Origin of the sequence: Serratia sp. OLAL2, assembly GCF_002752475.1 — a bacterium.
Taxonomy (GTDB): domain Bacteria; phylum Pseudomonadota; class Gammaproteobacteria; order Enterobacterales; family Enterobacteriaceae; genus Serratia; species Serratia bockelmannii.
Window position 1 is genome coordinate 794,237 of the sequence record NZ_MSTL01000018.1, and the last position, 40,800, is coordinate 835,036.

The window sequence follows — 40,800 nt, forward strand, 5'->3', positions numbered from 1 at the left end:
GGCGCCTACACCGCCGAAAAAGCCGAAGCGTTAATCGAAAAAGGCTTCATCGACGCGGTGGCCTTCGGCCGCAGCTATATCGCCAACCCGGATCTGGTCGAGCGTTTCCGTCAGCACGCCCCGCTGAACGAACCTAAGCCAGAAACCTTCTACGGCGGCGGTGCCGAAGGCTATACCGACTATCCGTTTCTGGCGAAGTAACCCGTCCTGACCCCAACGGCCACGCAATCGCATGGCCGTTTTTTATGCGCCGCGCGCAAAAAGGCCCGCACAAGGCGGGCCGGGGTTCCCTGGTGTTGTTTATGCTGCAGTTCAATTTCTACACGGTTATGTGGGGAATTGATAATTGATTGTGCAGATCAATTACTTCGTATCGATCGGTACGCTCGATCAATATTTAAACACCACCGCTCCAAACCCGACAGGTGACATTGTCACTCATTCGTCACATTGAATTCCCTTGTAGGACAAGGCTATACTCGCTTGTGCTTCAATCCACCCGCCGTCTGCCACGGCACAGTCAATTCAGAGGAATTATGCGCTTACTCCATACCATGATCCGCGTCGGTGACCTGCAACGTGCCATCGACTTTTACACCAAGGTATTAGGCATGCGTCTGCTGCGCACCAGCGAAAACCCGGAGTACAAATACTCCCTGGCTTTCGTCGGCTATACGGAAGAGAGCGAAGGCGCGGTTATCGAACTGACCTATAACTGGGGCACCGACAGCTACGACATGGGCACCGCCTTCGGCCACCTGGCATTGGGCGTAGACGACGTTGCCGCCACCTGCGACAGCATCCGTCGCGCAGGCGGCAAGGTCACCCGCGAAGCCGGCCCGGTGAAAGGCGGCACCACGGTGATCGCCTTCGTCGAAGATCCGGACGGCTACAAAATTGAGCTGATCGAAAACAAACACGCCGGTCAGGGCCTCGGCCATTAAGCCCCCCCTTCAGGGCGCGCTGGCGCCCTGCTGATTCTCCGCGCGATAGCGCCTGCAACCGGGCGCAAAATTTGCCATAATGCGCGCTGCATTCGATGAAGATAAGAAACTGATGGCCGAAAAAAGTGATCTTAACGCCCTGAGTGGTCGTTTTCGTGGGTTTTATCCCGTAGTAATAGATGTTGAAACCGCCGGCTTCAACGCCAATACCGATGCGTTGCTGGAGATCGCCGCCGTGACGCTGAAAATGGATGAAGATGGCTGGCTGCAGCAGGACGAGACTCTGCACTTCCACGTGGAGCCTTTCGAGGGCGCCAACCTGCAGCCGGAAGCGCTGGCGTTTAACGGCATCGATCCGCACAACCCGTTGCGCGGCGCGGTCAGCGAATACGACGCGCTGCACGCCATTTTCAAAGCGGTGCGCAAAGGGCTCAAGGAGCGCGGGTGCAACCGGGCCATTATCGTGGCGCACAACGCCAACTTCGATCACAGCTTCCTGATGGCCGCGGCCGAACGTGCCGGCCTGAAGCGCAATCCGTTCCATCCGTTCGCCACCTTCGACACCGCTGCGCTGAGCGGCCTGGTGCTGGGCCAAACGGTGTTGGCGAAAGCCTGCATCGCCGCCGGTATGCCGTTCGACAGCAGCCAGGCGCACTCTGCGCTGTACGACACCGAGCAAACCGCCCTGCTGTTTTGCGAGCTGGTTAACCGCTGGAAACGTCTCGGCGGCTGGCCGCTGCCCGCCGGCGATCTCGCCGAATAAGCCCAACAAAAAAGGCGGCCCAGTTTGCACTGGCGCCGCCCGTTACGCGATAACCACAAGCCTGTCGATTAAGACTGCTGGTCTTCCTGCGCTTTATACTTTTCTGCCGTTTCTTTGATCAGCTGCTGCAGTTCGCCGCGCTGATACATTTCGATGATGATATCGCAACCGCCGACCAGCTCACCGTCTACCCACAGCTGCGGGAACGTCGGCCAGTTGGCGTATTTTGGCAATTCGGCGCGGATGTCCGGGTTTTGCAGAATATCCACGTAGGCGAAACGCTCGCCGCAGGCGGACAGCGCTTGCACTGCCTGCGCGGAGAAGCCACAGCTCGGCAGCTTTGGCGAACCTTTCATGTACAGCAGAATCGGGTTTTCAGCGATCTGGTGCTGAATTTTTTCAAGTGTCGTCGTCATTTATTGCTTCCTCAAGCCACATTTCATGGCTACAACATGCATCACGCGGGCTATTGTAGCGGCTGGAACAGTCGCAAGAAAACGCCATCTTTTGCAAGGATATTCGCCCGCCGCCGATCGCGTTTCACCGGCCACGTCATTCCGGTCAAAACATACGTTGAGAATAACATTTTTAATCCGACCATTTCACTAATATATTGCGCCGCGATGACGGCGCGACTTAATTATATCCGCCACCGCCGACTGGCGCTTTTTTATACACCAACAGGCTGATTTTGAAACAAAAAAAATGTCATTAACGTTTTCTCACAATATGGATTATTATTTATGAGTTCTTCGCTGTTTTATATGGCGAAATTCGGGAATACTGTAACTCTTTCGATATCCGCTTCGGGGCCAAGGTTGGTGACGTCGACATGCGTTTAATTCTTACGCTCTTTGCGCTGCTGTTTACGCAGCTCTTCTTCAATTTGGCGCACGCTGCGCCACAGGCGCGTGTTGCCGCCGAGCAGCGTAAAAGCCATGCTAATGAAGCGCGGCCCGATGACCGCAGAAAAAAGAAAGCGGACAAAGCCGCTAAAAAAGCCAAAGTGACGGCCCCCGCGAAAAAAACCAAGACCGCCAAGGCGAAAAGCGAGAAAAGCGCGAAAAAGATCGCCAGCGCCAAACCCAAGGCCAAAGCGCAGAAAACTGCCAAGATTAAAGTCACCCCGCCGAAGAAGGGCTATAAAAAAGGCTATGGTCGCCACCGCGAAGCCGGTATGGCCACCGCTAAACTGGTGCGTGACGAGAAGCCGTTAAAACTTAGCCCGGCGCACAAAAAACGCTACCAACACGCCAAGCAGACCGCGATGGCCAAGCTGATGGATCAGATGGGCAAGCCTTATCGCTGGGGCGGCAGTTCGCCGCGCACCGGCTTCGACTGCAGCGGCCTTATCTATTACGCCTATAAAGACGTGGTGAAAATCAAAATGCCGCGCACCGCCAACGAGATGTATCACCTGCGCGACGCGGCGCCGATCAAGAAAAGCGAACTGGAAAGCGGCGATCTGGTGTTCTTCCGCATCAACAACCGCGGCGTGGCGGACCATGTTGGCGTCTACCTCGGCAACGGCAAATTCATCCAGTCACCGCGCACCGGTGAAGAGATCCGCATCAGCCAGCTCGACAACGACTATTGGCAGAACCACTACATCGGCGCACGCCGCGTAGTAACGCCGAAAACTATCCGTTAATTCCCTGCTCTGTGCGGTTGCGGCCCCGGTCGCAACCGCCTGCTCAAGCTATCGCCCATCGCACCTCCCCACGCGCATTTCTCGCTTTTCTTCCTGTTTTTTATGATGAAAATTGTTAAGATTGAATGACCACAATAAAAAACGGCCCATATAACTCTCGCCCGGCGAGAGGCGAATGGCGCTGTAAAGGAGGAAGCAATGTCGTTTGAATTACCTGCATTACCGTATGAGAAAAACGCGCTCGAGCCGCACATCTCCGCCGAGACCCTGGAATACCACTACGGCAAGCACCACAACACCTACGTGGTTAACCTGAACAACCTGGTGAAAGGCAGCGAGTTCGAGGGCAAATCGCTCGAAGAGATCATCAAGACCTCTAACGGCGGCGTCTTCAACAACGCCGCGCAGGTGTGGAACCACACCTTCTACTGGCACTGCCTGTCACCACAGGGCGGCGGTGAACCGCAGGGCGAACTGGCGGCAGCGATCGTCAAATCCTTCGGCTCTTTCGCTGCGTTCAAAGAGCAGTTCACCGATGCCGCAGTGAAAAACTTCGGTGCCGGCTGGACCTGGCTGGTGAAAAAACCGGACGGCGCGCTGGCGATCGTCAACACCTCCAACGCGGCCACCCCGCTGACCGGTGAAGACAAACCGCTGCTGACCGTTGACGTGTGGGAACATGCGTATTACATCGATTACCGCAATGCGCGTCCAAAATACCTGGAAAACTTCTGGGCGTTGGTCAACTGGACCTTCGCAGCGGAAAACCTGGCGTAAGCGCAGGTTCTGAGGTGATGAGGCGCAGCCTGGCTGCGCCTTTTTTATAACCGGGGGTAAATCAGTTCAACGCGGCAACGAAGCTGAAAGCGATAATGACCGCCAGCGCGCAGACGGTAGTGAACAGCGACATCTTCAATTCGGTATCCATGACAACTCCTTTAAAATGGGCTTTCCTAAGGATAAAAGGCGCACAATTAGTACGTCAAATCATTTTCCCACAGTTCGCCGATAAAATCTTGTTATCATTTCCCGGTTTATAATCTCGATTACCTCTTCCACTTTTGTTCAATATGCGACAAAATTCGCAGTTCACAACTGCGTACCGGCATTCATGCCCCTCCTGATTAAGCGCTGAAGACTTCAACACACTAAAAACTCAGTTTTCGCTTCTCTGGAGAAGGATCTACGTAGGCAAACGATTAACATCACACTTACATGCTGTAAACATGTGAGTTCAGGAGTCATTCCTTACATGGCAACGATTAAAGATGTGGCCAAACGCGCGGGCGTTTCCACCACCACCGTTTCGCACGTCATCAATAAGACTCGTTTCGTCGCCGAAGAGACCAAAGCGGCCGTGTGGGCCGCCATTAAAGAGCTGCACTACTCGCCGAGCGCCGTGGCGCGCAGCCTGAAAGTCAATCACACCAAGTCGATCGGCCTGCTGGCCACCTCGAGCGAAGCCCCCTACTTTGCCGAAGTGATCGAGGCGGTGGAAAACAGCTGCTACAGCAAAGGCTACACCCTGATCCTGTGCAACTCGCACAATAATCTCGACAAGCAGCGCGCCTACCTGGCGATGCTGGCGCAAAAGCGCGTCGACGGCCTGCTGGTCATGTGCTCCGAGTATCCGGATCAGCTGCTGGGCATGCTGGAAGACTACCGTAACATCCCGATGGTGGTGATGGACTGGGGCGCCGCGCGCGGAGATTTCACCGACACCATCATCGATAACGCGTTCGAAGGCGGCTATCTGGCCGGCCGTTACCTGATCGAGCGCGGCCACCGCGATATCGGCGCCATTCCCGGCCAACTGTCACGCAACACCGGCGGTGGCCGTCACCAGGGCTTTATGAAGGCGCTGCAGGAAGCGAATATCGACATTCGCGAAGAGTGGATCGTCCAGGGTGACTTCGAGCCGGAGTCCGGCTATAAGGCGATGCACCAAATCCTGTCGCAAAAACAGCGGCCGACCGCGGTATTCTGCGGCGGCGATATCATGGCGATGGGGGCCATCTGCGCCGCCGACGAGCTGGGCCTGCGCGTGCCGCAGGATATTTCCGTGATCGGCTACGACAATGTGCGCAACGCCCGCTACTTCACCCCGGCGCTGACCACCATTCACCAGCCGAAAGAGCGCCTGGGCGAAATGGCCTTCACCATGCTGCTAGATCGCATCATCAGCAAGCGCGAAGAGTCGCAGGTGATCGAAGTGCATCCGAAGCTGATCGAACGCCGCTCGGTCGCCGACGGCCCGTTCATCGACTACCGCCGCTAATCCCCCGCGCCGGAAGCCTGCGCAGCTTCCGGCTCCACCTCACTCAGCCACTCCTGATTCAACGTCTCTCCATCACCCAGATACGCCAGCAGCCAGCTCATCGCCGGTGACGGTTTATCCTGCTGCCAGGTCAGGCAGCACGGGCTGGCGGGAAACGGCTGCTGCAGCTGCAACGCCTTCAACTCACCGCGCTGCACCCGCGGCAGCGCCAGATGCGCCGGCATCATACCGACGCACAGCCCGGCGCACAGACAGTCGAACGCCGAGGTCCAGTCCGGCACCACCAGCCGCCGCTGGTTATCCAGCGTCCAAGTGACACGCTTGGGCAGATTGCGCGAAGTGTCCTCCAGACAAAGCGCAGGGTACGGCCTAAGCCGATCGTCATTCAACGCCCCTGCCAATTGCGCCAGCGGGTGCTGCGGGCTGACCACGCACAGCCAGTTCATATCCCCCATGTCGCGAAAGGCGAAGCCGCCGCCGACCGGCACCGCGCGGGTGGCGCCAATCGCCATATCCGCCCTGCCGTCCACCAACGCATCCCACACGCCGTTAAACACCTCGGGTTGCAACATCAGTTCAACGTCGGGGAAATGGCGGTAGAAATCCAGCACCAGTTGGCGGCTGCGCTGCGGTTTGACGATGATGTCCACGGCGATATTCAGCTGACCGCGCCACCCGTTAGCCACCTGCTGACAATGGCGGCGTGTGTCGAGCATTTTTTTGATAACAGCTCGCGCATCCTTGATAAATAACGCGCCGGCCGGCGTCAGCTCCACATCACGGTGACGCCGCTCAAACAGCGGCACCGCCAGCCATTGTTCCAACTGCCGCACGGTGTAGCTCACCGCCGACGGCACCCGGTGCAGCTCCTGCGCCGCCGCGCTGAAACTGCCGGTGCGCGCCACCGCGTCAACCACTTCAAGAGAATATTCAGACCACATCGCTTTGCCTTCAATTTTTTTAACAGCACTTTGCAAATATTACCGTTTCACAAGCAGAGATCCAGCCGGATACACTGGCCGGCGCTAAAAACCTGCGACACTAAAATATTAACGAGAAATACCATGCGAAACTCCTTTGGTTTTATGTTCTATCTCGCCGGCCTGAGCATGCTGGGTTATCTGGCGACCGATATGTACCTGCCCGCCTTTGGCGCCATGCGGGAGGAACTGCAAATTTCCGCCGGCGCGGTCAGCGCCAGCCTGAGCATATTTCTGGCCGGCTTCGCCTTCGCGCAGCTGCTGTGGGGGCCGCTCTCCGACCGGCTGGGCCGCAAACCGGTATTATTGATTGGCCTGACGCTGTTCGCGTTCGGCTGCCTGGGCATGCTGTGGGTGGAAAATGCCGTGCAGCTCTGGATACTGCGCTTTATTCAGGCCGTCGGCGTCTGTTCCGCCGCCGCCATCTGGCAAGCGCTGGTGGTCGACCGCTATCGCGAAGGCCAGGCCAATCGCGTATTCGCCACCATCATGCCGCTGGTCGCGCTGTCGCCAGCGCTGGCGCCGCTGCTTGGCGCCTGGCTGCTTAACCACGCCAGCTGGCGTGCGATCTTCGCCGTGTTGCTGGCCATCACCGCCCTGCTGCTGCTGCCGACGTTGCTGCTCAAAGATCGCGCCAAAACTCAACCCTCTGCCGATGCGCCAAAAAGCAGCGTCAGTTTTTGGCAATTATTGAAATCCCCGGTGTTCAGCGGCAACGTCGCCATGTACGCCGCCTGCTCGGCCGGCTTCTTTGCCTGGTTGACCGGCTCGCCGTTCATCCTTGGTGATATGGGCTATGGCCCGAGCGACATTGGTCTGAGCTATGTGCCGCAGACGCTGGCTTTCCTGCTGGGGGGCTATGGCTGCCGCGCCGCGCTCAAACGCATCAATGGCAAAACCCTACTACCGTGGCTGCTGGTAGCTTATGGTGTCAGCATGGTGGCGCTGTATCTGGTGGCGACCGTAACCACTCCGACGCTCACCACGCTGCTGATCCCGTTCTGCGTGATGGCGCTGGTCAACGGCGCGGGCTACCCGATCATGGTGGCGAATGCGCTGATGCCGTTCCCGGAAAGCAGCGGCAAAGCCGCCGCGCTGCAAAATACGCTGCAGTTGGGGCTGTGTTTTGTGGCGAGCATGATGGTGTCGGCGTTTATTGCCCAGCCGCTGCTGGCGACGGTGACGGTGATGGTGTCTACGGTGATCCTCGCCGCGCTGGGCTATTTCCTCCAGCGGGGAAAAGCGGGCGATGCGCAGCAAAAGGCGCAGCGGAAACATGCTAACTCAGCGTCATAATTGCCAAGCTTAATAATCACTTAAAGAATATGCGCGCCGAGTGCGATTTACAGTTGAGTCAACGCCTCGGCACGCCTATACTCAAAAACAACTTTATAAAGTAACACCTTATAATCTCTATATCTCAATTAGCTCTTGTGTACGCGTCTTGCGTCACACTCTTTTTTAAAGAGGCGTTTATCCTGCGCCATTTGCGTCGGGTCGTTTCTTTAAATTTCCTCTGTTCATAGTCGGATATCAGACGCCGCGGGCTTATTTCCCGTCGGTATACGTATGCACCCGCAGAAATTGTCTAAGCTGTTTCCTAACGGGTCATCAGTCAGAAGAAGGTGATGGAGAAGCTATGAGTTCATCGTGTATAGAAGATCTGAGCATCCAGGATAACCAGTGGTATCGCATCGCGCACGAAATGCTCGGTCTGGCCGGTATCGAAATCAATGGATCGCGCCCTTTCGATATTCAGGTTAAAAATCCCGAATTCTTTAAACGCGTTTTGCAACAAGGGTCACTGGGCCTCGGCGAAAGTTATATGGACGGTTGGTGGGAGTGCGAACGGCTGGATATATTCTTCCAGCGCGTGGTCAGCGCCGGGCTGGAGAAGAAACTTCCCCACCACCTGAAAGATACCCTGCGGATCGCCGCCGCGCGCCTGACCAACCTGCAATCGAAAAAGCGCGCCTGGATCGTCGGCAAAGAACATTACGATCTTGGCAACGATCTGTTTACCCTGATGCTCGATCCTTACATGCAGTATTCCTGCGGCTACTGGAAAGACGCCACCACGCTGGAGGAAGCGCAGGAAGCGAAGCTGCGGATGATCTGCGAAAAACTGCAGCTGCAGCCAGGCATGCGCTTACTGGACATCGGCTGCGGCTGGGGCGGCCTCTCTGCCTATGCGGCGAAGCATTACGGCGTGTCGGTGGTCGGCGTGACCATTTCCGCCGAACAACAGAAGCTGGCCCAGGCTCGCTGCGCCGGGCTGGATGTGCAGATCCTGCTGCAGGATTATCGCGATCTTCATCAGCAGTTTGATCGCATTGTCTCGGTCGGCATGTTCGAGCACGTCGGGCCGAAAAACTACCGCACCTATTTCAATGTGGTAGAACGCAATTTAGCGCCGCACGGCCTGTTCCTGCTGCACACCATCGGTTCCAACAAAACCGACATGAACGTCGATCCGTGGATCAACAAATATATCTTCCCGAACGGCTGCCTGCCTTCAGTGAGCCATATCGCCGAAGCCAGCGAAGGCCATTTCGTGATGGAAGACTGGCACAACATCGGCGCCGACTACGATCGCACGCTGATGGCCTGGTTCGAGCGCTTCAAACAGGCGTGGCCGCAGCTTGCCCCGCGCTACTCCGAACGCTTCGAGCGGATGTTCAGCTATTACCTGAACGCCTGCGCCGGCGCGTTCCGGGCGCGCGATCTGCAACTGTGGCAGGTGGTATTCAGCCCGAAAGGCGTTGAAGGCGGCATCCGCGTCGCCCGCTAAGCCACTTGCCCGACAAAAAAGGCCCCGGTAGTCACATCGCCGGGGCCTTTTTTGCTCGTTCGAAGCGTACGGCTTAGCCGCAGTAAACGCGGATGATTTTATCGTCGCTGTCGCCAAGGAAGTTCAGGCGGCGCAGGTTGAAATCCATGGTGACGGCAGAGTTGTACGGAATGGCTCGCACCTTGGCGTCGATCCGTACGCCTTCCAGCGAGGTCATCGGTTTGCCGACGAAGTTTTGATACTGTGATGCGCCACAGGTATCGTCCGCATCGGCCATTTGCGCGCCCGCGCCCTGCTCAGGCGAACTGCTGCAGGCGCTCAGCGCCAGCAACGCGGTTAACAACAACGTTTTCCCATAAAACTTCACGCGTTTCTCCTCTCTGCTTATGATTCGATTCCGGCGGCAACGCCCGAATCGCTGTCAGTCTTTGTGCGCCGGCGCCGGCGCCACCGCCGCCGCCAGCGTCGCTTCCCGGTTGGCCAGCACGCGCTCGACGGTGTCCACCACCGCCTGCGTTTGCGGATCGATCTCGATGTTCACCTTGTCGCCGAGGCGTTTTTTACCCAGCGTGGTGCGATCCAGCGTTTCCGGGATCAGGTGCACGCAGAAACGGTTATTCACCACTTCGCCGATGGTCAGGCTAATGCCGTCGATGCCGATGAAACCTTTGTGCAGCACATATTTCATCAATTCCGCATCCGGCATGCGCAGCCATACCTGGCGGTTATTTTCCGAGGTATAAATCTTGGCCACCTCCGCCGTGCAGATAATATGGCCGGACATCAAATGGCCGCCAATTTCATCATTGAACTTCGCCGCGCGCTCGATATTGACGATGTCGCCCAGCGCCAGATCGCCGAGGTTGGTCAGGCGCAACGTTTCTTTGATCAAATCGAAGCTGACGCGGTTGCCTTCCACCGCGGTGACGGTCAGGCAGCAGCCGTTATGGGCCACCGACGCGCCCAGCTCCAGCCCCGGCAGCAGCTCGGTAGGCATTTCGATCACGTGGGTGCGGAAATTGGGTTTCTCATCAATGGCGACCAGCGGCGCGGTGCCTTGTACGATACCGGTGAACATATGTGCCTCTTCTTGCTAAATAGGTTAAAACGCTACCGGCAGTTTGCCCCAGTTGGCGCTGAAAACCAAATCCGCGACGGTAAAAAAGGAATGGCTGCGCATTTAATAACTATTTATCTGCGGCGTTTGCTTAACGACGCCGAGCAGGTACAATCTTTTTGACAAAATTCCGCTATTTTAATTGTTGTCCTCTCGCGGCAGCCCTCCCTCCCACATATATAAATAGAAAAGGTGTATGCGTGCAGAAGTACTTAATTGAAGCGCGTAGTTTATTGGCTCTCGCTATCCCGGTCATTATCGCGCAAATATCGCAAACCGCTATGGGCGTGGTGGATACCATCATGGCCGGCGCTTACAGCGCCACCGACATGGCGGCGGTGGCGGTCGGCACCTCAATCTGGCTGCCGGCCATCCTGTTCGGCCACGGTCTGCTGCTGGCGTTGACCCCGGTTATCGCTCAGCTCAACGGTGCCGGCCGGCGCGATCGTATCGGCCATCAGGTGCGCCAGGGTTTTTGGCTGGCCTCCGGCGTCTCCGTACTGCTGATCGTCGTGCTGTATAACTGCAAGTTCGTCATCGACATGATGCACAACATCGATCCGCAGCTGGCGGATAAAGCCGTCGGCTACCTGCACGCCATCATGTGGGGGGCGCCGGGCTACCTGTTCTTCCAGGTGATGCGCAACCAGTGCGAGGGGTTGTCTAAAACCAAGCCCGGCATGGTGATCGGCTTCCTCGGCCTGCTGGTGAATATCCCGATCAACTACATCTTCATCTACGGCAAGTTCGGCATGCCGGAACTCGGCGGCGTCGGCTGCGGCGTCGCCACCGGCAGCGTCTACTGGATCATGTTCCTGATGATGCGCTGGTACGTGAAGCGCGCGCCGTCGCAGCGCGACATCAAACGCCAGGCCGGCGATCTCGGCGGCCCGGACTGGGCAGCGCTGAAGCGCCTGATCGGCATCGGCATGCCGGTGGCGCTGGCGCTGTTCTTCGAAGTCACGCTGTTCGCCGTGGTGGCGTTGCTGGTTTCGCCGCTCGGGATCGTCGCGGTCGCCGGCCACCAGATCGCGCTTAACTTCAGCGCGCTGATGTTCGTGCTGCCGCTGTCGCTGGGCGTCGGCGCCACCATCCGCGTCGGTTATCGTCTGGGGGAAGGCTCGGTCGAAGGCGCGCGCGTCGCCGCCTATTCCGCCATCGGCGTCGGCATCACCATGGCCGTCTGCACCGCGCTGTTTACCGCCACCTTGCGCGAACCGATCGCCCTGCTGTACAACGACAGCCCGGCGGTGGTGGCTATGGCCTCGCAGCTGATGCTGTTGGCGGCGCTGTACCAAATTTCGGACTCGATCCAGGTGATCGGCAGCGGCGTGCTACGTGGTTATAAAGACACCCGAGCGATCTTCTTCATCACCTTTATCGCTTATTGGGTATTGGGCCTGCCGAGCGGCTATCTGCTGGCGTTAACCGACGTGGTGGTGCCGGCAATGGGGCCAAGCGGCTTCTGGATCGGCTTTATCATTGGCCTGACCTTCGCCGCCATCATGATGGCGCTGCGTATGCGCTGGCTGCAGAAACAGCCGACCGCCGTCATCCTGCAGCGATCCACGCGCTGAATTCGCTCCCGGCCGGTTTCATCCCCGGCCGGGCTGCGGTTTGCGGAAAAAAACGCCGGACTGCGCACAACCTCAGCAATCGCGTGAAATACCGAATAAAATTGCGCTTTTCCCCTTGCCAGCGCGCAGGTAGCTCGTTAATATTCGTCCCCGCTGTCAGCCATGACAGACAGGAAAAGATGCGTCCGTAGCTCAGTTGGTTAGAGCACCACCTTGACATGGTGGGGGTCGGTGGTTCGAGTCCACTCGGACGCACCAAATTCCAGAAGCAGTACAGTGCGTCCGTAGCTCAGTTGGTTAGAGCACCACCTTGACATGGTGGGGGTCGGTGGTTCGAGTCCACTCGGACGCACCAAATTCCAGAAGCAGTGCAGTGCGTCCGTAGCTCAGTTGGTTAGAGCACCACCTTGACATGGTGGGGGTCGGTGGTTCGAGTCCACTCGGACGCACCATATTGCTGATTTATCTCTCCCCCTATCGCGTTATACTTCCCGTTGTTTCGTCTCTGCTCGACCGCTCGATTTCTCATGTCGATTGCGCCGAACTACCGCCATCCACCATCAGGAACGCCACATGACCACCTTCACCGCCAAAACCGCCTTTTTACCGCTCGACAATGGCCTTGCCCGCCGTGAAGGGGTGATGAGCGACGGTTCGCCGGCGGCGGAAGTGCGTTTCGAGGCCGGCGCCTTTGGCCAACTGCAAAAGCCCCCGCATGCGCTGCAAACCCGGGTGATATCGGGTGAATTCGAGTTCACCCTCGGCGGCGATACGCGGACAGTACGGGCCGGCGAGAGCCTAATCCTGCCGGCCAACGTCGCCAGCGGCTGCTTCTGCCTGAGCGCCGGCGTGCTGCTGGAAATCCCGCAAACGCGCTAAGCCGTATTTACAGCAAGGTTATTTGCGCAACAAGCTGTACGCAACGCGTTGCATTTGCGCCACATTTGCCCCCGTTTTGACATATCCGCCACACCGCTGCGGTTTTTTATTTTGTTTCCCGCCGCTTAGCCTTTATAATGCGCAACGTCTATCAGTTGAATGGTTTCAGCCCTTGATCTGCGAAAACGCAATAACAACACGATTTCATCTCACCCCGTTGCGCAGCATCTCCGCGCCCCCGCGCGGGCTGAATTTTTCCGCCCCACTTCAACTGTCGTCACCTATCCTTAACTATGTTTTTCACCACCAGGCACGGCTCAAATTCCCTATCGGCGTAAATAGCGCCGGTCAAATTCGTTTTTTTATCCATCACAACTTGTAGAAAACTCCGCCATGAAAAAGACCAAAATTGTTTGTACCATCGGTCCAAAAACCGAATCGGAAGAAATGCTGACCAACCTGCTCAATGCGGGCATGAACGTGATGCGTCTCAACTTCTCTCACGGCGACTATGAAGAGCACGGCAACCGCATCAAGAACATGCGCGCCGTGATGGCGAAAACCGGTATCAACGCCGGCATCCTGCTGGATACCAAAGGCCCGGAAATTCGCACCATGAAATTGGAAGGCGGTAAAGACGCCTCGCTGGTCGCCGGCCAAACCTTCACCTTCACCACAGACCAGAGTGTGATCGGCAACAGCGATCGCGTAGCGGTCACCTACGCCGGCTTCGCCGCCGACCTGAAGATCGGTAACACCGTGCTGGTTGACGACGGCCTGATCGGCATGGAAGTCACCAACGTGACCGAGAACGAAGTCGTTTGTAAGGTGCTGAACAACGGCGATCTGGGCGAGAACAAAGGCGTCAACCTGCCGGGCGTGTCCATCCAGCTGCCTGCGCTGGCCGAAAAAGACAAACGCGACCTGATCTTCGGCTGCGAGCAAGGCGTCGACTTCGTGGCGGCGTCCTTCATCCGTAAACGTTCCGACGTGCTGGAGATCCGCGAGCACCTGAAAGCGCACGGCGGCGAGCAGATCCAGATCATCTCCAAGATCGAGAACCAGGAAGGCCTGAACAACTTCGACGAAATCCTCGAAGCGTCCGACGGCATCATGGTTGCCCGCGGCGATCTGGGCGTGGAGATCCCGGTCGAAGAAGTGATCTTCGCCCAGAAGATGATGATCGAAAAATGCAACCGTGCGCGTAAAGTGGTGATCACCGCCACCCAGATGCTCGATTCCATGATCAAAAACCCGCGCCCTACCCGTGCGGAAGCCGGCGACGTTGCCAACGCCATCCTGGACGGTACCGATGCTGTCATGCTGTCCGGCGAGAGCGCCAAGGGCAAATATCCGCTGGAAGCGGTCAACATCATGGCGACCATCTGCGAGCGCACCGATCGCGTGATGCCAAGCCGCATCGACTCCCTGAACGATCGCCGCAAGCTGCGCATCACCGAAGCGGTGTGCCGTGGCGCGGTTGAAACCGCCGAGAAACTGGACGCGCCGCTGATCGTCGTCGCCACCAGCGGCGGCAAGTCAGCGAAATCCGTGCGTAAATACTTCCCGAACGCGGTGATCCTGGCGCTGACCACCAATGAGACTACCGCGCATCAGCTGGTGCTGAGCAAAGGCGTCATCCCGCAGATGGTCAAGGAAATCGCTTCTACCGACGACTTCTACCGCATCGGTAAAGAAGCCGCGCTGGCCAGCGGCCTGGCGCAAAAAGGCGACGTCGTGGTGATGGTTTCCGGCGCGCTGGTGCCGAGCGGCACCACCAACACTGCCTCGGTACACGTGCTGTAATATAAAACGTGACATAATTGCCTTGATCAAAACGCCGCTTTGCGGCGTTTTTTTTATCAGCAGTAACCTATTTTTCTCAAAACGCAACCGCGGACCGCTCATTATTTAGCTAATAAAGAATCGGAGTAGTCCCATGGAAGCCGGCTGTTTTCCCTCGTTTTTTTAACTAATTTGTAAAACCAGATGCAAGTTTGAGCGAACGATCAAAATAAAGCACCTCAACACTAAAAAATTATTCTCTTTCGAAAAAAGTTTGTGTAATACTTGTAACGCTACATGGAGATTAACTCAATCTAGAGGGTGTTATAATGAATCGTACTAAACTGGTACTGGGCGCGGTAATCCTGGGTTCCACTCTGCTGGCTGGCTGCTCTAGCAACGCTAAAATCGATCAACTGTCTTCTGACGTTCAGACTCTGAACGCTAAAGTTGATCAGCTGAGCAACGACGTGAACGCAATGCGTTCTGACGTTCAAGCTGCTAAAGACGACGCAGCACGCGCTAACCAGCGTCTGGACAACCAAGCTCACGCTTACAAAAAGTAAGATAGCTTTGGTTATTGAAAACGGCGCACATTGTGCGCCGTTTTTTTTCGCCTGTATCCTGGACTGATTTTTCCTGCATAGCGGGCAAAAAAAGAGGTTCAGCACGCTGAACCCCTCTTCGACCGCTCAATCTTGCAAACTTAGTTCACCGAACTGATTGGCGCTGCCTTGAATGGGCTCTTATTCGCCGCAGGCGCCGCTGCAGGCGTTAAACTCACCTCAGACGGACTCTCCCCTACGTTGACCAGCACCGGCATGCCAGAACGGCGTACAACCGCGCTATCGAACACGGCGCGATCGGTCTGACCATCCGCAGCAAAGGCTTTCTCCGCTTTAGACAACGCGATCGGCATGGTCTGCGGATCGTCGCTTTCTACCCGCGACAGCGGCTGGTGCACTTCCACATAGCGTTTGCCGTCCGGCTCAACCGAAATCTTCACCGGATCGTTGATCACCTGCACCCGTGTACCACGCGGCACCTGATTGAACAGCGCTTCGATGTCCGTCGGACGCAGGCGAATGCAGCCGGAGCTGATACGCATGCCGATACCGAAGTTGGCGTTGGTGCCGTGGATCAGGTATTCACCGCGCCCCATCGCCAGACGCAGGGCGAACAGCCCCATCGGGTTCTCAGGCCCGGCCGGCACCACTGCAGGCAGCGTCACGCCCTGGGACTGATAGCGCTTGCGGATGTTGGCGGTGGGCGTCCAGGTCGGGTTAGGGATCTTCTGGCTGATGGAGGTCACTTCCAGCGGCGTGTGCATCCCGGTCTGGCCGATGCCGATCGGATAGACGATCACTTTGTTCTCGCCTTTCGGGTAGTAGTAAAGACGCAGCTCGGCCAGATTGACGATAATCCCTTCACGCTTAGTGTCAGGCAGCAGCATTTGGGTCGGAATGGTCAGCACCGTGCCTGGCTTGGGCAGGAACGGATCGGTGCCAGGGTTGGCTTCCAGCATGCCCAGCAGGCCAATCTTGTAGTCGGCGGCGATCGCCTCCAGCGGACGGCCGTCGTTTGGCACGGTATAAGTGGTGTTTTCACCGATCAGACGGCTGTCTGGCGGCGGCAGCGGGTACTCGGTCGCACTGGCGGCCTGCGTGCCGGCCAGTACGGTGGCGAAGACCATGCCCATTAAACTCAACGCACGTTTCATTATCATCCCTATATTTTTTATGACGGTTCGCCCCCAAGGCTAACGAGCGCCCGACGGTGGGTAAATCAGACAATACCTGATTAATACTAGCAACGCTGGCATCAAAGGCAATAAGTTCTCTAAAAATCAACACGTTATAACGTAATCGCCGTCGTTGATTGTCAACGAAACGTCAATAGGTAAGCTGCTGAAATATCACTGAATTGGGGGATGGTTCCTGGGGAAAACAACGGATTGTAAAGACTCATTGACAAAGCGAATATATCAATGAGCCTTGAGGAGAAAGGCGTTAAGGATCAGGCCAGCTGCGCCGCTTTACTGCGAATGGCACGGATCATCGCCTCCAGCCCCTGCGAGCGTGAAGGCGTCAGATGTTGGCTGAGCGCCAGTTCGCCGAAAAACGGCCGCACATCGAGATCGACGATCTGTTGTGGCGTTAATTGACGATAAAGAATAAACACCACCGCCAGCAGCCCTTTGACGATCGCCGCATCGCTGTCGCCGTGAAACTCGACCTGCCCCTGCTCATCGAGACGCATCACGATCCACACCTGGCTCTGACAGCCGGAAATCAGGTTGCCGGCCTGCCGCTCGGCCTCGTCCAGCGGCGGCAACTTGGCGCCAAGTTCAATCACGTACAGGTATTTCTCCTCCCAGTTCAGACAGCGGGAGAAATTACGCACCAATTTATCTTTGTCCGGCAAATTCGCCATGGGGATCCTTTTGTACCGCCGGGGACGCGCCCCGGCCTAACCTAATAGCTGATGAATGCGTTGCAGCCCGGCCACCAGCCGGTCCACCTCTTCGCGGGTATTATATAACGCCAGCGAAGCGCGGCACATGCTCGGCACCTGATAAAACGCCATCAGTGGCATGGCGCAGTGATGGCCGGTGCGAATGGCGATGCCATACTGATCGAGGAAGCTGCCGACGTCATAGGCGTGGTGTTCTCCCAAATTAAAGGCGATCACCCCGGCCCGATGTGCCGGACCATAGATTTTCAGCGTCGGCACCTGCTTGAGCGCCTCGAGCGCGTAGTGCATCAGCGACTGTTCATAATCGTGGATCGCATTCAGACCCAGGGCTTCGACGTAATCGAACGCCGCCCCCAGCCCCATGATGCCGGCGGTGTTCGGCGAACCCGCCTCGAAGCGCCACGGCGGATCGGCGAAGGTGGTGCCCGCCGTCAGGCTGACCTGGCGGATCATCGAGCCGCCCCCTTCCCACGGTGGCATCTGCTGCAGCAGCGCCTGGCGGCCATACAGCATGCCGATACCGGAAGGGCCGTACAGCTTGTGGCCGGAAAACACGTAAAAATCGCAGTCTAGCGCCTGGACATCGACGCGCTGGTGCATCACCGCCTGCGCGCCGTCCACCAGCACCGTCAGATCCGGCGCCAGGGCTCTGGCACCGGCGATGATGTCGCGCACCGGGTTGACGGTGCCCAGCACATTGGAGACCTCGGTCAGCGCCAGCAGTTTGCAGGACGCGTCGACCAGCTCCGGCAACCGCGCCAGATCCAGCGTGCCGTCGGGCTGCAGCGGCCAAACCCGCAGCTGCAACCCACGCTCCTGCGCCAGCATCTGCCAGGGCACGATGTTGGCGTGGTGTTCCATCTCGGTGATGAGAATCGCATCGCCCGGCTGCAGCAGGTGGCGGCCAAAGCTGTTGGCCACCAGGTTGATGCCTTCGGTGGTGCCCTTGACGAACACCATCTCTTCCGCCGAGGCGGCGTTGATAAAGCGCGCCGCCTGTTCCCGCACCGCTTCCATCTGCTGAGTCGCCTCGGCGCTCAAGGTGTGAATGCCGCGATGCACCGCGGCATAGCCGTGGCGATAGAAATCCAGCTCGCGGTCGATCACCACCTGCGGTTTCTGCGCGCTGGCGGCGCTGTCGAGATAGGCCAGCGGTTGGCCGTTCACCTCACGCGCCAGCAGCGGGAAATCGCCGCGCACGCGTTCAATCGGATAACTCATGCAGCCTCCCCCGGCAGGCGCTGGGCGATGCGTGCCAGCACCCGCTCCCGGATGATGTCGTTGGCGATGCCTTCGGTCAGCTCGGCGGCGAAGGCGAAGATGATCATCTGCTGTGCCGCGTGCTTGTCGATACCGCGCGACTGCAGATAGAACAGCTGCTCTTCATCGATGCGCCCTACGGTGGCGCCGTGGCTGCACTTGACGTCATCGGCGTAGATCTCCAGCTGCGGCTTAGTGTCCACTTCCGCCACCTTACCCAACAGCAGGTTATGGTTGGTCATCTGGCCGTCGGTTTTAATCGCGTGCTTGGCCACTTTGATCATGCCGTTGAACACCGCCTTGCCGCGATCGCTGACCACGGTTTTATGCAGCTGGCGGCTTTCGCAATAGCCCTTGTTGTGCTCCAGATAGGTACGGGTATCGCAGATCTCTTTGCCCACCGGCAGCACCAGGCTGTTGATCACCAGGTTCGCGCCTTCGCCGTTCAGCTGCGCGCTGGTGTTATGCCGCGTCAAGCCGGCGCCCAGCAGGAAGCTGTCGCTTTTCACCCGCGCGTCGCGGCCAATGACCAAATCGTTATGGGCAAAGTGGTAGCTTGGCTGGCTCTCAAACGCCAGCTTGCAGTGCAACAGTCCGGCGTTGTCCGCCACGTTGGCGGTCAGGCGTGCACCGGTGAAGTGCGCGGCCTCGCCCAGGCTGACGTAGTGTTCGATCACTTCCGCCTCGGCCCCGCGCCCAATCTCCAGATGATGGCGGTGATGCACGGTGTTCACTTCCCCGCTGGCGCCGCGTCCGCTGCTGATATGCAGCAGGTACAGCGGACGAGCCGGGGCCTTGTCGGCCGGCAGGCGAATCAGGCTGGTTTCCTGCGCCAGGCTTTCGGTCAGGTGCAGGAAAATTTCCGGTTGGATCGCCTCCGGCAGCGCCTGTGGCGTGCCGTAGGCGGTCAACTCGAACTGGTAGTCGCCCAGATCGTCATCGCTCAGCGCGGCGCTGTAGCGGCCGTCGATAAACACCAGCCGGCAGGCATCGATGCCGAGCGCCAGCGCCTCGAGCTGCTCTGCGCTCACCAATGCGGGCTGCGGCTCGAGGAACTGCTGCTCCAGCAGGCTCTCCAGCGGCGTGTATTTCCAGTTTTCATGCTTGCGCGTCGGCCAGCCGAGGCGCAGCGCCTGCTGCCAGTGCGCCAGCGCATGCGGCGAACGCTCGCCGCCGCGGCCTTCGAACAGGCGATACAGCTGCTGCAGCGCGTTTGAATTACTGTTGGTCGGTAAGCCAGCCATAGCCCTGCTCCTCCAACTGTTTTACCAGCGAGAAATCGCCGGATTTGACGATGCGCCCCTGCGACAGCACGTGTACGTAATCCGGTTGGATGTAGTCCAGAATGCGCTGGTAGTGGGTGACGATGATAAAGGCGCGCTTGCCGTCCCGCAGCGAGTTGACGCCGTTGGCGACGATCTTGAGCGCATCGATGTCCAGACCGGAGTCGGTTTCATCGAGAATGCACAGATCCGGCTCCAGCGCCGCCATCTGCAGAATGTCGTTGCGCTTTTTCTCGCCGCCTGAGAAACCGACGTTGACCGAACGGGTCAGCAGGTCGGCCGGCATGTCCAGCAGCGCGATTTTCTCTTCGATGAAATCGGCGAAGTCAAAGCGATCCAGCGGCTCCTGCTCGCGGTATTTGCGCACCGCGTTGACCGAGGTCTGCAGGAAGAAGTGGTTGCTGACGCCGGGGATCTCCACCGGGTACTGGAAGGCCAGAAACACGCCCTCGCCGGCGCGGTCTTCCGGATCAAGCTCCAGCAGATCCTTGCCCTTGAAGGTGACTTCCCCTTCGGTCACTTCGTACTCTTCACGCCCGGCCAGCGTGGCGGACAGCGTGCTCTTGCCCGAGCCGTTCGGCCCCATGATGGCATGCACTTCGCCCGGTTTGATCTCCAGATCCAATCCCTTGAGGATCTCGTTGCCTTCCACGCTGACTTTCAAATTCTTGATGCTTAACATGCTGTGTCCTCAGATAGCGCCGACGGCGCTAAAAATGCGGCGATTAACCCACGCTGTGTTCCAGGCTGATGGCCAGAAGTTTCTGCGCCTCGACGGCGAACTCCAGCGGCAGCTCGGAGAAAACGTCCTTGCAGAAACCGTTGACGATCATCGAAATGGCGTCATCCTCGCTGATGCCGCGCTGCAGGCAGTAGAACAGCTGGTCGTCGCCGATCTTCGAGGTGGTGGCTTCGTGCTCCAGCTGAGCGCTGTTGTTGCGCGCTTCAACGTAAGGGAACGTGTGGGCACCGCTGTCCGGCCCGATCAGCATCGAGTCGCACTGGGTAAAGTTACGGGCGTTTTCCGCCCCCGGCAGGATTTTCACCAGGCCGCGATAGGTGTTCTCGCTGTGGCCGGCGGAGATGCCTTTGGCGATGATGGTCGACTTGGTGTTTTTGCCGATGTGGATCATCTTGGTGCCGGTGTCCGCCTGCTGATGGCCGCTGGTCAGCGCCACCGAGAAGAATTCGCCGATCGAGTTGTCGCCCTGCAGGATCACGCTCGGGTATTTCCAGGTGATGGCCGAGCCGGTTTCCGACTGGGTCCAGGACATTTTCGAGCCGGCGCCTTCGCACAGCGCGCGCTTGGTGACGAAGTTGAGGATACCGCCCTTGCTCTCACCGCCGGAGAACCAGTTCTGCACCGTCGAGTATTTCACTTCGGCGTCTTTATGCAGGATCACTTCCACCACCGCCGCGTGCAGCTGATAGCTGTCGCGCACCGGGGCAGAACAGCCTTCGATATAGCTGACATAGCTGCCTTCGTCGGCGATCAGGATGGTGCGCTCGAACTGGCCGGTTTTGGCGGCGTTGATACGGAAATAGGTCGACAGCTCCATCGGGCAGCGCACGCCTTTCGGCACATAGACGAAGGTGCCGTCAGAGGCCACCGCGGCGTTCAGCGCAGCGAAGAAGTTATCGTTGGACGGCACTACGCGCCCCAGGTACTGACGCACCAGATCCGGGTATTCCTGAATCGCTTCGCCGAACGAGCAGAAGATCACCCCGCTCTCCGCCAGTTTTTCACGGTAAGTGGTAGCGACCGATACTGAGTCGAAGATGGCGTCCACCGCCACTTCGCTGCCCTCGCGCACCGGCACGCCGAGCTGATTGAACGCCAGCTCCACTTCGCTGGTCAGGTAATCTTTTTCCGTCGCCGCGCCCGGTTGCTGCTCGGCGCCGGGTTGCGAACCGCAGGCGTCGTCGCAGCTGCCGCAGGACGGCGCCGAATAGTAACTGTAGTCCTGGTAGTTAAGGCGTTCGTAATTGGCCTTCAGCCAGTGCGGCTCTTCCATCTGCAGCCAGGCGCGGTAGGCCTCGAGGCGGAATTCCAGCATCCACTCGGGTTCGTTGCGCTTGGCCGAGATGGCGCGAACCACCTCTTCGTTGATGCCTTTGGCCAACTCATCGGTTGCCAGCTGGGTGAAGAAACCTTCTTTGTAGCGACCTTCGCTGACCCAAGCCTGCACTTCATTAGGCATTTCTACATTGCTTCGTGTCATGTTGATTGCATCGCTCAAACGCCAAAGCTCTCGCCGCACCCGCAGGCATGCTGAGCTTTAGGGTTGTTGAATTTGAATATCTGATTCAGCCCTTCGCGGACGTAATCTACCGTGGTGCCATCGATGAACGGCATGGCCTTCAGCGGCACATAGAGTTTGGCACCGTCGCGCTCAAACAGCAGATCGTCATCGGCGGGTTCGCGGGTCAGATCCAGCACATAGGCAAAGCCGGCGCAGCCGGATTGTTTCACCCCTAGCTGCAGCCCTTTCACCTGCGGATCCTGCTGCATCAGTTTCGTTATTTGTCGTACGGCGCTGTCGCTGAGCGAAATGCCTTGCCAGACATTTTCATCCAGAGAAAAGGTGCCGACATTTTCCGTTTGCATAGGGTCTACCTCACACTCGTGTTTGGCCACAGCCAATCTGGGTTGCTTATATGTTAGTGATAACGATTATCACTTCAACCGTTTGTTTTGCGGGGGTATCCACCGCGAGCGCGGTTTTTCGCTGCGGCGTGCGGCAAGCCAGCGGGACATTCGTGGTGGCTTGCGGCATCTGGCGGCAAGGTGTGCATGCTATCCCTATGAATTTGTTCTTTATCCTGCATCACCGTACCGCACTCCCCGGTGGCCCGTCAGCGTTACAGTGCCGCGGTACACTGCCGATCTAAACATTCATAGAAAATACCTATTTCTGCATTCTGTCTGTCGTAAATGTGCGTTTATCGGCATTTCGTGGCGCGGCACCAGCGCGCGCCCCTCAGGTTAAAGTTTAGTCGCTCAGGATTAAATTGGGTCGTCGGCGGCCTTTTACACCCCCACGATGAAAAAACGCCGCGCCGGGGATTGATCGGCAACGCGGCAATTTATATGATAATGATTATCATTCAATTTGGATTTGAGCGCGAAGCCAATGACTCTTTCGATCAACGCATGGTTGCTGGGCAAGATTGATGACTACAAATTCAGCGTGCGCGACGCCACGGTGGACTTTTATATGGCCGAAGCGGCGCTGCGGCGGCCGGAATGCAATATCGATCATCTGAAGCGGTACAACAACGTCAGCCTCACCATGGCCAATCTGTGCCTGGAGAACGGCGACGATGACAGCTACCTGCACGCGCTCAGCAAGCTGCACAACCGGCTGATCGTCGAGATCAACAATCCGCAGCGCTGCCAGCTGTTTCGGGTGCAAAGCTACCACTTCGCCCGCCACACGCTGACGCTGATCTGCCAAAAGTATGCGATGGAAGGCACCTGGGAGAAGGCGAACGCGTTTCAGAAGGACTTCGTTAAACGCGTGCCGTTTCAGCTGTAAAGCGAAAGGCTCCGCAGGCCGGCAGCCTGCGGAAACCGGCGAGAATCAGTCGATGACCGCCGTGGTCAGACGCGAGGTGCAGCACAGCCGATCGCGCGCGTCGAAGATCTCGATTTGCCACACCTGATGGCGACGGCCGACGTGCAGTGCGCGACATACCCCGCGCACCTGGCCATCGAACACCGCGCGCAGGTGGTTGGCGTTGATCTCCAGCCCCACCACTTTCTGCTCGCCCTCACTGCACAGGTAACCGGCCATCGATCCCATCGATTCCGCCAGCACCACCGACGCCCCGCCGTGCAACAGCCCGAACGGCTGGCGGGTACGGCCATCGACCGGCATGGTGGCCTCGAGGAAATCCTTGCCCAATTGGGTAAACTCGATGCCCACATGGCTGACCATGCAGCCGTCGCCGGCGCGGTTCAGCTGCTCCAGCGATGTTTCACGTTTCCACAATTTCACTCAATCATCTCCAGAAGTGCCTGTAATGGGTGGCGCACGCCATTGCCCTCGATGCGTTTCACCTGACTGCGGCAGGAATAACCGGTCGCCAGGCAGCGCTGCCGCGGCAAACGCTGTAGCGTCGGGTGCCATGATAGCTCATAAATGCCGAGCGAGTTTTGCAGGTTCTTGGCTTCATGGCCGTAAGTCCCCGCCATGCCGCAGCAGCCGACGCTGACGTTCTCCAGTTTGGCGCCGAAGCGGGCGAAGATCGCCGCCCACTGTTGGCCGCTGGCCGGCAGCGCGGTGGTTTCGGTGCAGTGACCGAACAGATACCAGGGTTCGCCGGTCGCCGGCTGTTCGGCGCGATCCGCGATCCGCTGTTGCAACCATTCATGCACCAGCTGCACCTGGAAATCGCCGCGCTCGGCGCCGAGGATCTCACGGTATTCGTCGCGGTAGCACAGCACCAGCGCCGGATCGACGCCCACCAGCGGCATGCCGAGCTGCGCCATGCGGTTGAGAAAATCGGCGGTTTTGCGCGCGGTGCGGGCAAACCGCGTCAGGAAACCTTTCACATGCTGCGCCTTGCCGTTCGGCGAGAACGGCAGCAGCACCGGTTTATAACCGAGCTTCTCCACCAGCCGGACAAAGTCCGCCACCACTTTGGCGTCGTAATAACTGGTGAACGGATCCTGGACGATCAGCACGTGTTCTGCGCGCTGCTCGGCGCTCAGCCCTTCCAGCTGCTCCAGCGTCAGCGTGGTCGCACGGTGGCCGGACAGCTGTTGACGCAGCGTCGGGCTGGACAACAGCGGCAGATCGACCATGCCGACGGCGTTGCGGCTCATCTCCCGCAGCCACGGCTGGCGGAAGAAGAAGTTGAACACCTTCGGCGCGCGGGCCATCAATGGGGTATAGCTCTCTACGCCGGCGACCATGTAGTCGCTCACCGGGCGCAGGTAGCGGGTATGGTAAAGCTGCAGGAAGCGCGAACGGAACCCCGGCACGTCAATTTTGATCGGGCACTGGGTGGAACAGGCCTTGCAGGCCAGACAGCCGGACATCGCCTCTTTCACTTCGTGCGAAAAGTCGTACTCACCCTTACCGGCATGCCAGCTGTTGCGGGTCTTTTCGATCAGGCCACGCAAGCTGAGGCGCTGCTGCGGCAGCTGTTTCTCCAGCGCCAACGGATCGACGCCCTGCTCGGCCAACAGACGCAGCCACTCGCGCACCAGCGTCGCCCGCCCTTTCGGCGAATGGATGCGGTTGCCGCTGATCTTCATCGACGGGCACATCGGGCTGCGCACGTCGAAGTTGAAGCACAGACCGTTGCCGTTACACTCCAGCGCGCCGCGGAACGAGGTGCGCACCTCGACCGGGATCTGACGATCGAAGGTGCCGCGTTTGACCGCGTCTACCTCCATCATCGGTGCATCTACCGCCAGTGGCGAACAGATCTTGCCCGGGTTCAAACGGTTATCCGGATCAAACGCCGCCTTGATGCGGCGTAGCTCTTCATACAGCGTTTCCCCGAAGAACTCAGGGCTGTACTCGGCACGGAAGCCCTTGCCGTGCTCCCCCCACAACAGACCGCCGTATTTGGCGGTCAGCGCCACCACCCGATCGGAGATCTGCTTCATCAGCACTTCCTGCTGCGGGTCGCACATGTCGAGCGCCGGGCGCACGTGCAACACCCCGGCGTCGACGTGGCCGAACATGCCGTAGCTCAGGTGGTGGTCGTCAAGCAGTTGACGGAATTCGACGATATAGTCCGCCAGGTGTTGCGGCGGCACACAGGTATCCTCGGCAAACGGAATCGGCTTGGCGCGCCCCTTGGCGTTGCCCAGCAGCCCGACCGCCTTCTTGCGCATGTTGTAAATGCGCTCGATGCCAGCCAGATCGCCGCAGATCTGGTACCCGATCACGCCGCCCTGCCGCTGCGCGATCAGTTCATCCAGCCGTTGGCACAGAGCCTCCATCTGGCCGTCGATCAGCGCCCGATCGTCGCCGGCGAACTCGACGATGTTCAGCCCGAGCATTTCTTTATCCGGCACGTCGGCGATCAGTTCGTTCACCGAGTGCCAAACAATGTCTTCACGCGCCAGATTCAGCACCTTGGAATCGATGGTTTCCACCGACAGCGCCTTGGCCTCGACCATAAAGGGCGCATTGCGCAGCGCCGAGTCGAAGGAGTCGTACTTCACGTTGACCAGGCGGCGCACTTTCGGCAGCGGCGTGATATCCAGCCGCGCCTCGGTGATAAACGCCAGCGTGCCTTCGGCGCCGGTCAGGATGCGCGTCAGATCGAAGGTTTGCAGATCGTCGCTCAGCACGTGGCGCAGATCGTAACCGGTGAGGAAGCGGTTGAGCTTGGGGAATTTCTCGAGGATCAGTGCGCGCTGCTCACAGCAGCGATTGAGCACCGTGCGGTAAATACGCCCTTCCGCTGTCTCTTCCAGAGCAATCGTTTCCGCCAGCGCCGTCGGCATGGCGCGGGTATCGATCATCTCGCCGCCCAGCAGCACCGCCCGCAGGCCCAACACGTGATCGGAGGTTTTGCCGTATACCAGCGAACCTTGGCCGGAGGCGTCGGTGTTGATCATGCCGCCCAGCGTGGCGCGGTTGCTGGTGGACAGTTCCGGCGAGAAGAAGTAGCCGAACGGCCGCAGGTATTGATTCAGCTGATCCTTGATCACGCCGGCTTCGACTTTCACCCAGCCTTGTTCGACGTTGATCTCCAGAATGCGGTTCATATGGCGCGACATATCGACCACGATGCCGGTATTGAGCGACTGGCCGTTGGTGCCAGTGCCGCCGCCGCGCGGGCTGAAGGTCAGCGTATTGAATCGCTCTTCCCCGGCCAGACGCGCAATCAGCGCCACGTCAGCGGTGGAACGGGGGAACACCACCGCATCGGGCAACAGCTGATAGATACTGTTGTCGGTGGCCATCGTCAGGCGGTCGGCGTAGCTGGTGGCGGTATCGCCGTTGAATCCGTTTTGCTTCAGTGCTTCCAAAAAGTCGAGCACCCGTTGAACGAGGCCGGGCGCCTGAGAAATCTGTGGGATCATTCGCTTTTTTGACCCTGTCCGTCTATTTTTTATGCGCTGATGTACGCTGAATCGGGCCTTTAATTCAGACCCACCCTATTTTTTAGTGACACTAAAAACTAACATACTCGTTTAGTGAAGGCATTCACATTATTACCGCCCTGCGAGCGCCGCCACAGGCGGCCGCCCGGCGGCGATAAACCGACCGACAGGCACCCCGATTCGCCGGTGCCAGGGATTTAATTGACCAGGATGAGAAGCCACTGATGCCACTCCCGCAATCGCGTTACGACTTACCGCGAATTATTTTCGGCGTGCTGTTTATCGCCATCATGATCGTTGCCTGTTTTTGGGTGATCCAACCGTTTATTCTCGGCTTCGCCTGGGCGGGCATGGTGGTGATCGCCACCTGGCCGTTGCTGCTCAAACTGCAAAAGCTGCTGTGGGGCCGTCGCTCGCTGGCGGTGTTGGTCATGACCCTGCTGCTGATCCTGCTGTTCATTCTGCCGATTTCCCTGCTGATCAGCAGCGTGGTGGATAACAGCGCGCCGCTCATCGCCTGGGCCAGTTCACCCGGCAAGCTGCACATTCCCGATCTAGCCTGGCTGCAGTCCGTGCCGATGATCGGCGACAGGCTCTATACCAGCTACCACACATTGGTTAACGCCGGCGGCGCTGCGCTGCTGGCGAAGGTTCAGCCGTACTTCGGTCAAACCGCCACCTGGTTCGTGGCGCAGGCGGCGCATATCGGCCGTCTGCTGCTGCACTGCGCGCTGATGCTGCTGTTCAGCGCCTTGTTGTATGCGCGCGGCGAGCAGGTGGCGCTGGGTATCCGTCACTTTGCGGTACGCCTCGGTTCCAAACGCGGCGATGCGGCGGTGCTACTGGGCGGCCAGGCGATCCGCGCCGTCGCGCTGGGCGTGGTGGTGACGGCGTTGGTGCAGTCGGTGCTGGGCGGCATCGGTCTGGCGGTGAGCGGCATACCAGCCGCCACCCTGCTGACGATGCTGATCTTTATCTGCTGCGTGGCACAATTGGGGCCGCTGTTGGTGCTGGTGCCGGCCATCATCTGGCTGTACTGGCACGGCGACACCACCTGGGGCACCGTACTGCTGGTCTGGAGCTGCGTGGTAGCGACGCTGGATAACGTGCTGCGCCCGGTGCTGATCCGCATGGGCGCCGACCTGCCGCTGCTGCTGATCCTGTCCGGCGTTATCGGCGGTTTGCTGGCCTTCGGTATGATTGGCCTGTTCATCGGCCCGGTGGTATTGGCGGTATCTTATCGCCTGCTGACCGCCTGGATGGATGAAGCGCCAGAGCCGACCACCGCGCCGGAGCAAGTCATCGAAGATCTGGAAAAACGCTAATCCCCCCCTTCCGCCCGCATCGTCGGGCGGAACATTTCACTCAGGTCATTATTCCTACCTCATTCGAGTAATATCTCCGCCAAATATAATGCCGCCCTATATTGATTACGGTACAGCGAATGAAAGGTGCAATGTAAATCCCTGTTTGTTGCAAGCGGCAAAAAGAGATAACTCCCACAAATAAAATGTGATGGCGCTATCGATTAGGATGATTCTTAATGACTAGTCGCGTTCAAAAATCTAGTATTATGGCCATCTATTGCTTCAAATCACTGATTTTAAAGCAACCTTTCTGAACAATGTAATGCCATACATGTGAATTGCTGTGTGTAGTCTTTGCCCATCTCCTACGGTGGGCTTTTTTTTATTCTTTTTTCGTCGAATTGATTATTTTACGCGCCGTTATTTACATTCGGAAATAAAAAGGCCGCAGCGTTAACTGCGGCCCGGCGTTAATGCCTCAGCGAGGCCGAGACATTATTTCTTTTTCGACAAATTGATCCAGGTCTGCACCACGGTGTCTGGATTGAGCGACAGGCTGTCGATGCCCTGCTCCATCAGCCACTCGGCGAAGTCTTCATGGTCAGACGGGCCCTGGCCGCAGATGCCGACGTATTTGCCGTGGCGTTTGGCCGCCTGAATCGCCATCGACAGCAGCGCTTTCACCGCCTCGTTGCGCTCGTCGAACAGCTCCGACACCACGCCGGAGTCACGATCCAGCCCCAGCGCCAGCTGGGTCATGTCGTTGGAACCGATAGAGAAGCCGTCGAAGTGCTCGAGGAACTGATCCGCCAACAGCGCATTGGACGGGATCTCGCACATCATGATCACTTTCAGCCCGTTTTCACCGCGCTTCAGCCCCTGACGCGCCAGCTCCGCCACCACCGCTTCCGCCTGGGCCACGGTGCGCACGAACGGCACCATGATTTCGACGTTGGTCAGCCCCATTTCGTTACGCACGCGTTTCACCGCCTCGCACTCCAGCGCGAAGCAATCGCGGAAGCTATCGGCCACGTAACGGCCGGCGCCGCGGAAGCCCAGCATCGGGTTCTCTTCGTGTGGTTCATACTTATCGCCGCCCACCAGGTTGGCGTACTCGTTGGATTTGAAGTCGGACAGGCGCACGATCACACGCTTCGGCCAGAAGGCGGCACCCAGCGTCGCGATCCCTTCTGTCAGGCGGCCAACGTAGAACTCGACCGGGTGGTCGTAACCCTGCATTAACGCGCGAATTTCGTTTTGCAGCGCCGGCGTCTGCTTATCGAACTCCAGCAGCGCGCGCGGGTGCACACCGATCATGCGGTTGATGATAAATTCCAGCCGCGCCAGGCCCACGCCTTCATTTGGCAAACGCGCAAAGTCGAAAGCGCGATCCGGGTTGCCGACGTTCATCATGATCTTCAGCGGCAGATCCGGCAGCTCGGTCACTTCGGAGCTCTGCACGCTGAAATCCAGCATGTCGCTGTAAACGAAGCCGGTGTCGCCTTCCGCACAGGAAACGGTGACTTTCTGGCCGTCTTTCAGCACATCGGTGGCGTGGCCGCAGCCCACCACCGCCGGGATGCCCAACTCACGGGCGATGATCGCCGCGTGACAGGTGCGCCCGCCGCGGTTGGTGACGATCGCGGCGGCCTTCTTCATGATCGGCTCCCAGTCCGGGTCGGTCATGTCGGTCACCAGCACGTCGCCCGGCAGGATGCGATCCATTTCGCTGATGTCGTTGATCACTTTCACCGGACCGGCGCCGATGCGATGACCGATGGCGCGGCCTTCCACCAGCACCGGGCTAGTGCCATTCAGCTGGTAGCGTTCCATGGTTTGTTCGTTGGAGCGAACGGTTTCCGGACGCGCCTGCACGATCAGCAGCTTGCCGGTATGGCCGTCTTTCGCCCATTCGATATCCATCGGGCGGCCGTAATGTTTTTCGATCAGGATCGCCTGCTGCGCCAGCGCCTGCACTTCGTCATCCGTCAACGAGAAACGGCTGCGCTGCGCTTCAGGCACGTCTTCGATGCGCACCTGCTTGCCGTGATCCTGCGACGGTGCGTACACCATGCGGATCTTTTTCGAGCCCAGGTTGCGGCGCACGATCGCCGGCTTGCCTTTTTGCAGCGTCGGTTTGTGCACGTAGAACTCATCCGGGTTCACCGCGCCCTGCACCACCATTTCACCCAGACCGAAGGCGGAGGTGATGAACACCACCTGATCAAAGCCGGACTCGGTATCGATGGTGAACATCACGCCCGAGGAGGCCAGATCCGAGCGCACCATGCGCTGTACGCCCGCCGACAGCGCCACGCCGCGGTGGTCATAGCCCTGGTGCACGCGATAAGAGATAGCGCGGTCGTTGAACAGCGAGGCGAACACGTGCTTGATCGCCACCATTACGGCGTCGATGCCCTGCACGTTGAGGAAGGTTTCCTGCTGGCCGGCGAAGGACGCGTCCGGCATGTCTTCCGCCGTGGCGGAGGAGCGCACCGCAAAGGAAGCTTCCGGTTCGCCGTCGGCGAGCTGTTGGTAAGCCTGATGAATTTCACGCTCGAACTCGGCGTGGAACGGCGTGTCGATCACCCATTGGCGGATCTGGGCGCCGGCCTTGGCCAGTTGGGCAACGTCGTCAACGTCGGTCTGATCCAGTAGCTGATAGATGCGCTGGTTAACACCGCTTTGTTCGAGGAAATCGTTAAACGCCTGTGCGGTGGTGGCAAAACCGTTCGGCACGGCCACGCCCAAATCGGAAAGATTGGTGATCATTTCACCGAGGGAGGCGTTTTTGCCGCCGACACGGTCAACGTCGTGCATGCCAAGCTGGTTGTACCAAAGCACATTACGCAAGTCTGGGCCATTGTTGGACATCGAGACAATCCTTATTGCTATCAGTAGGGTAAAGACGGATTTAATTCGCTTGCTTTACGGCGCCGCTAACACGGAGCCGAATCAGACTAGCACACTGATCTGAGGAAAATGGAAAGGTGAATCGATCAACCCACTGAAGAAAGTGGTTTTTAAGAGAATGTCCTAACCGGCTGATTTGGCAGGGAACCGTTCCCAATCGCACGAAAAGCTTAGTTCTCAACAAATTACGTTCTTTTTAAACTTCTGTTTTAATGACCGCGCAAACGCTACCGTTTTTGGTGAAAATAACGGCAAATTTACGTTTCGGGTCGAAAAACCTCGTTGCGCCACAATTTTTACCGCCGGCAAAACGCGCTTTTCTTCACGCGCCGGCGCAAAGCGCTTTACCGTCCCGCCGTCACAATTTTTTCCCTCCCCCCTTTACCGACGGATCGTCCGCGGCCCATGATATTGACAGTGATGACAGCAGGAACACCGTTTTCAGGTAAGGAGCCTCGGGTGGAAAGAAGCGTTTTTTATATTTCGGATGGTACGGCGATCACCGCCGAAGTGTTGGGGCACGCGGTGCTGTCGCAGTTTCCGGTCACGGCGACCACCTTTACCCTGCCGTTCGTCGAAACCGAGGCGCGCGCGCGCGCAGTTCGCCAGCAAATCGATGATATTTATAATCAAACCGGCGTGCGGCCACTGGTGTTTTACTCCATCATCTCGCCGGAAGTGCGCGATGTGATCGTGCAGAGCCAGGGCTTCTGCCAGGATATCGTGCAGGCGCTGGTCGGCCCGCTGCAGGGCGAGCTGGAAGTGGAACCGACGCCGGTGCCGAACCGCACCCACGGCCTGACCGCCAGCAACCTCGGCAAGTACGACGCGCGCATTGCCGCCATCGACTATACCCTGGCGCATGACGACGGCATTTCGCTGCGCAACCTCGATCAGGCGCAGGTGATCCTGCTCGGCGTGTCGCGCTGCGGCAAAACCCCCACCAGCCTTTATCTGGCGATGCAGTTCGGCATTCGCGCCGCCAACTATCCGTTTATCGCCGACGATATGGATAATTTGCACCTGCCGGCCTCGCTGAAACCGTTTCAGCATAAATTATTCGGCCTGACCATCGATCCGGAACGCCTGGCGGCGATCCGTGAAGAGCGGCGTGAAAACAGCCGTTACGCTTCATTACGCCAGTGCCGCATGGAGATCGCCGAGGTCGAGGCGCTGTTCCGCAAAAATCAGATCCGCTACCTCAATACCACCAATTATTCGGTCGAAGAGATTTCCACCAAAATCCTCGACATCCTCGGTATGAGTCGCCGCATGTTCTGATCATTTTCTCGCGGGGCCGCCGTGCCCCGCCGCCTGCCGTTTATTTCAACAGCAGCTGATTTTTTTGTGCTTTTTTTCGCGGTTTTGATCAACAGAACACAATCTCTACGGTTGAATTCAGCGCTTTTTGCGTTATTGTGATCGCCATCACTTCCCGGCACTCCTGCCGCAGAGAAGAACAGTTTCCAGGGAACAACATGCACAAAACAGATGAACTGCGGACCGCGCGCATCGACAGCCTCGTCACGCCGCAAGCGTTGGCAGACAAGCTGCCGATCTCGGCGGCCGTCGCCGACAACGTGACAGCGTCACGAAAACGCATTGAAAAAATCCTCACCGGTGAAGACCGCCGCCTGCTGGTGGTGATCGGCCCCTGCTCCATCCACGATCTCGACGCCGCCGTCGATTACGCTGGCCGGTTGAACGCCCTGCGCGAACGCTACCAGGATCGTCTGGAAATCGTGATGCGTACCTACTTCGAAAAACCGCGTACCGTCGTCGGCTGGAAAGGCCTGATCTCCGATCCGGCGCTGGACGGCACCTTCCAGGTCAACCGCGGCATCGAAATGGCGCGCCGCCTGCTGCTGGAAGTGAACCAGCTCGGCCTGCCGACCGCCACCGAATTCCTGGACATGGTCGTCGGCCAATACATCGCCGATCTGATCAGCTGGGGCGCCATCGGTGCGCGCACCACCGAAAGCCAGATCCACCGTGAAATGGCCTCGGCGCTCTCCTGCCCGGTCGGCTTCAAAAACGGCACCGACGGCAACACCCGCATCGCCATCGACGCCATTCGCGCGGCGCGCGCCGGGCATATGTTCCTGTCGCCGGACAAACATGGCCAGATGACCATTTACCAGACCAGCGGCAACCCGTACGGCCACATCATCATGCGCGGCGGAAAAACGCCGAACTACCACGCCAGCGACATCGCCGCCGCCTGTGACAGCCTGCGCGAGTTCGATCTGCCTGAACACCTGGTGATCGACTTCAGCCACGGCAACTGCCAGAAAATGCACCGTCGCCAGCTGGAAGTGGCCGACAACGTCTGCCAGCAGATCCGCGCCGGCTCCGCCGCCATCACCGGCGTGATGGCGGAAAGCTTCCTGGTGGAAGGCACGCAGAAAATCGTCGCCGGCCAGCCGCTGACCTATGGCCAGTCGATCACCGATCCTTGCCTGAGCTGGTCCGACAGCGAGCAGCTGCTGGCGATGCTGGCGGATGCGGTTGATAGCCGTTTCTAACCCAGTAGAGGCCGGGGCCACGCCCCCGGCTTTATTCCTTCTGCCCCACTCATCTATACTGATTGCAACGCTTTAGCGCCCGCCGAAACGCACTGGGAGCCCCGGCATGATTCACTCTCTGTTATCCATCCCCTGCGTCACGCTGCAGGGCGAGCAAAAAACGCTGGGCGATTTCCCGGCGCGCGCTTACCTGGTGGTCAACACCGCCAGCAAGTGCGGCTTCACCCCGCAATACCGTGGGCTGGAAAATTTGTGGCAATACTATCGCGAACGCGGCCTGGTGGTGCTCGGCTTCCCCTGCAACCAGTTTGGTTCTCAGGAGCCGGGCAGTCCGCTGGAGATCGCCAACTTTTGCAGCCTCAACTACGGCGTCAGTTTCCCGCTGTTCAGCAAGATAGACGTTAACGGTCCCGGCGCGCACCCGCTGTTCAATGAGCTGAAACGCCTGGCACCCGGCATTCTGGGCAGCCGCCGCATCAAGTGGAATTTCACCAAATTCCTGCTCACCGCCGACGGCCAGCGTATCACGCGCTTTGCGCCGATCACTAAGCCCGAGCGTTTGTTTGACCGCATCGAAACCCTGCTGAAATAACGCCCCTTTTTTACGGGCCGAGTGCGCTCGGCCCGCCGCCGGATGTCCGTTCGACAAAAAGGTTCCATCGGTAAGAAAATTTTCCTTGATGTAACCTTTCCTTCACATGATAATGATTCTCAGTTTGATATTAATTACCATTTAATGGTCTGTTTTATAAGCACAATGATGATGGATACTGCCAACACTCCTACCCCCGCCGCCGCGGCCCCGACCGAGCACAGCGCAAACGCGCCGCCCAGCTACGACAGCGCACAGCTGCTCGGCACCGACGGCATCGCGTTCATTACCCATCAGGGCCAGCGCTATCAGCTGCGGCAAACCAAAGCCGGGAAATTGATCCTGACCAAATAACCATAGAACCCTCAAACGCCAGCCACCCCGATCGGTTGATCCAGGCAGCCAGCAAATCTATTGATATGTTTTATTACATACGGAGAGTTGCACCATGCCTCTGACATTTTCCACCCGGCTGCGTTTTTCCGCTTTGAGTCTGGCGATTGCCTGCGCTCTGCCTACGGTGGCCTTGGCACAAAACACCAGCACAACACCCTCTTCCAACGCGGCGCCGGCTAAAAAAGCCAAAGCCGCCGACGAGACCATGACCGTGGTCGCCACCGGCAACCAACGCAGCAGCTTTGAAGCGCCGATGATGGTCACGGTCATCGAAGGCAACTCGCCAGAAAGCCAGACCGCCACCTCGGCCGCCGATATGCTGCGCCGCGTGCCGGGCATCACCGTGAACGGCACCGGGCGCAGCAACGGTCAGGACGTAACGATGCGCGGCTACGGCAAAAACGGCGTGCTGACGCTGGTTGACGGCATCCGCCAGGGGACCGATACCGGCCACATCGGCGGCACCTTCCTCGATCCGGCGCTGGTCAAGCGCATTGAAATCGTGCGCGGTCCCTCTGCGTTGCTGTATGGCAGCGGCGCGCTGGGCGGCGTCATCGCCTACGAGACCGTCGATGCCGCCGATCTGCTGCTGCCGGGCCACGATACCGGGTTCCGCGTCTACGGCACCGCCGGCAGCGGCGATCACAGCCTGGGCATGGGCGCCAGCGCCTACGGCAAGACCGATAACCTCGACGGTTTGCTGTCGTTCGGCACCCGCGACGTCGGTAATCTGCGTCAGGGCAACGGCTTCGATGCGCCTAACGACGAAACCATCAGCAACGTGCTGGCAAAAGGCACCTGGAAAATCGACGACAATCAGTCATTGAGCGGCGATCTGCGCTACTACAACAACAGCGCCCAGGAGCCGAAAAACCCGCAGACGCCGGGCAGCTCGAGCGGCAACCCGATGACCAACCGCTCCACCATCCAGCGTGATGCCGCTCTGAGCTATAAGCTCAAGCCGGTCGGCCAGGATTGGCTGGACGCCACCGCCAAGCTGTACACCTCGGAAGTCAAAATCAATGCGCACAACGCCGGTGCGACCGACGAATTCCGCAAGCAGACCACCAACGGCGGCAAGCTGGAAAACCGCACGCGTCTGTTCGCCGACAGCTTTGCGTCACACCTGCTGACCTACGGCTCCGAAGTGTATGAACAGAAACAGCAGCCGGGCGGCGCCACCACCAGTTTCCCGCAGGCCAAGATCAACTTCGCCTCCGGCTGGCTGCAGGATGAAATCACGCTGCGCGACATTCCGATCACCGTGCTGGCCGGCACGCGCTACGACGATTACAAAGGCAGCAGCCAGGGCCACGAAGACGTCAAGGCCGACAAATGGTCGTCCCGCGGGGCCCTGAGCTACTCGCCGACCGACTGGCTGATGCTGTTCGGCTCCTATTCCCAGGCCTTCCGCGCCCCGACCATGGGCGAGATGTACAACGATTCGCGTCACTTCCCCGGCAACTATTGGGTGCCTAATCCGAATCTGCGGCCGGAAACCACCAGCACCACCGAAGCCGGTTTCGGCTTGCGCTTCGACGATCTGCTGCTGGCGGATGACAGCCTGCAATTCAAGGCCAGTTACTTCGATACCGACGCCAAAGACTACATCTTCATGTATGTCACTCGCACGCAGACCGCCTCAGCGAATATCTCTCGCGCCAAGATTTGGGGTTGGGACACCTCGCTGAACTACCAGACCAAGTGGTTTAACTGGGATCTGGCCTACAACCGCACACGCGGCAAGGACAAGTCTCGCAATGGCGAATTGAACGCGAAAAGCGGCGATTGGCTGGCCGACATCAGCCCGGATACCGTCACCAGTTCGCTGGACGTGCCGCTGGGCGAAACCGGTTTGTCCGCCGGCTGGGTCGCCACCTTCGCCGAACGCGCCACCCGCGTACAAACGGGGACGCCGGAGCAAGGCGGCTATGGCGTCAACGACTTCTATCTGAGCTACAAGGGCCGCGATCGGCTGCAGGGCATGACCACCACCGTGGTACTGGGCAACGCCTTCGACAAAGAATATTACTCGCCGCAGGGCGTCCCGCAGGATGGCCGCAACGCCAAACTGCTGGTCAGCTACCAGTGGTAATCATTTGACTATCTGGCGGACAACCCGGTTGTCCGCCGTTCGCATTACAGCGCAGGAGAATCCCGCATGAGCAACACCCTATACGAACGCTACCAACAGGCCAAAATCGACCACCCCGGCAAATACGCCCGCGATCTGGCGGCGATCCTTGGCGTCAGCGAAGCGGAGCTGACGCACGCCCGCGTCGGCCACGACACTCGCCGCCTGCAGGCCGACGCGCGCACCCTGCTGACCGAGCTTGAGCAAGTGGGCGTCACCAAATCCATCACCCGCAACAGCTATGCGGTGCATGAGCAGATGGGCCGCTACCGCAACCAGCACCTCAACGGCCACGCCGGGCTGATCCTCAACCCGCGCGAGCTGGATCTGCGCCTGTTCCTCAACCACTGGACCAGCGTTTTCGCTATGAGCGAAACCAACAAACGCGGCGTGCGCCACAGCATCCAGTTCTTCGACCAACAGGGCGATGCGCTGCACAAGGTCTACACCACCGAAGAGACCGATCTGCCGGCCTGGATGGCGCTGGTGGAGCGCCACCTGAGCGAAGAAAACCCGGCGCTGGCGCTGCAACCCGCCGAGGTGAGCACCGCGGATGAAACGACGCAGGATCATGCCAAAATCGACGGTGAATGGCGCGCGATGACCGACGTTCATCAGTTCTTCCAGCTGCTGAGCCGCAATAAGCTCACGCGCCAGCAGGCGTTCCGCGCCGTCGGCGACGATCTGGCCTATCAGGTAGACAACAGCGCGCTCTCGCAGCTGCTGCAAGCGGCGCAGCAGCAGCAAAACGAGATCATGATCTTCGTCGGCAACCGCGGTTGCGTGCAGATCTTCACCGGCCAGATCGAACGTTTGATGCCGCAGGAAGGCTGGATCAACGTGTTCAACCGCCGTTTCACGCTGCACCTGATTGAAGGCGCCATCGCCGAAAGCTGGATCACCCGCAAACCGACCAAGGACGGCATCGTCACCAGCCTGGAGCTGTTCGCCGCCGACGGCACGCAGATCGCGCAGCTGTATGGCCAGCGTACCGAAGGCCAGCCGGAACAAACCCAGTGGCGCGAGCAGGTTGCCGCGCTCGCCGCCAAGGACATCGCCGCATGAAATCTTCCTTGATCCGCCGCCTGACGCTGATGATGACGCTGGCGCTGCCGCTCACCGCCGCGGCGGCGCAGCGCATCGTCTCGATCGGCGGCGACGTGACGGAAATCGCCTTCGCACTCGGCGCCGGCGACGAGGTGATCGCCCGTGACAGCACCAGCTTGCACCCGGCGGCGGTGAAAAAGCTGCCGGACGTCGGCTACATGCGCCAGCTGAATGCCGAAGGCATTTTGGCGCTGAAACCGACGCTGGTGCTGACGACCGAGCTGGCGCAGCCGGCGCTGGTGCTCAAACAGTTGGCGGACAGCGGCGTCAACGTGGTCAGCGTGCCGGGTGACACCACCCTGCAGGCGGTGCCGCAGAAAATCGCTACGATCGCCGCCGCGTTGCAACGCGTTGAGCAAGGCAAACAGCTGAGCGAGCGCTATCAACAGCAGCTGGCGGCGGTCGATACCTCTCCGCTGCCGGTCAAGGTGCTGTTCGTGATGAGCCACGGCGGCATTACGCCGATGGCTGCCGGGCAACACACAGCCGCCGACGCGGTGATCGCCGCCGCCGGATTGAAAAACGCCATGCAGGGTTTTGACCGCTATCGTCCTCTGTCGCAGGAAGGCGTCATCGCCAGCGCGCCGGATCTGTTGCTGGTCACCACCGACGGCGTGCGCACCCTCGGCGGCGAACAGCAGCTGTGGACGCTGCCGGGCCTGGCGTTGACGCCGGCGGGCAAGCAGCGCCGCGTACTGATCGTCGATGACATGGCGCTGCTGGGCTTCGGTCTGGAAACGCCGGCGGCGCTGGCCAAACTGCGCCACGCGGCGGAGCAAAAGTAATGCGCAGTCGCACCTCGCCTCAGTTGGCCATCATCGGCCTGCTGGTGCTGCTGACGTTGCTGGCGCTGGTCGCCGCCAACCTGGGCGCGCTGACGCTGTCGTTTCGCACCCTGTGGCGCGAACCCTTCAGCGACGCCGCCTGGCACATCTGGCTGAACATTCGTCTGCCGCGCGTGCTGCTGGCAGTAGTGATCGGCTGCGCATTGGCAGTGTCCGGCGCGGTGATGCAGGGGCTGTTCCGCAACCCGCTGGCGGATCCAAGCCTGCTGGGCATCAGCAGCGGCGGCGCCCTGTTTGTCGCCCTGTTCATCGTGATGCCGCTGGCGTTGCCGGTGACGATCGCGCTATACGGCCATATGCTGGCGGCGTTCCTCGGCAGCCTGCTGGTATCGCTTTTGATCTACGGCATCAGCCGCAGCGGACACGGCAATCTGTCGCGGCTGCTGCTGGCGGGCATCGCCATCAACGCCCTGTGCATGGCGGCCATCGGCGTGCTCTCCTACGTCAGCAGCGATCAACAGCTGCGCCAGTTCTCGCTGTGGATGATGGGCAGCCTCAGCCAGTCGCAGTGGCCGACGCTGGCCGTTTCCGCCTCGCTGATCCTGCCTACGGCGCTGCTGACGCTGTTGCAGGCGCGCCGGCTGAATCTGTTGCAGCTGGGGGACGAAGAGGCCCACTACCTCGGGGTGAACGTCCAGCGCGCCAAGCTGCAGCTGCTGTTGCTGAGCGCCCTGCTGATCGGCGCGGCGGTAGCGATGAGCGGCGTGATCGGCTTCGTCGGTCTGGTGGTGCCACATCTGGTGCGCATGCGCCTTGGCGGCGATCACCGCTGGCTACTGCCCTGCTCCGCGCTGGGCGGCGCCTGCCTGCTGCTGGTCAGCGATACGCTGGCGCGCACACTGGTGGCGCCGGCCGAAATGCCGGTAGGCTTGATGACCAGCCTGATCGGCGGTCCTTACTTCTTATGGCTGGTGATGCGCCAGCGGGAGCGAACCGGTGGATAACGCCGCCTGCCTGACAGCCCGAGAGCTGCGTTACAGCCTCGGTACGCGCCGCTTGATCAACGACGTTTCGCTCAGCCTCGCCAGCGGTGAGATGGTGGCGATTATCGGCCCTAACGGCGCCGGCAAATCGACGCTGTTGCGCTTGCTGACCGGCTATCTGACGCCGGACTGCGGCGAATGCCGGCTGCTCGACCGACCGCTGGAACACTGGGCGCCGCAGCAGTTGGCCAAAGTCCGAGCCGTGATGCGCCAGTACAGCGATCTGGCGTTTCCCTTCAGCGTGGAAGAAGTGGTCAGCATGGGGCGAGCACCTCACGGCAAACGCGACGAGCATCAGGCGATCCAACAGGTGATGGAACAAACCGACTGCCTGGCGCTGGCGCAGCGCGATTACCGCCGGTTGTCCGGTGGCGAACAGCAGCGGGTGCAGTTGGCGCGGGTGTTGGCGCAGCTGTGGCAACCGCAACCGTCTCCCGCCTGGCTGTTTCTCGACGAGCCGACCTCGGCGCTGGATCTGTATCACCAGCAGCACACCCTGCGCCTGCTGCGCTCGCTGACGCGCCAACAGCCGCTGGGCGTCTGCTGCGTGCTGCACGATCTCAATCTGGCGGCGCTGTACGCCGATCGGATCCTGCTGTTGCATCAGGGACGTCTGGTGGCGAGCGGCACGCCGCAAGAGGTCCTGCAGACGGAGATCCTCACCCGCTGGTATCAGGCCGATCTCGGCGTGGTGCATCATCCCGAAGTGTCTCTGCCGCAGGTCTATCTGCGACAATGAAACGTTCAAGGGCGCCATGAGGCGTAATGCCGCTAAGTTAATCCTGAGTGGCATTTTTTTATCCAGCCTCTGGGCGTTCTGTGCTGGGGAATTGCCGTAAATGTCCGCATTTCTCTGTGGCCAATATGAACGGCAATTGGAGGGGCCGATGGCGCGACCCCTCCACCCGCGCCTTCGCTTAACACCATCTGTCCGCTACGCGGATACCCTCGCCGCGTCTGCGTTGTCGGGCGGGTCTGCTGCGACAAACGTCCCTGTTAGTCTCGCCTCAACTGGCCTTCCCTGGCCGGTTGACCCTGACAACGCCGTCTTGCTCGGCAGCCGGTGATGCGCGCCCAAGGTCAACACCTGAGCTGGCTGCTACCGGGAAATCTGTCGCTTATGAGGTTCTGGTAGAGAAG

38 protein-coding genes, 3 tRNA genes and 1 other RNA gene (1 of these 42 running past the window's edge) are annotated in these 40,800 nt (G+C 59.2%); 27 read left to right on the forward strand and 15 right to left on the reverse strand.

The features are described from left to right. The 3 genes from BVU99_RS17100 to rnt form a co-directional block, all read left to right on the forward strand. Positions 1–201, forward strand: the end of a protein-coding gene (locus BVU99_RS17100) for an alkene reductase (RefSeq protein WP_025302658.1). 903 nt of this gene lie to the left of the window's left edge; 201 of the gene's 1,104 nt are visible here — the last part of the coding sequence; the start codon falls outside the window, past its left edge; it ends in the stop codon at positions 199–201. A gap of 335 nt (positions 202–536) precedes the next feature. Then, positions 537–944 carry a lactoylglutathione lyase gene (gene gloA, locus BVU99_RS17105; RefSeq protein ID WP_004931325.1) on the forward strand — a complete coding sequence of 136 codons (408 nt, stop codon included), beginning with the start codon at positions 537–539 and terminating at the stop codon, positions 942–944. 79 nt (positions 945–1,023) lie between these two features. Beyond that, entirely contained in the window at positions 1,024–1,707 is a 684-nt protein-coding gene (rnt, locus tag BVU99_RS17110; protein ID WP_049295485.1) for a ribonuclease T, read from the forward strand. Positions 1,708–1,775: 68 nt separating this feature from the next. Here rnt and BVU99_RS17115 read toward each other — a convergent pair whose 3' ends face one another. Next, on the reverse strand, positions 1,776–2,123 hold the full coding sequence (locus BVU99_RS17115) for a Grx4 family monothiol glutaredoxin (protein WP_004931329.1): 348 nt from the start codon (positions 2,121–2,123) through the stop codon (positions 1,776–1,778). 416 nt (positions 2,124–2,539) lie between these two features. On the opposite strand from BVU99_RS17115, the gene BVU99_RS17120 reads away from it, so the two are divergent. Beyond that, positions 2,540–3,358 (forward strand): C40 family peptidase, encoded by an 819-nt coding sequence (locus tag BVU99_RS17120; protein WP_043141154.1) that lies wholly within the window; start codon positions 2,540–2,542, stop codon positions 3,356–3,358. 198 nt (positions 3,359–3,556) lie between these two features. Beyond that, positions 3,557–4,135: a superoxide dismutase [Fe] gene (gene sodB / locus BVU99_RS17125; RefSeq protein WP_004931333.1), complete on the forward strand. Its 579-nt coding sequence runs from the start codon at positions 3,557–3,559 to the stop codon at positions 4,133–4,135. 61 nt (positions 4,136–4,196) lie between these two features. On the opposite strand, the gene BVU99_RS17130 is transcribed toward sodB, so the two are convergent. Next, the gene (locus tag BVU99_RS17130) at positions 4,197–4,286 is read right to left on the reverse strand and encodes a YnhF family membrane protein (protein WP_019455989.1); all 90 of its coding nucleotides are present in this window, start codon (positions 4,284–4,286) and stop codon (positions 4,197–4,199) included. A gap of 324 nt (positions 4,287–4,610) precedes the next feature. Here BVU99_RS17130 and purR point away from each other — a divergent pair, with 324 nt between their 5' ends. Then, on the forward strand, positions 4,611–5,636 hold the full coding sequence (gene purR, locus BVU99_RS17135) for an HTH-type transcriptional repressor PurR (protein WP_025302656.1): 1,026 nt from the start codon (positions 4,611–4,613) through the stop codon (positions 5,634–5,636). Here the strand turns inward: purR and punR are convergent. After that, positions 5,633–6,577, reverse strand: a complete 945-nt coding sequence (gene punR / locus BVU99_RS17140; protein WP_025302655.1) for a DNA-binding transcriptional activator PunR — start codon at positions 6,575–6,577, stop codon at positions 5,633–5,635. The genes purR and punR overlap by 4 nt on opposite strands. A gap of 123 nt (positions 6,578–6,700) precedes the next feature. Here punR and punC point away from each other — a divergent pair, with 123 nt between their 5' ends. Both punC and cfa read left to right on the forward strand, forming a co-directional pair. Continuing rightward, positions 6,701–7,912 (forward strand): purine nucleoside transporter PunC, encoded by a 1,212-nt coding sequence (gene punC, locus BVU99_RS17145; protein WP_089180838.1) that lies wholly within the window; start codon positions 6,701–6,703, stop codon positions 7,910–7,912. A gap of 343 nt (positions 7,913–8,255) precedes the next feature. After that, positions 8,256–9,407: a cyclopropane fatty acyl phospholipid synthase gene (cfa, locus tag BVU99_RS17150; RefSeq protein ID WP_043141148.1), complete on the forward strand. Its 1,152-nt coding sequence runs from the start codon at positions 8,256–8,258 to the stop codon at positions 9,405–9,407. A gap of 73 nt (positions 9,408–9,480) precedes the next feature. Here the strand turns inward: cfa and BVU99_RS17155 are convergent, their stop codons facing one another. Further along, positions 9,481–9,774 (reverse strand): I78 family peptidase inhibitor, encoded by a 294-nt coding sequence (locus BVU99_RS17155; protein WP_016927929.1) that lies wholly within the window; start codon positions 9,772–9,774, stop codon positions 9,481–9,483. A 54-nt stretch (positions 9,775–9,828) separates the two neighbouring features. Then, on the reverse strand, positions 9,829–10,485 hold the full coding sequence (locus tag BVU99_RS17160; protein WP_099816797.1) for a riboflavin synthase subunit alpha: 657 nt from the start codon (positions 10,483–10,485) through the stop codon (positions 9,829–9,831). 239 nt (positions 10,486–10,724) lie between these two features. Between BVU99_RS17160 and BVU99_RS17165 the strand changes: the two genes are divergently transcribed. The 7 genes from BVU99_RS17165 (at position 10,725) to BVU99_RS17195 (ending at position 15,331) form a co-directional block, all read left to right on the forward strand. After that, positions 10,725–12,101, forward strand: a complete 1,377-nt coding sequence (locus BVU99_RS17165) for an MATE family efflux transporter (RefSeq protein WP_043141143.1) — start codon at positions 10,725–10,727, stop codon at positions 12,099–12,101. Between the two features lie 181 nt (positions 12,102–12,282). Then, positions 12,283–12,359 (forward strand) — tRNA-Val (locus BVU99_RS17170). 20 nt (positions 12,360–12,379) lie between these two features. Further along, positions 12,380–12,456: transfer RNA gene (locus tag BVU99_RS17175), tRNA-Val, on the forward strand. 20 nt (positions 12,457–12,476) lie between these two features. Beyond that, positions 12,477–12,553, forward strand: a tRNA-Val gene (locus tag BVU99_RS17180). Between the two features lie 121 nt (positions 12,554–12,674). Continuing rightward, a complete protein-coding gene (locus BVU99_RS17185) occupies positions 12,675–12,980 on the forward strand; it encodes a cupin (protein WP_025302650.1) in 306 nt (101 codons plus the stop codon). 393 nt (positions 12,981–13,373) lie between these two features. Then, on the forward strand, positions 13,374–14,786 hold the full coding sequence (gene pykF, locus BVU99_RS17190) for a pyruvate kinase PykF (RefSeq protein ID WP_025302649.1): 1,413 nt from the start codon (positions 13,374–13,376) through the stop codon (positions 14,784–14,786). Between the two features lie 308 nt (positions 14,787–15,094). Continuing rightward, positions 15,095–15,331, forward strand: a complete 237-nt coding sequence (locus tag BVU99_RS17195) for a major outer membrane lipoprotein (RefSeq protein ID WP_004931354.1) — start codon at positions 15,095–15,097, stop codon at positions 15,329–15,331. Between the two features lie 140 nt (positions 15,332–15,471). Here the strand turns inward: BVU99_RS17195 and BVU99_RS17200 are convergent, their stop codons facing one another. The 7 genes from BVU99_RS17200 to sufA form a co-directional block, all read right to left on the reverse strand. Further along, a complete protein-coding gene (locus BVU99_RS17200; protein WP_099816796.1) occupies positions 15,472–16,485 on the reverse strand; it encodes a L,D-transpeptidase family protein in 1,014 nt (337 codons plus the stop codon). 296 nt (positions 16,486–16,781) lie between these two features. Continuing rightward, a complete protein-coding gene (gene sufE / locus BVU99_RS17205; protein WP_025302647.1) occupies positions 16,782–17,198 on the reverse strand; it encodes a cysteine desulfuration protein SufE in 417 nt (138 codons plus the stop codon). A gap of 36 nt (positions 17,199–17,234) precedes the next feature. Beyond that, positions 17,235–18,461 carry a cysteine desulfurase SufS gene (gene sufS / locus BVU99_RS17210; protein ID WP_099816795.1) on the reverse strand — a complete coding sequence of 409 codons (1,227 nt, stop codon included), beginning with the start codon at positions 18,459–18,461 and terminating at the stop codon, positions 17,235–17,237. Beyond that, on the reverse strand, positions 18,458–19,744 hold the full coding sequence (sufD, locus tag BVU99_RS17215; protein ID WP_049209413.1) for a Fe-S cluster assembly protein SufD: 1,287 nt from the start codon (positions 19,742–19,744) through the stop codon (positions 18,458–18,460). The genes sufS and sufD overlap by 4 nt, the downstream gene beginning before the upstream one ends. Then, positions 19,719–20,465, reverse strand: a complete 747-nt coding sequence (sufC, locus tag BVU99_RS17220; RefSeq protein WP_016927936.1) for a Fe-S cluster assembly ATPase SufC — start codon at positions 20,463–20,465, stop codon at positions 19,719–19,721. The genes sufD and sufC overlap by 26 nt, the downstream gene beginning before the upstream one ends. 43 nt (positions 20,466–20,508) lie before the next feature. Continuing rightward, positions 20,509–22,005, reverse strand: a complete 1,497-nt coding sequence (sufB, locus tag BVU99_RS17225) for a Fe-S cluster assembly protein SufB (protein ID WP_025302644.1) — start codon at positions 22,003–22,005, stop codon at positions 20,509–20,511. Between the two features lie 14 nt (positions 22,006–22,019). After that, positions 22,020–22,391 (reverse strand): Fe-S cluster assembly scaffold SufA, encoded by a 372-nt coding sequence (gene sufA / locus BVU99_RS17230; RefSeq protein ID WP_004931368.1) that lies wholly within the window; start codon positions 22,389–22,391, stop codon positions 22,020–22,022. Between the two features lie 526 nt (positions 22,392–22,917). On the opposite strand from sufA, the gene BVU99_RS17235 reads away from it, so the two are divergent. Then, positions 22,918–23,322: a hypothetical protein gene (locus BVU99_RS17235; RefSeq protein WP_099816794.1), complete on the forward strand. Its 405-nt coding sequence runs from the start codon at positions 22,918–22,920 to the stop codon at positions 23,320–23,322. A gap of 45 nt (positions 23,323–23,367) precedes the next feature. Here BVU99_RS17235 and menI read toward each other — a convergent pair whose 3' ends face one another. After that, positions 23,368–23,784 carry a 1,4-dihydroxy-2-naphthoyl-CoA hydrolase gene (gene menI / locus BVU99_RS17240; protein WP_144334732.1) on the reverse strand — a complete coding sequence of 139 codons (417 nt, stop codon included), beginning with the start codon at positions 23,782–23,784 and terminating at the stop codon, positions 23,368–23,370. Beyond that, positions 23,781–26,837 carry an FAD-binding and (Fe-S)-binding domain-containing protein gene (locus BVU99_RS17245; RefSeq protein ID WP_099816793.1) on the reverse strand — a complete coding sequence of 1,019 codons (3,057 nt, stop codon included), beginning with the start codon at positions 26,835–26,837 and terminating at the stop codon, positions 23,781–23,783. The genes menI and BVU99_RS17245 overlap by 4 nt, the downstream gene beginning before the upstream one ends. Positions 26,838–27,082: 245 nt before the next feature. Between BVU99_RS17245 and ydiK the strand changes: the two genes are divergently transcribed. Then, a complete protein-coding gene (ydiK, locus tag BVU99_RS17250) occupies positions 27,083–28,183 on the forward strand; it encodes an AI-2E family transporter YdiK (protein ID WP_025302642.1) in 1,101 nt (366 codons plus the stop codon). Between the two features lie 256 nt (positions 28,184–28,439). Beyond that, positions 28,440–28,551, forward strand: an RNA gene (gene rprA / locus BVU99_RS17255) — antisense sRNA RprA. 109 nt (positions 28,552–28,660) lie between these two features. Here the strand turns inward: rprA and ppsA are convergent. After that, positions 28,661–31,039, reverse strand: coding sequence for a phosphoenolpyruvate synthase (ppsA, locus tag BVU99_RS17260; protein ID WP_099816792.1), 2,379 nt, complete (start codon positions 31,037–31,039; stop codon positions 28,661–28,663). Positions 31,040–31,498: 459 nt separating this feature from the next. Between ppsA and BVU99_RS17270 the strand changes: the two genes are divergently transcribed. The 9 genes from BVU99_RS17270 to BVU99_RS17310 all read left to right on the forward strand — a co-directional run bounded on the left by BVU99_RS17270 (position 31,499) and on the right by BVU99_RS17310 (position 40,399). Then, positions 31,499–32,359: a pyruvate, water dikinase regulatory protein gene (locus tag BVU99_RS17270; protein ID WP_161781785.1), complete on the forward strand. Its 861-nt coding sequence runs from the start codon at positions 31,499–31,501 to the stop codon at positions 32,357–32,359. Between the two features lie 197 nt (positions 32,360–32,556). Next, on the forward strand, positions 32,557–33,603 hold the full coding sequence (locus tag BVU99_RS17275; RefSeq protein WP_004931381.1) for a 3-deoxy-7-phosphoheptulonate synthase: 1,047 nt from the start codon (positions 32,557–32,559) through the stop codon (positions 33,601–33,603). Between the two features lie 106 nt (positions 33,604–33,709). After that, a complete protein-coding gene (locus BVU99_RS17280; RefSeq protein WP_025302639.1) occupies positions 33,710–34,195 on the forward strand; it encodes a glutathione peroxidase in 486 nt (161 codons plus the stop codon). 171 nt (positions 34,196–34,366) lie between these two features. Then, complete coding sequence (locus BVU99_RS17285) at positions 34,367–34,549, forward strand: hemin uptake protein HemP (RefSeq protein WP_043141213.1); 183 nt, start codon at positions 34,367–34,369, stop codon at positions 34,547–34,549. Positions 34,550–34,643: 94 nt separating this feature from the next. Further along, positions 34,644–36,686 (forward strand): TonB-dependent hemoglobin/transferrin/lactoferrin family receptor, encoded by a 2,043-nt coding sequence (locus BVU99_RS17290; protein ID WP_043141123.1) that lies wholly within the window; start codon positions 34,644–34,646, stop codon positions 36,684–36,686. A 66-nt stretch (positions 36,687–36,752) separates the two neighbouring features. Then, positions 36,753–37,790: a hemin-degrading factor gene (locus BVU99_RS17295; RefSeq protein WP_025302636.1), complete on the forward strand. Its 1,038-nt coding sequence runs from the start codon at positions 36,753–36,755 to the stop codon at positions 37,788–37,790. Then, positions 37,787–38,617 (forward strand): hemin ABC transporter substrate-binding protein, encoded by an 831-nt coding sequence (locus BVU99_RS17300; RefSeq protein ID WP_025302635.1) that lies wholly within the window; start codon positions 37,787–37,789, stop codon positions 38,615–38,617. Before BVU99_RS17295 ends, BVU99_RS17300 begins: the two co-directional genes overlap by 4 nt. Continuing rightward, entirely contained in the window at positions 38,617–39,621 is a 1,005-nt protein-coding gene (locus BVU99_RS17305) for an iron ABC transporter permease (protein ID WP_025302634.1), read from the forward strand. Before BVU99_RS17300 ends, BVU99_RS17305 begins: the two co-directional genes overlap by 1 nt. Further along, positions 39,614–40,399, forward strand: coding sequence for a heme ABC transporter ATP-binding protein (locus BVU99_RS17310; RefSeq protein ID WP_043141115.1), 786 nt, complete (start codon positions 39,614–39,616; stop codon positions 40,397–40,399). The genes BVU99_RS17305 and BVU99_RS17310 overlap by 8 nt, the downstream gene beginning before the upstream one ends. Positions 40,400–40,800: the final 401 nt, after the last annotated feature.

Coding starts and splice junctions, on each gene's coding strand:
- sufS (WP_099816795.1), bottom strand. CDS start 18,461: ATGAGTTATCCGATTGAACGCGTGCGCGGCGATTTCCCGCTGCTGGCG.
- BVU99_RS17120 (WP_043141154.1), top strand. CDS start 2,540: ATGCGTTTAATTCTTACGCTCTTTGCGCTGCTGTTTACGCAGCTCTTC.
- sufB (WP_025302644.1), bottom strand. CDS start 22,005: ATGACACGAAGCAATGTAGAAATGCCTAATGAAGTGCAGGCTTGGGTC.
- BVU99_RS17115 (WP_004931329.1), bottom strand. CDS start 2,123: ATGACGACGACACTTGAAAAAATTCAGCACCAGATCGCTGAAAACCCG.
- BVU99_RS17290 (WP_043141123.1), top strand. CDS start 34,644: ATGCCTCTGACATTTTCCACCCGGCTGCGTTTTTCCGCTTTGAGTCTG.
- cfa (WP_043141148.1), top strand. CDS start 8,256: ATGAGTTCATCGTGTATAGAAGATCTGAGCATCCAGGATAACCAGTGG.
- BVU99_RS17305 (WP_025302634.1), top strand. CDS start 38,617: ATGCGCAGTCGCACCTCGCCTCAGTTGGCCATCATCGGCCTGCTGGTG.
- rnt (WP_049295485.1), top strand. CDS start 1,024: ATGCGCGCTGCATTCGATGAAGATAAGAAACTGATGGCCGAAAAAAGT.
- sodB (WP_004931333.1), top strand. CDS start 3,557: ATGTCGTTTGAATTACCTGCATTACCGTATGAGAAAAACGCGCTCGAG.
- pykF (WP_025302649.1), top strand. CDS start 13,374: ATGAAAAAGACCAAAATTGTTTGTACCATCGGTCCAAAAACCGAATCG.
- punC (WP_089180838.1), top strand. CDS start 6,701: ATGCGAAACTCCTTTGGTTTTATGTTCTATCTCGCCGGCCTGAGCATG.
- BVU99_RS17275 (WP_004931381.1), top strand. CDS start 32,557: ATGCACAAAACAGATGAACTGCGGACCGCGCGCATCGACAGCCTCGTC.
- sufE (WP_025302647.1), bottom strand. CDS start 17,198: ATGGCGAATTTGCCGGACAAAGATAAATTGGTGCGTAATTTCTCCCGC.
- sufA (WP_004931368.1), bottom strand. CDS start 22,391: ATGCAAACGGAAAATGTCGGCACCTTTTCTCTGGATGAAAATGTCTGG.
- ydiK (WP_025302642.1), top strand. CDS start 27,083: ATGCCACTCCCGCAATCGCGTTACGACTTACCGCGAATTATTTTCGGC.
- purR (WP_025302656.1), top strand. CDS start 4,611: ATGGCAACGATTAAAGATGTGGCCAAACGCGCGGGCGTTTCCACCACC.
- BVU99_RS17280 (WP_025302639.1), top strand. CDS start 33,710: ATGATTCACTCTCTGTTATCCATCCCCTGCGTCACGCTGCAGGGCGAG.
- sufC (WP_016927936.1), bottom strand. CDS start 20,465: ATGTTAAGCATCAAGAATTTGAAAGTCAGCGTGGAAGGCAACGAGATC.
- BVU99_RS17300 (WP_025302635.1), top strand. CDS start 37,787: ATGAAATCTTCCTTGATCCGCCGCCTGACGCTGATGATGACGCTGGCG.
- BVU99_RS17200 (WP_099816796.1), bottom strand. CDS start 16,485: ATGAAACGTGCGTTGAGTTTAATGGGCATGGTCTTCGCCACCGTACTG.
- gloA (WP_004931325.1), top strand. CDS start 537: ATGCGCTTACTCCATACCATGATCCGCGTCGGTGACCTGCAACGTGCC.
- BVU99_RS17160 (WP_099816797.1), bottom strand. CDS start 10,485: ATGTTCACCGGTATCGTACAAGGCACCGCGCCGCTGGTCGCCATTGAT.
- BVU99_RS17235 (WP_099816794.1), top strand. CDS start 22,918: ATGACTCTTTCGATCAACGCATGGTTGCTGGGCAAGATTGATGACTAC.
- punR (WP_025302655.1), bottom strand. CDS start 6,577: ATGTGGTCTGAATATTCTCTTGAAGTGGTTGACGCGGTGGCGCGCACC.
- BVU99_RS17195 (WP_004931354.1), top strand. CDS start 15,095: ATGAATCGTACTAAACTGGTACTGGGCGCGGTAATCCTGGGTTCCACT.
- ppsA (WP_099816792.1), bottom strand. CDS start 31,039: ATGTCCAACAATGGCCCAGACTTGCGTAATGTGCTTTGGTACAACCAG.
- BVU99_RS17245 (WP_099816793.1), bottom strand. CDS start 26,837: ATGATCCCACAGATTTCTCAGGCGCCCGGCCTCGTTCAACGGGTGCTC.
- BVU99_RS17130 (WP_019455989.1), bottom strand. CDS start 4,286: ATGGATACCGAATTGAAGATGTCGCTGTTCACTACCGTCTGCGCGCTG.
- BVU99_RS17270 (WP_161781785.1), top strand. CDS start 31,499: ATGACAGCAGGAACACCGTTTTCAGGTAAGGAGCCTCGGGTGGAAAGA.
- BVU99_RS17285 (WP_043141213.1), top strand. CDS start 34,367: ATGGATACTGCCAACACTCCTACCCCCGCCGCCGCGGCCCCGACCGAG.
- BVU99_RS17185 (WP_025302650.1), top strand. CDS start 12,675: ATGACCACCTTCACCGCCAAAACCGCCTTTTTACCGCTCGACAATGGC.
- BVU99_RS17295 (WP_025302636.1), top strand. CDS start 36,753: ATGAGCAACACCCTATACGAACGCTACCAACAGGCCAAAATCGACCAC.
- sufD (WP_049209413.1), bottom strand. CDS start 19,744: ATGGCTGGCTTACCGACCAACAGTAATTCAAACGCGCTGCAGCAGCTG.